This window comes from Streptomyces boninensis (assembly GCF_048572725.1).
GTDB lineage: Bacteria > Actinomycetota > Actinomycetes > Streptomycetales > Streptomycetaceae > Streptomyces > Streptomyces boninensis.
In genome coordinates this window covers 9,523,492-9,579,994 of sequence record NZ_CP183837.1, presented here as the reverse complement: position 1 = coordinate 9,579,994, position 56,503 = coordinate 9,523,492, and the positions used below count along the sequence as shown (strand labels likewise).

The 56,503-nt window shown below is 70.9% G+C and carries 47 protein-coding genes (2 of these 47 running past the window's edge); 22 read left to right on the top strand and 25 right to left on the bottom strand.

The window, feature by feature from the left end:
* A protein-coding gene (locus ACNNMR_RS43030) for a WD40 repeat domain-containing serine/threonine protein kinase (protein WP_420000213.1) crosses the window boundary here: on the top strand, positions 1–113 show its 3' portion. Its footprint begins 3,313 nt before the window's first position; the window shows 113 of its 3,426 coding nt (coding positions 3,314–3,426); the start codon falls outside the window, past its left edge; it ends in the stop codon at positions 111–113.
* 353 nt (positions 114–466) lie between these two features.
* Here ACNNMR_RS43030 and ACNNMR_RS43025 read toward each other — a convergent pair whose 3' ends face one another.
* Together ACNNMR_RS43025 and ACNNMR_RS43020 are read right to left on the bottom strand one after the other, a co-directional pair.
* A complete protein-coding gene (locus tag ACNNMR_RS43025; protein ID WP_420000212.1) occupies positions 467–1,072 on the bottom strand; it encodes a S1 family peptidase in 606 nt (201 codons plus the stop codon).
* A 195-nt stretch (positions 1,073–1,267) separates the two neighbouring features.
* Positions 1,268–2,131, bottom strand: coding sequence for a hypothetical protein (locus tag ACNNMR_RS43020; RefSeq protein WP_420000661.1), 864 nt, complete (start codon positions 2,129–2,131; stop codon positions 1,268–1,270).
* Positions 2,132–2,165: 34 nt separating this feature from the next.
* Between ACNNMR_RS43020 and ACNNMR_RS43015 the strand changes: the two genes are divergently transcribed.
* The 3 genes from ACNNMR_RS43015 to ACNNMR_RS43005 all read left to right on the top strand — a co-directional run bounded on the left by ACNNMR_RS43015 (position 2,166) and on the right by ACNNMR_RS43005 (position 3,182).
* The gene (locus ACNNMR_RS43015; protein WP_420000211.1) at positions 2,166–2,480 is read left to right on the top strand and encodes a hypothetical protein; all 315 of its coding nucleotides are present in this window, start codon (positions 2,166–2,168) and stop codon (positions 2,478–2,480) included.
* Between the two features lie 107 nt (positions 2,481–2,587).
* Positions 2,588–2,959: an anhydro-N-acetylmuramic acid kinase gene (locus ACNNMR_RS43010; protein WP_420000210.1), complete on the top strand. Its 372-nt coding sequence runs from the start codon at positions 2,588–2,590 to the stop codon at positions 2,957–2,959.
* Positions 2,889–3,182, top strand: a complete 294-nt coding sequence (locus tag ACNNMR_RS43005; protein ID WP_420000209.1) for a hypothetical protein — start codon at positions 2,889–2,891, stop codon at positions 3,180–3,182. Before ACNNMR_RS43010 ends, ACNNMR_RS43005 begins: the two co-directional genes overlap by 71 nt.
* A 91-nt stretch (positions 3,183–3,273) precedes the next feature.
* On the opposite strand, the gene ACNNMR_RS43000 is transcribed toward ACNNMR_RS43005, so the two are convergent.
* From ACNNMR_RS43000 to ACNNMR_RS42980, 5 genes are all read right to left on the bottom strand, one after another.
* On the bottom strand, positions 3,274–4,419 hold the full coding sequence (locus ACNNMR_RS43000; protein WP_420000208.1) for an acyl-CoA dehydrogenase family protein: 1,146 nt from the start codon (positions 4,417–4,419) through the stop codon (positions 3,274–3,276).
* Complete coding sequence (locus tag ACNNMR_RS42995; protein WP_420000207.1) at positions 4,416–5,612, bottom strand: acyl-CoA dehydrogenase family protein; 1,197 nt, start codon at positions 5,610–5,612, stop codon at positions 4,416–4,418. Before ACNNMR_RS42995 ends, ACNNMR_RS43000 begins: the two co-directional genes overlap by 4 nt.
* Positions 5,613–5,620: 8 nt before the next feature.
* Positions 5,621–6,622, bottom strand: a complete 1,002-nt coding sequence (locus ACNNMR_RS42990) for an NADPH:quinone oxidoreductase family protein (protein ID WP_420000206.1) — start codon at positions 6,620–6,622, stop codon at positions 5,621–5,623.
* Between the two features lie 103 nt (positions 6,623–6,725).
* The gene (locus ACNNMR_RS42985; RefSeq protein ID WP_420000660.1) at positions 6,726–7,724 is read right to left on the bottom strand and encodes an endonuclease/exonuclease/phosphatase family protein; all 999 of its coding nucleotides are present in this window, start codon (positions 7,722–7,724) and stop codon (positions 6,726–6,728) included.
* A 101-nt stretch (positions 7,725–7,825) separates the two neighbouring features.
* Positions 7,826–8,536, bottom strand: coding sequence for a M15 family metallopeptidase (locus ACNNMR_RS42980; RefSeq protein WP_420000205.1), 711 nt, complete (start codon positions 8,534–8,536; stop codon positions 7,826–7,828).
* Positions 8,537–8,623: 87 nt separating this feature from the next.
* Here ACNNMR_RS42980 and ACNNMR_RS42975 point away from each other — a divergent pair, with 87 nt between their 5' ends.
* Both ACNNMR_RS42975 and ACNNMR_RS42970 read left to right on the top strand, forming a co-directional pair.
* Positions 8,624–9,328: a response regulator transcription factor gene (locus ACNNMR_RS42975; protein WP_420000204.1), complete on the top strand. Its 705-nt coding sequence runs from the start codon at positions 8,624–8,626 to the stop codon at positions 9,326–9,328.
* The gene (locus ACNNMR_RS42970; RefSeq protein WP_420000203.1) at positions 9,321–10,415 is read left to right on the top strand and encodes a sensor histidine kinase; all 1,095 of its coding nucleotides are present in this window, start codon (positions 9,321–9,323) and stop codon (positions 10,413–10,415) included. Before ACNNMR_RS42975 ends, ACNNMR_RS42970 begins: the two co-directional genes overlap by 8 nt.
* On the opposite strand, the gene ACNNMR_RS42965 is transcribed toward ACNNMR_RS42970, so the two are convergent.
* On the bottom strand, positions 10,372–11,934 hold the full coding sequence (locus tag ACNNMR_RS42965; RefSeq protein WP_420000202.1) for an MFS transporter: 1,563 nt from the start codon (positions 11,932–11,934) through the stop codon (positions 10,372–10,374). The genes ACNNMR_RS42970 and ACNNMR_RS42965 overlap by 44 nt on opposite strands.
* A 75-nt stretch (positions 11,935–12,009) precedes the next feature.
* Positions 12,010–13,014 carry an NAD(P)/FAD-dependent oxidoreductase gene (locus ACNNMR_RS42960; protein WP_420000201.1) on the bottom strand — a complete coding sequence of 335 codons (1,005 nt, stop codon included), beginning with the start codon at positions 13,012–13,014 and terminating at the stop codon, positions 12,010–12,012.
* Positions 13,015–13,100: 86 nt separating this feature from the next.
* On the opposite strand from ACNNMR_RS42960, the gene ACNNMR_RS42955 reads away from it, so the two are divergent.
* A complete protein-coding gene (locus ACNNMR_RS42955) occupies positions 13,101–13,700 on the top strand; it encodes a helix-turn-helix domain-containing protein (protein ID WP_420000200.1) in 600 nt (199 codons plus the stop codon).
* Positions 13,701–13,789: 89 nt separating this feature from the next.
* Positions 13,790–14,623: a class I SAM-dependent methyltransferase gene (locus tag ACNNMR_RS42950; protein WP_420000199.1), complete on the top strand. Its 834-nt coding sequence runs from the start codon at positions 13,790–13,792 to the stop codon at positions 14,621–14,623.
* Here the strand turns inward: ACNNMR_RS42950 and ACNNMR_RS42945 are convergent.
* From ACNNMR_RS42945 to ACNNMR_RS42925, 5 genes are all read right to left on the bottom strand, one after another.
* Entirely contained in the window at positions 14,620–15,633 is a 1,014-nt protein-coding gene (locus ACNNMR_RS42945; RefSeq protein WP_420000198.1) for an ABC transporter permease, read from the bottom strand. The two genes, ACNNMR_RS42950 and ACNNMR_RS42945, sit on opposite strands and share 4 nt — an antisense overlap.
* Before the next feature lie 5 nt (positions 15,634–15,638).
* Positions 15,639–16,604 carry an ABC transporter permease gene (locus ACNNMR_RS42940; protein WP_420000197.1) on the bottom strand — a complete coding sequence of 322 codons (966 nt, stop codon included), beginning with the start codon at positions 16,602–16,604 and terminating at the stop codon, positions 15,639–15,641.
* Positions 16,597–18,225, bottom strand: a complete 1,629-nt coding sequence (locus ACNNMR_RS42935; protein ID WP_420000196.1) for a sugar ABC transporter ATP-binding protein — start codon at positions 18,223–18,225, stop codon at positions 16,597–16,599. Before ACNNMR_RS42935 ends, ACNNMR_RS42940 begins: the two co-directional genes overlap by 8 nt.
* A 189-nt stretch (positions 18,226–18,414) precedes the next feature.
* Positions 18,415–19,503 carry an ABC transporter substrate-binding protein gene (locus ACNNMR_RS42930; RefSeq protein ID WP_420000195.1) on the bottom strand — a complete coding sequence of 363 codons (1,089 nt, stop codon included), beginning with the start codon at positions 19,501–19,503 and terminating at the stop codon, positions 18,415–18,417.
* 115 nt (positions 19,504–19,618) lie between these two features.
* A complete protein-coding gene (locus ACNNMR_RS42925; RefSeq protein WP_420000659.1) occupies positions 19,619–20,680 on the bottom strand; it encodes a LacI family DNA-binding transcriptional regulator in 1,062 nt (353 codons plus the stop codon).
* Between the two features lie 240 nt (positions 20,681–20,920).
* Between ACNNMR_RS42925 and ACNNMR_RS42920 the strand changes: the two genes are divergently transcribed.
* The 4 genes from ACNNMR_RS42920 (at position 20,921) to ACNNMR_RS42905 (ending at position 28,202) form a co-directional block, all read left to right on the top strand.
* The gene (locus tag ACNNMR_RS42920) at positions 20,921–23,452 is read left to right on the top strand and encodes a PA14 domain-containing protein (protein ID WP_420000194.1); all 2,532 of its coding nucleotides are present in this window, start codon (positions 20,921–20,923) and stop codon (positions 23,450–23,452) included.
* Positions 23,453–23,523: 71 nt separating this feature from the next.
* Complete coding sequence (locus tag ACNNMR_RS42915) at positions 23,524–25,923, top strand: RICIN domain-containing protein (RefSeq protein ID WP_420000193.1); 2,400 nt, start codon at positions 23,524–23,526, stop codon at positions 25,921–25,923.
* A gap of 16 nt (positions 25,924–25,939) precedes the next feature.
* Entirely contained in the window at positions 25,940–26,908 is a 969-nt protein-coding gene (locus ACNNMR_RS42910) for a pirin family protein (RefSeq protein WP_420000192.1), read from the top strand.
* Between the two features lie 160 nt (positions 26,909–27,068).
* The gene (locus ACNNMR_RS42905; protein ID WP_420000191.1) at positions 27,069–28,202 is read left to right on the top strand and encodes a S1 family peptidase; all 1,134 of its coding nucleotides are present in this window, start codon (positions 27,069–27,071) and stop codon (positions 28,200–28,202) included.
* A gap of 2 nt (positions 28,203–28,204) precedes the next feature.
* On the opposite strand, the gene ACNNMR_RS42900 is transcribed toward ACNNMR_RS42905, so the two are convergent.
* Positions 28,205–28,588, bottom strand: a complete 384-nt coding sequence (locus ACNNMR_RS42900; RefSeq protein ID WP_420000190.1) for a helix-turn-helix transcriptional regulator — start codon at positions 28,586–28,588, stop codon at positions 28,205–28,207.
* A 143-nt stretch (positions 28,589–28,731) separates the two neighbouring features.
* On the opposite strand from ACNNMR_RS42900, the gene ACNNMR_RS42895 reads away from it, so the two are divergent.
* Complete coding sequence (locus ACNNMR_RS42895; RefSeq protein WP_420000189.1) at positions 28,732–29,427, top strand: ANTAR domain-containing protein; 696 nt, start codon at positions 28,732–28,734, stop codon at positions 29,425–29,427.
* Between the two features lie 88 nt (positions 29,428–29,515).
* On the opposite strand, the gene ACNNMR_RS42890 is transcribed toward ACNNMR_RS42895, so the two are convergent.
* Positions 29,516–31,249 (bottom strand): GAF domain-containing protein, encoded by a 1,734-nt coding sequence (locus ACNNMR_RS42890; protein WP_420000188.1) that lies wholly within the window; start codon positions 31,247–31,249, stop codon positions 29,516–29,518.
* A gap of 326 nt (positions 31,250–31,575) precedes the next feature.
* Between ACNNMR_RS42890 and ACNNMR_RS42885 the strand changes: the two genes are divergently transcribed.
* The gene (locus ACNNMR_RS42885; RefSeq protein ID WP_420000187.1) at positions 31,576–32,835 is read left to right on the top strand and encodes an MFS transporter; all 1,260 of its coding nucleotides are present in this window, start codon (positions 31,576–31,578) and stop codon (positions 32,833–32,835) included.
* A 55-nt stretch (positions 32,836–32,890) separates the two neighbouring features.
* Here the strand turns inward: ACNNMR_RS42885 and ACNNMR_RS42880 are convergent, their stop codons facing one another.
* Positions 32,891–33,265, bottom strand: coding sequence for a MerR family transcriptional regulator (locus tag ACNNMR_RS42880; protein ID WP_420000186.1), 375 nt, complete (start codon positions 33,263–33,265; stop codon positions 32,891–32,893).
* A 7-nt stretch (positions 33,266–33,272) separates the two neighbouring features.
* Entirely contained in the window at positions 33,273–34,301 is a 1,029-nt protein-coding gene (locus tag ACNNMR_RS42875; protein WP_420000185.1) for an MDR family NADP-dependent oxidoreductase, read from the bottom strand.
* 189 nt (positions 34,302–34,490) lie between these two features.
* Here ACNNMR_RS42875 and ACNNMR_RS42870 point away from each other — a divergent pair, with 189 nt between their 5' ends.
* The 4 genes from ACNNMR_RS42870 to vanX all read left to right on the top strand — a co-directional run bounded on the left by ACNNMR_RS42870 (position 34,491) and on the right by vanX (position 38,325).
* Positions 34,491–35,630 (top strand): lipid II:glycine glycyltransferase FemX, encoded by a 1,140-nt coding sequence (locus ACNNMR_RS42870; protein WP_420000184.1) that lies wholly within the window; start codon positions 34,491–34,493, stop codon positions 35,628–35,630.
* A gap of 64 nt (positions 35,631–35,694) precedes the next feature.
* Complete coding sequence (gene vanH / locus ACNNMR_RS42865; protein ID WP_420000183.1) at positions 35,695–36,684, top strand: D-lactate dehydrogenase VanH; 990 nt, start codon at positions 35,695–35,697, stop codon at positions 36,682–36,684.
* Positions 36,677–37,720, top strand: a complete 1,044-nt coding sequence (gene vanA / locus ACNNMR_RS42860) for a D-alanine--(R)-lactate ligase (protein WP_420000182.1) — start codon at positions 36,677–36,679, stop codon at positions 37,718–37,720. Before vanH ends, vanA begins: the two co-directional genes overlap by 8 nt.
* Positions 37,717–38,325: a D-Ala-D-Ala dipeptidase VanX gene (gene vanX / locus ACNNMR_RS42855; protein WP_420000181.1), complete on the top strand. Its 609-nt coding sequence runs from the start codon at positions 37,717–37,719 to the stop codon at positions 38,323–38,325. The genes vanA and vanX overlap by 4 nt, the downstream gene beginning before the upstream one ends.
* 7 nt (positions 38,326–38,332) lie before the next feature.
* Here the strand turns inward: vanX and ACNNMR_RS42850 are convergent, their stop codons facing one another.
* From ACNNMR_RS42850 to ACNNMR_RS42840, 3 genes are read right to left on the bottom strand one after another with little or no spacing between them, the layout of a single operon-like run.
* Entirely contained in the window at positions 38,333–39,316 is a 984-nt protein-coding gene (locus ACNNMR_RS42850; protein WP_420000180.1) for an acyl-CoA desaturase, read from the bottom strand.
* A 55-nt stretch (positions 39,317–39,371) separates the two neighbouring features.
* Positions 39,372–43,841, bottom strand: coding sequence for a beta-ketoacyl synthase N-terminal-like domain-containing protein (locus ACNNMR_RS42845; RefSeq protein ID WP_420000179.1), 4,470 nt, complete (start codon positions 43,839–43,841; stop codon positions 39,372–39,374).
* On the bottom strand, positions 43,838–45,652 hold the full coding sequence (locus tag ACNNMR_RS42840; RefSeq protein WP_420000178.1) for a fatty acyl-AMP ligase: 1,815 nt from the start codon (positions 45,650–45,652) through the stop codon (positions 43,838–43,840). Before ACNNMR_RS42840 ends, ACNNMR_RS42845 begins: the two co-directional genes overlap by 4 nt.
* Positions 45,653–45,861: 209 nt before the next feature.
* On the opposite strand from ACNNMR_RS42840, the gene ACNNMR_RS42835 reads away from it, so the two are divergent.
* Complete coding sequence (locus tag ACNNMR_RS42835) at positions 45,862–47,298, top strand: MFS transporter (protein ID WP_420000177.1); 1,437 nt, start codon at positions 45,862–45,864, stop codon at positions 47,296–47,298.
* Positions 47,299–47,381: 83 nt separating this feature from the next.
* Here ACNNMR_RS42835 and ACNNMR_RS42830 read toward each other — a convergent pair whose 3' ends face one another.
* Positions 47,382–49,076, bottom strand: a complete 1,695-nt coding sequence (locus tag ACNNMR_RS42830; protein ID WP_420000176.1) for an AMP-binding protein — start codon at positions 49,074–49,076, stop codon at positions 47,382–47,384.
* 225 nt (positions 49,077–49,301) lie between these two features.
* Here ACNNMR_RS42830 and ccrA point away from each other — a divergent pair, with 225 nt between their 5' ends.
* The 3 genes from ccrA (at position 49,302) to ACNNMR_RS42815 (ending at position 53,322) form a co-directional block, all read left to right on the top strand.
* On the top strand, positions 49,302–50,627 hold the full coding sequence (gene ccrA, locus ACNNMR_RS42825; protein WP_420000175.1) for a crotonyl-CoA carboxylase/reductase: 1,326 nt from the start codon (positions 49,302–49,304) through the stop codon (positions 50,625–50,627).
* A gap of 37 nt (positions 50,628–50,664) precedes the next feature.
* Positions 50,665–51,960, top strand: coding sequence for a lipase family protein (locus ACNNMR_RS42820; RefSeq protein WP_420000174.1), 1,296 nt, complete (start codon positions 50,665–50,667; stop codon positions 51,958–51,960).
* Between the two features lie 159 nt (positions 51,961–52,119).
* Positions 52,120–53,322 carry a PucR family transcriptional regulator gene (locus ACNNMR_RS42815; protein ID WP_420000173.1) on the top strand — a complete coding sequence of 401 codons (1,203 nt, stop codon included), beginning with the start codon at positions 52,120–52,122 and terminating at the stop codon, positions 53,320–53,322.
* A 49-nt stretch (positions 53,323–53,371) separates the two neighbouring features.
* Here ACNNMR_RS42815 and ACNNMR_RS42810 read toward each other — a convergent pair whose 3' ends face one another.
* The 3 genes in view from ACNNMR_RS42810 to ACNNMR_RS42800 are tightly spaced (each overlapping or abutting the next) and all read right to left on the bottom strand, a layout consistent with a single transcriptional unit that may run on beyond the window.
* A complete protein-coding gene (locus tag ACNNMR_RS42810) occupies positions 53,372–55,471 on the bottom strand; it encodes a dipeptide ABC transporter ATP-binding protein (protein WP_420000172.1) in 2,100 nt (699 codons plus the stop codon).
* Positions 55,468–56,352, bottom strand: a complete 885-nt coding sequence (locus ACNNMR_RS42805; protein ID WP_420000171.1) for an ABC transporter permease — start codon at positions 56,350–56,352, stop codon at positions 55,468–55,470. The genes ACNNMR_RS42810 and ACNNMR_RS42805 overlap by 4 nt, the downstream gene beginning before the upstream one ends.
* Positions 56,349–56,503, bottom strand: the 3' end of a protein-coding gene (locus tag ACNNMR_RS42800; RefSeq protein WP_420000170.1) for an ABC transporter permease. It continues 793 nt past the right edge of the window; only the last 155 of its 948 coding nucleotides appear in the window; the start codon falls outside the window, past its right edge; it ends in the stop codon at positions 56,349–56,351. The genes ACNNMR_RS42805 and ACNNMR_RS42800 overlap by 4 nt, the downstream gene beginning before the upstream one ends.

The window sequence follows — 56,503 nt, the reverse complement described above, 5'->3', positions numbered from 1 at the left end:
ACCAGGAACGCACCAGACACCTGGAGGTCACCACCGACCTGCGCAACCTGATCTCGGCCGGAGACGACGGCGTCCGGCTGTGGGAACTCGACTGGGACCTGATGCCGGGCTGAGTTAGGTGGCCGCACGCGCGCGCTGCCGTACTCCCCCGAGTCCCTTGTGGTCAGCCGCAGCAGTGATCACCAGACCGGCCGCCCACCAGCCGAAGTCAACGACACGGGTTCGGGCAGGTATGTGATGCTCCCTCGCTGGAAACGAACACCTGGAACACCTGGAAGGTCTCGCCCGCTCCCGTCGTCGCTATCGCTGGAGGCTGTCTCACGTGGCTGGCTTCGTGAGGTTCTTGTGGGCCTCGGGCCGTGGCGGGCGCGCGCTGAAGCGCCTGGCCGCCATAGTTGCTTTGCTGCTTTCGACCTCGAGTCCGCGTTGCTCCGGCGGGTGCCGGCAGCGCGGACACGGTGCCTGCTCAGTTCACGCTCAGGCCGTACATCTCGAGGATCTCGGTGATGGGCTGGTAGTACGTGGTGCCACCGCCGCTGCAGCCGCTGCCGCCCGCGATCAGTCCGAGCGCTGTGCCGCCGTCGAAGGCCGGGCCTCCGAGGTCGCCCGGTTCCGAGCAGGCATTCGAGCTGAACAGCCCGGTGACCGTCCCCTCGGGGTAGCTGATGGTGCTGTTCAGCGCCACCACCGTGCCGCACTGCAGCCCTCCGGCGCGGCCGAAGTGACACAGCGGCTCACCGACGTACGGATCAGCCGCTCCGGTGATGTCAACAACGCCGTCGCCGGCGGCCACTTCACCGGGATAGGAGACCGCGGTATTGGTGTAACGCACCACCGCGAAGTCGCCGCCCGGGAAGACGACTCCAGCCGTCACGCCGACCTGTACGGTCCTGGCCGAGTCCGCGTACCAGACGTCGCTCGTGCCGGCGCAGTGCCCCAGCAGCAAGCCGTACTTCTCCCCTGTGCCGTCGTCCGCGTTGAAGCCCACGGTGCACGCGCCGGCCGCGCCGTACAGGACATCGCCGCCTCGCACCACGTTCTGTCGCGGCCCTGCGGTGGCCGTGGGGCTCACGGCAACCAGCAGGACGCCAATCAGGGCCGCTGTCACTGCCGTTATCGACCGGCGGGAAACACGCGCATGCTGGATCATGAATCCCCTCCCAGGCTCACAGCCATCCCATGTATGCAGTGTGCATGCCAAATTGGACATCCGGTAGTGCGAAGAGGACTCCGGTCGCGGCCGGGCTGCCGCCGCTGACCGCGAGCATCATGCCGAAGCCTTGGTCGCCGGTGGCTGGTCAGACCGCCTCGCCGTCGCCGGCGCCTCCCCGAACCGCGCCAGCACCAGCGCCCCCGCGACGCCGACCGCGAACCCCACCACCGCCAGCCAGGCGAGCCCTTCCCGTGTGCGGTCCCCCAGCCACACCACACCCACCAGCGCCGGTCCGATCGTCTCGCCGATCACCAGCCCGGCCGTCGCCGTGGTCACCGAGCCGCGGTGCAAGGCGGAGGTCAGCAGCAGGAAGGCGGCACCGCCGCCGATGAGGAGCGCGTACGTCGCCGGATTGGTGAGCAGGTCCGACGGCGTGAGGGAGTCGATCAGCCGTACCGACACCTCCACCACCCCGAACCCGAACCCCGCACCCGAACCGAGCACCAGCGCCCGCCCTCGCCCGGACCAGCGTCCGCCGAACAGCCCGAGCAGCAGCACCAGTGCGGCGATCGCGAGCATCACCCACTTCAGCGCCGCCGGCCCCGCACGGTCCCCCTCGGCCCCGGACGCCAGCCCCAGCATCCCGAGCCCGGCACACACCACGCCGACCGCGACCCACTCCACCCCGCTCAGCCGCACCCGCAGCAGCCGCGCCGCAACCACACCGGTCACCGCGAGGCTGGACGCGAGCGCCGCCGCGACCGCATAGATCGGGATCGACCGCAGCGCGGTGATCTGCAGCAGGAACCCCAGCCCGTCCAGCGCCAGTCCGGCCAGATACCGCCACTGCCGCAGGGCCCGGAGCAGCAGCGCCGCCTCCCCGCGGGCGCCCCCTGCCGCACTCGCCGCCCGCGCCGCTATTGCCTGCAACACCGTCGCGGTACCGAAGCAGACCGCCGCACCAAGGGCACATAGCATTCCAAAGATCACAAAGTGACTGTAGACGTGGCCCATGACCGCGCACGGTGAAGCCGACGCGGTGAGCGCAGACGCGTCGCCGCCGTCCCCGCATCCCGACATCGGGCAGGCGCGGTTCACCGGTGTCATGGTCCTCACAGTGGCCGCAATGCCGTTGGCCGCGCTGGCGGCGTGGGGTCTGGCACGCCGTCGCAGCACAGGCCAGGTCGTCGGCAACCTGCTGGTGTTCGCTGCGCTGGGATTCCTCGCCCCGCTGCGGTTCGCGGCACTGGCCTCGCGCCGCTGGTGGCGCGCCACGCCCGCCGCGTCGTCGGGTCGACCTCGAGCGGCCCTGGCACCGGAACGCTGAGCTACACGCAGTGCGCCGCTCAGCGGCTGGAGGGCGGGTTCCCGGCCTGGCGAAAGAGCCTCCGCCAGGCGCCGCTTGGCTTCGCGATCGAGCGGGGTGTCTTCGACATGCGGATCTCCGTAGTCGGCAGAGACCCAGGTGTCAACGATGATCGTCAGTTTTGGACCGGCGGAGTACGGGCCGGGCGCGGAACCGTGGATACCCAGCTGCTGCAGCGACTCCTCGCCGAGCCGTACTACCGCCTCCCGGCGCCGAAATCGACCGGCACGGAGCTCTTCCACACCGCGTCCTTGCGCGAGCACCTCGCCGCCCATACCCCCGCAGGTGACGCAAGTGACGCAAGTACTGCAAGTGACGCAAGCGACGCAAGTGACTTGGCCTGGCGGGCTCACCCGCTACCTTCCTCACATGGACCGGGGCACTATCCTGAGCGGCCTCGCCGCGAGCGGAATCGACACCGCCCCGCAGGGACTCGCTGAACTTGCCGCCGAACTCGACATACCGACCGCCGACCTGCTTGTCGTCGCAGGCCACCCAGTACCGGCGGATTTCCTCCCACCGCAGCGCGACGCCAAGGTCATGAAGCAGTTCGCCTACCGCGTCAGCTACTGCGATCACACGCAACTGACCGCGCTCACGCCGTACCAGCGCCCCGCCGAGACCGCATTGATCGTTGCCTCGGAGTACCCGGACCTCTCCTGATAGCGCAGCGTCCTCCCCACGAGGACCGCAGCAACCCATGGCCACGGCTCCGCTGCACCAGGCTTCCGAATCAGGTTCTCAGTGCATGGGCTCAAAACCGGGCCACCGAAGGGCGTAGTGCACAGGCCGGGAGGTCGACCAGTTCCGCCAGGCGGGCCCGGTGTCGGCCGGTGGTGCCCAGGGCGAGCTGGTCGCTCTTGGCGCGCTTGAGGTAGAGGTGGACGGGGTGTTCCCAGGTCATGCCGATGCCGCCATGCAACTGCAGCGCCTCCTCGGCCGCGTGCACCGCGGCGTCCGCGCAGTAAGCCTGGGCAACCGCCACCGAGATCGTCGCGTCCTCGGCCCCTTCGGCGAGGGCGCCGGCGGCGTCGCGGGCCGCGGCGCGGGCCGAGACCAGTTCCAGCCACAGCTTGGCCATGCGGTGCTTGAGCGCCTGGAAGCCGCCGACCCGGCGGGCGAACTGGCGCCGCTCCTTGAGGTAGCCGACGGTCTCGGTCAGGCACCACTCGGCGATACCCAGCTGCTCGGAGGCCAGCAGTCCGGCGCCGGCCAGCAGCGCCCGCTCCACCGCTGTGCGGGCCGTGGCAGCGTCTGCCAGGCGGGTGCCGGGTGTGCTGTCGCAGGCCACGTCGGCCAGGGGCCGGGTGAGGTCGAGTGGTGTCCTCGGTTCGATGCGGGCGGTCTCGACCGCGTACAGGCCGTCATCCGCCGGCACCAGCAGCACATCCGCCGCCACCGCATCAGCCACCGACGTGACCCGGCCCGTCAGCCGGCCGTCCGCCGCCTGCACCGTCACTGCCGGCTCGTGGGCCGACCACGGCAGCGCGAGAACGGCGACGCGGCTGCCCTCGGCGATCTCCCTGAGGAGGCCGTGGGCCGGCTCGGTGTCGCAGCCGAGCAGCGCCTCAACGGCGATCACCGCACCGGTCAGATACGGCGCTGGGGTCACGGCCCGGCCCAACTCCTCCAGCACGACCGCGGCCTCAGGGTGGCCGGCTCCCGCGCCGCCCAGGGTTTCGGGGATCAGCAGTCCGGCGGCGCCGATGTCGCGGGCGAGGGACTTCCACAGGGCGGCGTCGTACGGGCCGTCGGCGGCCTCCGTACGGGCAATGACGTCCGCCGCGGCGCTGCGGTCGGCGAGCAGGGCGCGTACCGCGGCCCGCAGGTCGTCCTCGGTCTCCGAGTACAGAAGGGAACGGGCATCGGCCGTCGCGGCCGTCCCAGTCGTCGTGGTCATCGCGGGAGGTCCTTCCAGGCGGCGTCCTTGTCGGTGCGCGGTTCGGCGGGCAGGCCGAGGACACGCTCGGCGATGATGTTGAGGAGGATCTCGGAAGTGCCGCCCTCGATGGAATTGCCCTTGGCCCGCAGGTAGCGGTACCCGGCCTCGCGGCCGAGGAAGTCGACAGTCTGCGGGCGGCTGCGGGTCCAGTCGTCGTAGACCAGGCCCTCCTCCCCCATCAGCTCGACTTCCAGGCCGGAGAGTTCCTGGTGCATGCGGGCCATGCCCAGTTTCATCCCCGAGCCCTCCGGGCCGGGCTGCCCGACGGCCAGCTGCTGGCGCAGACGCCGGCCCGACAAGCGCAGCGCCTCGGCCTCCACCCACAGCCTCAGCAGCCGCTGGTGCAAGTCCGGGGTGCGGTTGCCGGGATGGGCGCGCCAGGCGTCCGCGACGATGCCGAGCATGCCGCCCTCGCGCGGGATACGGGCGCCGCCAATAGCCACGCGTTCGTTGTTCAAGGTCGTCTGCGCGACCTTCCAGCCGTCGCCGACCGCCCCCAGGCGGTGGGCATCGGGGATGCGGACGCCCGAGAGGAACACCTCATTGAACTCCGCCTCACCCGTGATCTGGCGCAACGGGCGCACCTCGACACCGGGGTCGTGCATGTCGCACAGGAAGTACGTGATGCCGCGGTGCTTCGGCACCTCGGGGTCGGTGCGGGCAATCAGGATCGCGAAATCGGCGAGGTGCGCGGACGAGGTCCACACCTTCTGCCCGTCGACGATCCACGTATCGCCGTCACGCACCGCACGCGTTGCAAGCCCGGCCAGGTCCGACCCGGCCCCCGGCTCCGAGAACAGCTGGCACCAGATCTCCTCCCCTGTCCACAACGGCCTCAGAAAACGCTTCTTCTGCTCCTGGGTGCCGTAGTGCAGGATCGTCGGCGCCGCCATCCCCAGGCCGATGCCATTGACGTCCGGGCCGTTGCCGGCGGGAGCGTTCGCGGCCTCGAACCCGGCGTCCACGACGGCCTGCAAGGAACGCGGGGCGCCCAGGCCGCCGAGGCCTTCCGGGTAGTGCACCCAGGCCAGGCCGGCGTCGAAACGGGCGCGCAGGAAGGTCAGTCGCTCGGTCGTCCCCGGCGGATACGCCTCCAGGAAGACGCTTGTCAGGCGGCGCAGTTCGCGGGCATCAAGGGTATTGGTGGCCATGTATGTCCTCACGCTCCCGCTCGGCTGGGTTCGACGACGATGCGGCCGGTAGTCCGGCCGGCGGCGACCCGCTGGACTGCGTCGGCGGCCTGTTCGAGAGGGACGCGTTCGCTGACCAGGGGCTTGATGGCGCCCTGGGCGGCGAGCTTGGTGAGTTCCTCGTGGCAGGCGGCCACAGCGGCCGGGTCCTTGGTGTTGTACAGACCCCAGTGCAGGCCCAGGATCGTGTAGTTCTTGATCAGAGCATGGCTGAGCGGCGGGGTCTGGATGTCACCCGACGCGAAGCCGACGATGATGATGCGGCCCTCGAATGCGACGCATTTGGTGGAGCGGTTGTACGCGTCGCCGCCGACCGGGTCGTAGATCACGTCCGCCCCGCGGCCGCCCGTGGCCTCTTTCACGGCCGCGACGAAGTCGGTCTCGCGGCGGTCGATCACCACATCGCAGCCCTGGTCGCGGGCGACGGCTGCCTTGTCCGGGCCGCCGACGACCCCGATGACCCGGGCACCGGCCGCCACGCCGAGCTGGACGGCGGCCGATCCGACTCCGCCCGCCGCCGCATGCACCAGCAGCGTCTCGCCCGGCTGGATGCGGGCGCGGCGGTGCAGACCGAACCATCCCGTCTGGTAGCCGATGTGCATCGCCGCCGCCTCTGCGTCGTCCAGCGACTCGGGGGCCGGTCGTACCGTCGCCGCATCCGCGAGGGTGTACTCGGCGAAGGCGCCGGCGGGCAGCACCGGGCTCGCCAGGACGCGGTCGCCGGGCGCGGTCGCGCCTGCGTCCCCCTCCCCCAGCGCCAGCACCTCGGCACACATCTCCACGCCCGGGGTGAAGGGCAGCGGTGGGCGGATTTGGTACTGGCCCCGGCACAGCAATGCGTCGGGGAAGTTGACGTTGGCTGCGTGCACGCGGACCAGCAGTTGCCCGGGTCCCGGCTCTGGTTCCGGGATGTCGTCGAGGCGCATCACGTCTCGTGGCTCGCCGTTTGCATGCACTCGCCATGCCTTCACGCCGCGACTCCTCCTTGGGCCGAGCAGCTACCGTACCGCCCACATACTAAGCGGTTGCTTGGCTGCTGGAAATAGGTGTGCACACTCGATGCCACGTCGGCCTTCACCAAGCACGCATGGCGGCCGCCGCCGGCCGGTGATCGCTGCCTGTGGCCGGCAGCACCCATGAGTTCCTCGGCTCCAGGCCCTTGGTCAGGATCTGGTCGATCCGTGCCATCGGGGACGCGGCCGGCCAGGTGAAGCCGAAGCCGTCGCCTGCCCTGTCCTGGGCCGGGTCCAGCTGCGAGGTGATGTCGGAGAAGGCGCGGTCGTTCGCGGTGCCGTTCAGGTCGCCGAGCAGCAGCATTCGTTTGTTCTTCTCGGTGGTGATGGCGTGGCCGAGTGCGCGTGCGTTTCGGTTTCGGGTGTCTGTCCAGAAGCCTGCCCTGGGGTTGATGCGTACGGATCCCAGGTGGGCCACGTAGACGGCCAGGGGGCCGTGGGCTGTGGTCACCGTGGTGCGCAGGGCCCGGGTTTGCGTCATCCGCGTGTCGGGTGGCTTGGTGTCTGCCAGCGGGCCGCGGTCCGTTTCGATGTCGAGCGGCTCGGTGTCCGAGAGCGGGAGCTTGCTCCACAGGCCGACCGTGCCCTGCACCGTGTGGTGTGGGTAGGCCTTCGCCAGTTCCTTCTCGTACGTGTCCCGGGCTTCCTCGCTCACCTCCTGCAGCGCCAGCACCGCCGCCCCGGTGGCGGCCAGGTCGCGGGCCGTGCCCGCCGGGTCGGGATTCCCGGCTGCGACATTATGGGTGACCACGGTGAAGTCCTCGCTGGTGACGGGATGGGACTTGTCGGCCAGCAGGCCGCCGAAGAGGTTCAGCCATACCGTCGCCGGGAGCAGCAGTGCGATGAGCGCGGAGGCGGAGCGGCGCCAGAGTCCGGCTGCGAGGAGTGCCGGGAGGGGCGCTCCGAGCCATGGCAGGAATGTCTCGATCAGGCTGCCGAGGTTCCCGAGCCGGTTCGGGATCTGCGAGTGCAGCATCATCAGCAGGCCCAGCAGCACCGCCAGCGCTGCGAGCAGTAGGCCGCGCTTCCACGGGTCGGGGTGGAGCAGGCGGAGGCGGATGCGCGCGCGTGCGGTTGCCGGGTGGCCGCCTGGGTGGTCGGTGCCGTCCAGGCCGGACCCCGCCGGCGGCTGTGCTCGTGCGCTCTCGGTTGCTACGTCCGTCACTGCTGCATCCTCGGGTCCTGTGTGGGGTCGGCGTACATTCGCGGGCAGCCGTGGTTGGGGGCATTGCTGCGTAGCTCGTAGTGCCAGGGTTCGTTCCGGTAGATCTGGCACAGGGCGTAGTCGGCGCCGTGGGCTGACAGCCACTCCGTCGCTGACGAGCGGCCGATGTCCACCGCTTTGCCTGATACGTGGGGGGAGGTGTCCGCTGTGGCCACCCAGCGGGCTGCCTCGGCCTCCGAGCCGTATTTGGAGATCGCCTCGTGGAGGAGCTGGTTCTGGTACTCCGGGGAGCGCCAGCCGCTGTTCACGTAGAAGATCACGCCGTGGGCTGCGGCGTCTCTGGCCGCCTGGCGGAGGGCTTTGAGGAGGTCCGGGTCCAGGTTGGTCACCGCCGGTGTGCCGTCGTCGAAGATCGTTACGCCGTCCGGGACGGCGCCGCCTGACTCGCCCAGGGCGCCGCGGTGGTCGTTGCGCAGCGCGGTCGGGGGTGGTGCGGCGGGGGCGGAAGGCGGGTGCGATGCGGTGCCGGTGGAGGGTGAGGGCGATCGGGACGGGGCCGCCGCCGCGGACGGGGTGGGGGTTTGCGACTGGCAGGCCAGGAGGGCGGCCGTTGTTGCTGCTGTGAGTGCTGCAGCTGCTGCGAGCCGTCCGGGGATCCGGTGCGGGCCCCGCCTTTCTGCTGCTGGTGGTGGTGAGGCTTCAGGCATGCTGTCAGTGAAGGCAGTGTGCTGTTGTCGGCTCGTATGTGGTTTTCCATATGCTGGAGATATGTCCGGGCTCGTAGCATCGAGGGCATGCGTGTGCTGATCGTCGAGGACGAGCCCTATCTGGCAGAAGCCATCCGCGATGGGCTCCGGCTCGAGGCGATCGCCGCTGACCTCGCAGGTGATGGCGACACTGCGCTGGAGTTGCTGAGCGTCAACGCGTACGACATCGCCGTCCTGGACCGGGACATTCCCGGGCCGTCGGGTGATGAGGTCGCCAAGCGGATCGTCGCGTCTGGTAGTGGGATGCCGATTCTTATGCTCACCGCGGCCGATCGGCTTGATGACAAGGCTTCCGGGTTCGAGCTGGGGGCCGATGACTACCTGACGAAGCCGTTTGAGCTGCGGGAGCTGGTGCTGCGGCTGCGGGCGCTGGATCGGCGGCGTGCGCACAGCAGGCCGCCGGTGCGGGAGATTGCCGGGCTGCGGCTGGATCCGTTTCGTCGTGAGGTTTATCGGGGTGGGCGGTATGTTCCGCTGACGCGGAAGCAGTTTGCTGTGCTTGAGGTGCTTGTTGCTGCTGAGGGTGGGGTTATCAGCGCGGAGGAGTTGCTGGAGCGGGCTTGGGATGAGAATGCTGATCCGTTTACCAATGCTGTGCGGATCACTGTTTCGGCTCTTCGTAAGCGGCTCGGGGAGCCTGGGATCATCACCACCGTGCCGGGGGTCGGTTATCGCATTGAGGCGTCTCCAGCGGTCGGGGACGACCGTGGCGGGAGAGTGAGTCGTGGATAGGGAGCCCGGGTTGAGTGTCCGGCTCAAGCTCACGCTCAGTTATGCCGGGTTTCTCGTGGTCGCCGGTGGGCTGCTTCTTGCCGCGATCGGGTTCTTTCTGCTGCGGGAAGGGTGGCTGCAGACCAATGCGGAGGGGGCCTGGAGGGCGACTCCGGGCACCACCTTTGTGCGTGGGTTCGCGCCCGTGGCGGCCACCGTGATGGTGTGTCTTCTGGTGTTCGGGCTGTTGGGGGGATGGATTCTTTCCGGTCGCATGCTGGCACCGCTGACGCGTATCACCGATGCCACTCGGATGGCTGCCAATGGGTCGCTCTCTCATCGTATTCGGCTCCCCGGGCGCAGTGATGAGTTCCGTGAGCTGGCCGATGCGTTCGACGGGATGCTGGCGCAGCTTGAGGCGCATGTCGGCGAGCAGCGGCGGTTCGCGGCCAATGCCTCTCATGAATTGCGTACGCCGCTCTCAATTTCGAAGGCGCTTATTGAGGTTGCCCGTACTGATCCGAAGCAGGACACCGGGGAGATCATCAATCGTCTGGATGCCGTGAACAGCCGGGCGATCGATCTCACCGAGGCGCTGCTGTTGCTCAGCCGCGCCAATCAGCGGTCCTTTGCTCGGGAGCCGGTGGATCTGTCGCTGCTTGCTGAGGAGGCGACCGAGACGCTGCTGCCCTTTGCCGAGAAGCGTGGTGTCGCCGTCGAGACCTCCGGTGACATCGCGCCTGCCACCGGGTCGTACGCCCTGCTGCTGCAGCTCGTCACGAATCTTGTGCACAACGCGATCGTGCACAACCTCCCCGCCGGTGGCACCGTGTGGGTGGCCACCGGCGTACGGGCCGGGGCGGCGGTGCTCGTCGTCGAGAACACCGGTGTGGTGCTCGATCCTGAGCTGGTTTCGACCTTTACCGAGCCGTTCCAGCGCGGTGGGGAGCGGCTGCGCGGTGATCATGAGGGTGTCGGGCTCGGCCTCGCGATCGTCAAGACCATCGCCCACGCGCATGATGGCGTCCTTACACTCACTCCGCGTGCCGGGGGCGGGATCCGTATCAGCGTGGAGCTGCCTGTCGCGACGGGCGGCCTCGCAGGGTGATGTGGAGGAAGAGGGCGCCCATGACGGCGACGCCCGCCCACATCGCCTGCTGCCAGCCGTCGACGAAGGACTGCTGGGCGGCGTGGATGAGGTCCTGGGCGTGCGGGCCTGCCCCGTCTGCGGCCTCGACGGCATTGGCGATGCCCTCGCGGGCCGTGTCCGCCGGTCCCTGGGGGACGCCGTCGAGGCGGTCGTCGATGGCGTTGCCGTATCCGGCGGACAGGAGTGCTCCCAGCAGGGCTACGCCGAGGGCGGTGCCGAGCTCGCGGGTGACGTCGTTGAGTGCGGACGCGACGCCCTGCTTTTCCGGCGGCAGGGTGGCGGTGATGGCTTCCGTTGAGGGGGTCATCGACAGGCCCATGCCGATGCCCATGGCGAGCATGCCGGGGAGGATGGTCGGGTAGCCGCCGTCGGCGGAGACGAACAGGGCCATCACCGCCAGGCCGACACCGGCCAGCGCGATGCCCGCGGCCATCGTCGGGCGGGAGCCGATGCGTGTGGCCAGCTTGGGGGCAAGGCCGGAGGACAGCATCATCGCGATCGCCATGGGCATCAGCGCGAGCGTCGACATCAGGCCCGACCAGCCGAGTACGGCCTGGAAGAACGGGAACAGCACCACCGCGATGCCCGCCTGCACGCCGAAGACCACCAGCAGGGTGAGCGAGCCGCCGGCCAGGCCGCGCTCGCGGAAGAGGCGTACGTCCAGGAGTGCGGCGTCGCGGCGGCGCAGTTCCCAGGCCACGAAGCCGAGGGTGGCGGCTAGGCCGATGGCGAGGCTGGACAACGTCGCCGGGGCGGTCCAGCCGCGTTCCGGGCCCTCCTGGAGGACGAATATCAGGCCGATGACGGCGACGGTCGAGATGAGGGCGCCGACGGTGTCGTAGCTGTGGGTGGGGTGTTCGCGGGAGTTGGGCACCGACTTCAGCGTCATCGCCAGGGCCACCGCGATCAGGATCACGGGGAGGACGAACAGCCAGCGCCAGTCGGCGACGTCGACCAGGAGCGCGGAGAGGAACATGCCCAGGATGCCGCCGCCTCCGGCGACGCCGGTCCACACGCCGATCGCCTTGCCGCGCTGCTCCTCCGGGAAGGTGGACGTGATGACGGCCAGGGTGATCGGCATGATCATCGCTGCGCCGATGCCGCTGGCCACGCGAGCGGCGAGCATCACCTCCGCCGTCGGCGCCAGGCCTGCCGCGATGCTTGCGGCGCCGAAGACACCGAGGCCGGTGATCAGCATGGGTTTGCGGCCGAGGCGGTCGCCGATGGCGCCGAGCGGGAGGAGCAGGGCGGCCAGGGCGAGGGTGTAGATGTTGATGATCCAGAGGATGGTGCGCTGCGAGGCGCCGAAGTCGACGGCCATGTGGGTCTGGGCGACGTTCAGCCCGGATACGGAGGCGATGACGGCCATCAACGCGATGCAGACGGCGATCAGGATGGCGCGGAGCCAGCGTGCGTCCGGTACGGGGGTGCCGCCTGTGCGGGGGGCGGGGCCCGGGGCGGGCTGGGTCGTACTCATGGGTTCCTCTCAAAAGGGCATGCCGGGGCAGGCGACCGGGTCGGGGCCGGCCGCCTGAGGGAGTGCTGGGTGGGGTCAGTCGGTGCCCTGTGCGGCCGCGAGTGCCGCGTCGGTGTCCGCCGTGGCCAGCGCGGCGTTGATGTGGGCGCCTGCCTGGGCGCCGGCCGCCGCGGCGGCGCCTACCTGGGCCATGAGGTCGGTGGCGTTGCCGGCCACCCAGACGCCGGGGACCTCGGTGGTGCCGGCCATGCCGGAGGCGAAGCTGCGGCCCATGTCGCCGGGGAGGTCGGCGGTCGGGAGCTTCAGGCCGTCGAGGCCTTCGGTACGGGCCTGCATTCGCGTGGCGACGGCCAGGACGCGGCGGGCGGTGAATGTGCCGTCGGTCAGGCGTACGCCCGCGATGCCGCCGTCCTCGGCGTCGATGACTTCCTGTACGTCGGTGTCGATGACGTGGATGTCGCGGGCGGCGAAGCGTGCGCGGGTGTCCTCGTCCAGTTCGGTGCCTCGGGTGAAGTAGACGAGGTCGGCCGTCAGTTGGCGGAAGAGCAGGGCGTGGTGGACCGAGTTGGGGCCGGTGGCGAGGATGCCGATGGGCGCGTCGCGGACTTCCCAGCCGTGGCAGTACGGGCAGTGGACGACGTCGCGGCCCCAGTGTTCGGCGAGGCCGGGTATGTCGGGCAGTACGTCCCGGAGACCTGTGGCCACCAGCAGGCGGCGGGCTGTGACCGTACGGCCGTCGGCGAGGGTGGCGGTGAATCTGAGGTCGCCGTCGGAGGTCGGGGCGGCGGGTTCGGCGGCGGTCACGTGGCCGTGGATGATCCGGCCGCCGTACTGGCGGACCTGTTCCCGGCCGCGGCTGAGGATCTCGGCGGGCGGGGTGCCGTCCAGGACGATGAAGCCGTGCATGGCCTCGGCGGGTGCGTTGCGCGGGGCGCCGCTGTCGATCACCAGGACCGAGCGGCGGGAGCGGGCGAGCATCAGCGCGCCGTTCAGGCCTGCGGCACCGCCGCCGATCACCAGGACGTCCACCGTCTCCTCGGGGAGGGGGTCGCTCTCGTACGCGGGAGTCGTTGCAGTCATGGGCCGCACCTTTCGCTGTGCTCTGGCCCCGGGATTACGGGCCGTCTGCACTCGACGCTAAGCGTGGTTTGCGGCAAGGGCATAGCATGTTGCCTATGACGCAAGAAGATGGCGACCTGGACAGCCTCGTACGCAAACGGATCCGCGCCCTGCGGGTCGCTCAGGGCTGGTCCCTGGAGGAGCTCGCCACCCGCGCCAGCCTCAGCCAGTCCTCGCTGAGCCGTATCGAGAACGGCCGCCGCCGCCTCGCGCTGGATCAGCTCGTCATCATCGCCCGCGCCCTGGACACGACCCTCGACCAGCTCGTCGAGACCGCCACCGACGACGTCGTCACCAGCCCGAGGATCGACGCAGCGCACGGGATCATGAGCTGGTCGATGAAGAGCGACCCGGGCATGACCGTCGCGCGGCAGCGGATGACCCAGCCGCCGCCCGACAACCCGGCGCGGATGCGGGCCCATCCGGGGCGGGAATGGCTCGTCGTCCTGTCCGGTACGGCGGTCCTGATGCTCGGTCACCGGCGCTTTCGGGTGGAGACCAATCAGGCCGCCGAGTTCCCGACGATGATGCCGCACGCGATCGGCGCCGAGGGCGGGCCGTGCGAGATCCTGGGGATCTTCGACCGCGAGGCGCACCGCGGACACCAGAGGGATGGGGACGCCGAGCGCGGCGTCGAGGCCGGGTGACATGCGCGTACGGCAGCAGATGAGCGCATCCTTTTGCCTTACGCGCAAGGTGCCGTGCCATGGGCGCAAGCCCGGCTTAATGTGGCGGAATGCCCCACATACATCAGCACATCCACTCCGACGACCACGGCCAGGCGGAGATCCTGGAGCTGGACGCCGAGGTGCTCGCCGAGCACATCGCCTCCATCACCGCATGGCTCCCGCTGGCTGACCAGCCGCGCCGGATCGTGGATCTCGGCAGTGGCACGGGTGCGGGGACCTTCGCCCTCCTTGAGCGCTTTCCCGATGCGCAGGTGACCGCCGTCGATGCATCGGTGGGACATCTCCGGCAGCTGCGGGAGAAGGCCTGCGCCCGCGGTGTGGCGGAGCGGGTGCGTACCGTGCAGGCCGATCTCGACGACGCCGACTGGCCCGACCTCGGCTTGCCCGACCTGGTGTGGGCCTCCGCGTCCATGCATCACATGGCCCAGCCTGATCGCGCCTTGCACCATGTCCGTGAACTGCTCGCGCCCGGTGGCCTGTTCGCCGTCGTCGAGCTGGCCGGTTTCCCTCGCTTCCTGCCCGCTGATACCCCGGAGGGGCGGCTGGAGGAGCGCTGTCACGCCGCCACCGACCGTCTCCACGCCGAGCATGTGCCGCACCGGGGCGCCGACTGGGGGCCGATGCTGGCCGCCGCCGGCTTCAAGGTCGAGGGCGAGCGCACCGTCGCCGTACACATCGAGGGCTCGCGCAGCCCGGCGATCGGCCGCTACGCCCTCGGGACCCTGCAGCGGATCCGGGGCGCGGCGGCCGAGCGGCTGTCCGGTCCGGACCTCGCCGCCCTCGACCGGCTGCTGGACACCGACGGTCCGGGCAGCATCCTGCGCCGCGACGATCTGGCGGTCCGTACGGAACGCGCCGTCTGGGCCACGCGCGCGGCCTAGAGCACCTGCCGCCTGCGGCCCAGCCACGTTTGCGCGATCACGACGACGACCAGGAAGGCTCCGGAGACGACCTGCTGGTAGGCGGAGTCGAGGGAGCCGATCTGGTTGATGACGTTCTGGATGACCTTCAGAAGCAGGACGCCGACCAGGGAGCCGCTGACGTAGCCGAGGCCGCCCGACAGCAGTGTGCCGCCGATGACCACCGCCGCGATCGCGTCGAGCTCCATGCCGAAGCCCAGGATGGTGACGCCGGAGGCGAGCCACGCGGCATTGAGTGCGCCCGCGAGTCCGGCGAGCAGTCCCGAGAGCGTGTAGACGAGCGTCTTCGTACGGGCCACGGGGGCGCCCATCAGGGCGGCCGCGTCCTCGTTGCCGCCGACCGCGTACACGTGCTGGCCGAAGCGGCTGCGGCGCAGTGCCACCGCGCCCGCGATGAAGAGGAGCGCGGTGATCCAGATGGGGACGCCGACGCCGAGGAGCTTGCCCTGTCCGAGGTCGGCGAAGAAGGACTTCTTGTCGACCAGGTACGTCTTGGCGCCTTCGTCGGTGATCGACAGCATGATGCCGCGGGCGCCGAGCATCGCGGCCAGCGTGACGATGAATGGCGCCAGTTTCGTACGGGCGATGAGCAGGCCGTTCACCAGGCCGATCAGCCCGCACACCGCCAGCGGCAGCAGCAGCGCCGCCACCGTCCCGTGCCGCGAGCCCCACGCCGCCAGGACGCCGCCGAGTACGAAGACCGAGCCCACCGACAGGTCGATGCCGCCGGTGATGATGACGAAGGTCATGCCCAGCGCGACGATGGCGAGGAAGGCGGAGGAGGCCGCCATGTTCTCGATGTTGCCGCTGGTGGCGAAGGAGTCGAAGGACAGTGAGGCGATGGCGGCGATCGCCACCAGGGCGACCAGCGCGCCGTGTTGCTGGGCGAGGGCGGTGAGCCGGTCGCGGCGGCCGTTGCCGGTCGCCGTCGGTTCCTTGGGCGGCTCCTGGGTCACTGCGTCTTCTTTCATGACGGTCACCGCTTCCCCCTCTCCTTGGCCGCGTATACGGCGAGCACGATCACTACGGCCTGCGCGATCTGGGTCGAGGACGACGGCAGGTTGTGCTTGATGAGGGTGGCCGTGAGCAGCTGGATGAGTACGGCGCCGGCCACCGTGCCGCCGATGCGGACGCGGCCGCCGGAGAGCGGGGTGCCGCCGACGACGACCGCGGTGATGGCGGAGAGCTCCATGAGGTTGCCGAGGGAGGTCGGGTCGGAGGCCTGGAGGCGCGCGGTCGCCAGGAAGCCGGCGATCGCCGCGAGGACGCCCGAGCAGACGTAGACCGTGATCAGGACGCGGCGGACGGGCAGGCCCGCGAGTTGTGCGGCCGGGCGGCTGTCGCCGATGGCGAGGAGCTGGCGGCCGAAGGTGGTGCGTTTGACGGTGAAGGCGACGAGCGCCGCGAGCGCGGCGGCGATGAGGGCCAGGTACGGGATGCCCAGGATGTCGCCGGAGCCGAGGGTGGCCATCGTGTCGTCGCGTACGTCCTTCAGCTGCGGCAGGAAGACGTTGGCGAGGCCGCGGCAGCCGACCATGAGGGCGAGGGTGGCGACGATCGGCTGCACGCCGATGTACGCGATCAGCGAGCCGCTGAGCACGCCGCACACCGCGCCGCCGATCAGCGCGGCGATCAGCGCCAGCCACGGCCCGTAGCCCAGATAGAGGGAGACCAGGGAGGTGGACAGGGCCATCACCGAGCCGACCGACAGGTCGACGCCCTCGCTGCCGATCGCCAGGGCCATGCCCAGGGCGACGATGAGGACGGGGGCGACCTGGACGGCCTGGGTGCGGAAGTTCTCCCCCGACACGAAGTTGTCGGTGAAGAAGACGTTGAAGAGGAGGAGGGCGGCGACGCCCGCGTAGACGCCCCAGTCCTGGAGCCAGCGCAGGAGTTGGGTGCGGTCGGCCGGGAGGGCCTTGCCGAGGGCGAGGTCAGCCATGGGGCACCGCTTCCGGGCCGTCGGCGGCCTGTTCGGCGGCCGCGGCTATCGCCTGCATGAGCCGGTCCTCGGTGACGTCGTCGCCGGACAGTTCGCCGACGACCGCGCCGTCTCGTAGCACGACCACGCGGTCGGACCCTTCGATCAGCTCCTCCACGTCGGAGGAGATCAGCAGGACGCCGAGGCCGTCCTCGGCGAGTTCGTCGATGAGCTTCTGCACCTCGGCCTTGGCGCCTACGTCGATGCCGCGGGTGGGCTCGTCCAGGAGCAGCACCTTGGGCTGCATGGCCAGCCAGCGGGCCAGGAGGACCTTCTGCTGGTTGCCGCCGGAGAGTTCGCCGACCTTCTGGTGCGGGCCTGACGCCTTGATCTGGAGGCGGCTCATGAAGGTCTCTACGACCTTGTCGATCGCGGCCTCCGAGACGAGGCCGAAGCGGGACATGCGCGGGAGGGCGGCCAGGGCGATGTTCTCCCGTACGGAAAGGCCGGGGACGATGCCCTCCGACTTGCGGTCTTCCGGGAGGAGGGAGATGCCCGCGCGGATGGCGGCCGGGGTGGAGCCGCCGCGGACCGGGGCGCCGGCGACCGTGACCTTTCCCGCGCCCAACGGGAGGGCGCCGGCGATGGCCTTGGCGGTTTCCGTACGGCCGGAGCCGAGGAGGCCGCCGAGGCCGACCACCTCGCCCGGGCGGACGGTCAGGGAGATGTCGTGCAGTTCGTGGCGGCGGGTGAGGTGCTCGGCGCGCAGAACCGGCTCCGCGCCTGCTTCGTGGTCGCCGGTGAATTTCGTCATGCCCTCCGCTCGGACCTCGCCGAGCTCGCGGCCGAGCATCAGGGAGACGAGGGTGAGGCGGTCGGTGTCGGCGAGGGGGCCGGTGTGGACGAGGCGGCCGTCGCGGAGGACCGTGACCGTGTCGCAGATGGCGTAGAGCTCCTCCATGCGGTGGCTGACGTACACCACCGCGATGCCCTGCTCGCGGAGGCGGCGGATGACGCCGAAGAGGGTCTGGACCTCGCGTGGTTCGAGCGATGACGTCGGCTCGTCCATGATGACTACGCGGGCGTCCACGGAGGCGGCTCGGGCGAGGGCGACCATCTGCTGGGCGCCTACGCCGAGGTCGCGCAGGGGGCGGCGGACGTCAACGTCGACGCCGTAGTCGGTGAGGATGCGGGCGGCGTCGGCGTGCATGCGGGTGAAGTCGATCAGGCCGAAGCGGTTCTTCGGCTCGCGGCCCATGAAGAGGTTACGGGCGATGCTCATCAGCGGGATGAGGTTGACCTCTTGGTAGATCGTTGAGATGCCGGCGCTCTGGGCGGCGAGGGGGGTCGGGAAAGCCGCGCGGTCGCCGCGGTAGGTGAGGTCGCCCTCGTCGGGGTGGTAGACGCCGGTGAGGACCTTGATCAGGGTGGATTTTCCGGCGCCGTTCTCGCCGACGAGCGCGTGCACCTCGCCGGCGCGGGCGGTGAAGTCCACGCTGTCGAGGGCGAGGACGCCGGGGAAGCGCTTGGTCAGGCCGCGTACGGCGAGGACGGAGCCTGTCTTCGCCCCCCCGTCGTTCGCGCGAAGCGCGGGCGTAGCGGCGTCCGGTGCGTGCGATCGGCGTGCGTCGTCCTCGGTCATGTGGCGGAGCCACCTGTCCGAGGGCGGCGTGCGGCGAGCGTGCGTGCCGGGCGTCGCTGCGCAGGCGGGGGGGCGAAGACAGGCTCTTCAGCGGGTGCGGTCACCGCTGCCCTCCTGGGGTCGTCGGTGGGACGGGGGTGGCGGGGAGCAGCCGGTGCTCCCCGCCTCTTGCCGTGGGTGGGGCAGGGTTCAGTACGCCTTGCCGAGGCCCGCCTCGGCGTTGTCCTCGTTGTACTCGGTGTCCTTGATAACGATGTCCTGGCCGACCGGCTTGCCCTGGGTGAACTCGTCCAGGGTCTTGAAGGCGAGCGGGCCGAAGCGCGGGTTGGACTCGACGACGCCCTGGATCCAGCCGTCGACGATGCCCTCGACCGCGTTCTTGGTGCCGTCGATCGTGATGATCTTTACGTCGCCGGCCTTCTTGCCCGCGCCCTTGAGGGCGTTGACGGCGCCGAGGCCCATCTCGTCGTTCTCGGCGTAGATCGCCTTGATGCCGGGCTTGGACTGGATGAGCTGCTCGGTGACCGACTGGCCCTTCTCGCGGGCGAATTCGCCGGTCTGCTTGAAGACGACCTTCAGCTTCGGGGCCTTTTCCTTGATGCGGTCGGTGAAGCCCTTGGTGCGCTCGGTGGTGACGTTGTTGCCCGGGGCACCGAGGAGGATGGCGACGTCGCCCTTGCCGCCGGTGGCCTCGATCATCTGGTCGGCGGCGCGCTTGCCCTGCTCGGTGAAGTCGGAGCCGATGAAGGAGACGTAGTCCTTGCAGGCCTTGGCGTTGATCTTACGGTCGATGGTGACGATCGGGATCTTCTTCGCCGCGGCCTGCTTGAGGACGGGCTCCCAGCCGTCGGAGTTCAGCGGGGCGATGACGAGCAGGTCCGCGCCCTTGGAGATGAGGTCCTGGACGTCGGAGATCTGCTTGGAGAACTGCGACTGCGCGTTGGCGGTGAGGAGCTTCACCCCGCGCTTCTTCGCCTCGTCCTTGATGGAGGCGGTCTCCGCGATACGGAAGGGGTTGGCTTCCTTCTCGGACTGGGAGAAGCCGACCGTGGCGCCCTTCAGGTCGAGCTTCTTCGCCCCGTAGTCGCCGATGGCGCAGGTCTTGCCGCTGCCGCCGCCGGCCACCTCCTGGCCTGCGTCCTGGGACTTGCCGGCGTCCTTGGCCTTGTCGGAGGCGTCGTCCTCGGACTTCGCGCAGCCGGCGGCGAAGGCGAGGCTTGCGGCCAGGCCGACGGCGACGAGGCCTCTTGCTGGGGTACGGCGAACGTGCGGCTTCATGGGGGCTACTCCTCGTCGGGGCGGGGACCACATCCGTGGAGCGGTTTTTACATCGTTGCAAGGGAGGTGTAAACACCTTGCGCACGAACAGCCACGAAGAGATGCGTCCGTGACCTCAGTCCGTACCGCCGCTCCCCGAGGGCGAGTTGGGCGCCGCGCGGCCGAGCGTGCTCTCGCGTTCCACCAGCGTGAAGCCGGGTTGCAGCTCCTGGGTGGGCCGCGGCGTCTCCTCGTTCTGCTGGCTCTTCAGCCGTCCGACCACGCTCTCGACGGCCAGCCGGGCGATGGCCTGCTTGTCGGGCGCGACGGTGGTGAGCGTGACGGCGCCGTACCGGGATTCGGTGATGTCGTCGAAGCCGACCACCGCGATGTCCTCCGGTACCTTCAGGCCGCGTTCGGACATCACCCGCATGGCACCGATGGCGACGAGGTCGTTGTACGCGAAGACGGCGTCCGGCAGCTGCCCGGAGTCCAGCAGCCGCGCCATCGCGACCGAGCCGTCCTCATGGTCCCATCCCCCGGTGTTGGCGACGAGCGCGTCCTCGGTCGGCACGCCCCACTCTGCGAGCTCCGCTTGCCAGCCGAGAAGCCGCAGGTGGGCGGGTTGCACGGTGCGGTCCTGGCGGGCGCCGAGGAAGGCGATGCGGCGGCGGCCGAGGGTGAGCAGGTGGCGGACGGCGGCGCGGGCGGCGGCGATGTTGTCGATGGCGATGTGGTCGTACGGGAGGTCGTAGCGCCGCTCGCCGAGCAGCACCAGGGGCGCGTCGTCGGTACGGGCCGCCAGGTCCTCGGGCTCCAGCTCCAGGGGGCTGAGGATCAGGCCGTCGATGACGCGGGACCGGAAGCCCTGGCTGACCAGGATCTCCTGCTCGCGGATGCCCTGGGTGTGGTCGAGCAGGACGGTGTACTCGTGCTGGGCGGCGACGTCGATGACGGCGCCGGCGAGCTCGGCGAAGTACGGGTTGCCGAGCTCGGGGACCGCGAGCGCGATGATGCCCGTACGGCCTTTGCGCAGGTGGCGGGCGGTGAGGTTGGGGCGGTAGCCGAGTTCGTCGATGGCCCGCTGGACGCGGGTGCGCATGGCGGGGGTGACGTGCGGATAGTTGTTGACGACGTTCGAGACGGTCTTGATCGATACGCCCGCCCGCTCGGCGACGTCCTTCAGGCTCACCCTCATCTGCATTCCTCCGACGCTACTTGTCATGAACCTGGACAGAGCGCAGGAGGCGTGCTGTCATGCCAACTGCCCTTGTTTCCAACGTTATACAAGATGCCTTGGGAGAAGGGCAGAGCCTGAGCCGCTTCCTTCGCTACGGACGCTTCGGAGGTAGAAGTGCATTCCCCACCCGTCCACCTGCGGCAACGCAGCGTACTCGGAAGACTCGTGGCCGTGTTGGCCACCCTCGCCCTGGCCTTAATGGCCGCCGGATCCGGGCCCTCCACCGCCGCGGCCGCCGATGATCCAGCCGTCGCGCACGGCCTGAAGGGCGAGTACTACACCCAGTCCGCACCCGGCGCCTTCGACTTCGCCGACCTCAAGGCCACCGCCTTCGACCCGTCGCTGGACTTCGGCGACCTCGGGCCGCGGCTGAAGGCCCGTACCGGACAGGACGACGACGTCAGCGTCCGCTGGACCGGGAAGATCACGCCCGAGAAAACCGGCGAGCACACCTTCGCCGTCAAGGCCGACAACGGCTTCCGCGTCTGGGTCGACGGCAAGCTCGCCATCGACCACTGGGTCGACGACTGGGACAACGAGCAGAAGTCCGCGCCCATCGCGCTCGAGGCCGGCAAGTCCTACGACTTCAAGGTCGAGTACTTCGAGCACTACGGCGGGCAGAACCTGCACGTCAACTGGACCCCGCCGGGCGGCGAAAAGCAGCCGGTCCCGCAGTCGGCGTACACGCTCCCGGACGGCTTCGCGTACGACGGCCCGACCTCGGTCGCCGTCGAGAAGGACGGCCGCACGCTGACCTTCGGCTTCGCGCAGCCCCTCGCCGCTCCCCCGGCGGACCTCGGCGAGCACCTCAAGACCGAGATCGGCGGCACCGAATGGCCGCGCGGCAAGCCGCGGCTGGACCCGGCCGACCCGAAGCGCCTGGTCATCCCGCTCGACGAGCCGGTGGTCGGCGGGCACGGCGGCTCCGCCGACATCCGTTACGACGGAAAGGGCGGGCTCGCGACGGCCGACGGCAAGGCGATCGGCGACTTCTGGACGTCGGGGCCGATCAACTCCGAGTACAAGCTGCGCTCCAAGTGGGCCGATGACGTCGGTCCCGGCAACGCCCACCCCGAGTACCCGCGACCGCAGCTGAAGCGGGCCTCGTGGAAGAACCTCAACGGCGAGTGGCAGTTCGCGGGCGCCGAGGCCGGCGAGCAGCCGCCGGTCGGCAAGAAGCTCGACGAGAAGATCCTCGTCCCCTACCCGGTCGAATCGCAGCTCTCCGGCATCGAACGGCACGAGGACCGGATGTGGTACAAGCGCTCCTTCTCGGTCCCCAAGGGCTGGAAGGTCGGCTCCGGCAAGCGCCTGCAGCTGAACTTCGACGCGGTCGACTGGCAGGCCGAGGTGTACGTCAACGGTAAGAAGGTCACCGCGCACAAGGGCGGCTACGACCGCTTCAGCATCGACGTCACCGACGCCCTGACGGGCAGCGGGCCGCAGGAGCTGATCGTCGGCGTCTACGACCCGACCGACGCCAAGGACGGCGAGAATCCGCCGATGGGCAAGCAGCGCCTCGACCCGAGCGGCATCTGGTACACCTCCTCGTCCGGCATCTGGCAGACGGTCTGGATGGAGCCGGTCGCGGCCGACCGCGCCGAGGACGTCAAGACCACGCCGGACATCCAGGGCGAGAAGGTCGCGGTCAAGGTGCGCGGCGTCAAGGACGGGGTGCCGGTGACGGCCACCGCGTACGACGGCAAGAAGGCGGTCGGCAAGGCGTCCGGGACCACGGGCGAGGACCTGGACGTGCCCGTACCGGATCCGCATCTGTGGTCGCCCGACGATCCGCACCTGTACCGGCTGAAGGTGACCGTCGGCGACGACAAGGTCGAGTCGTACTTCGGGATGCGGTCGATCGAGGTCAAGACGATCGACGGCAAGCAGCGCACGGTGCTGAACGGCAAGCCGGTCTTCCTGATGGCGACTCTCGACCAGGGTTTCTGGCCGGACGGGCTGCACACGCCGCCGACTGACGAGGCGCAGGAGTACGACCTGAAGGCCCACAAGGAGCTGGGCTTCAACTCCGTCCGCAAGCACATCAAGGTCGAGAACGACCGCTGGTTCTACCAGGCGGACAAGCTCGGGCTGCTGGTGTGGCAGGACATGCCATCGATGAACACGGTCAAGCCGTCGGACGCGGCGAAGACGCAGTTCGAGCACGAGATGAAGGAGATGATCGAGCAGCACGACAGCCACCCGTCGGTGGTGATGTGGGTGACGCTCAATGAGGGCTGGGGCCAGTACGACGTGGCCCGGCTGGCCGATCAGGCGAAGGAGTGGGACCCGACCCGGCTCATCAATGGCATGTCCGGGATCAACCTCGGCGAGGACGGCGGTACGGGGGACATCCTCGACGAGCACGGCTATCCGAGCCCGGCGCTGCCCGATCCGGACGGCAAGCGGGCGCTGGTGAGCGGCGAGTACGGGGGTCTGGGACTGGCCGTGCCAGGTCACTCCTTCCCGGTGCAGCACACCTATGTCGGGGTCGAGAAGGACAAGTACACCGACGAGTACCTGGTCAAGCTCAAGGAGGTCGAGAAGCTGGCCGCCTGTGAAGGCAACAACGGCGCCGTCTACACCCAGATCACGGATGTGGAGGGCGAGCTGAACGGGTTGCTGACGTACGACCGCAAGGTACTCAAGGGCGATCCCAAGCGGATCAAGGCAGCGCATGAGGCGCTGATCAAGGGTGCCGGCGACGGCACGCTGCAGTGCACCAAGTGATGTGACCGAGGCTCGCCCGCCTCCGTGCTGATGCGGAGGCGGGCGAGCCGAATCTTTGAGGAGCCGCTGTCATGCCACCGAACAGACGACAAGTCCTCGCCATCGGCGCGCTCACGCTCGGCGCGGCGGCGCTGCCCGGCGGCAGTGCCTTCGCGGCCGCCGCTCGTGTGCCCGGCAAGAAGGGCGTCACCCCCTCGGCCTTCCTGCGGCTGCCGCCCGGGGCCGTAAAGGCGCGCGGCTGGCTTGCTCATCAGCTGAAGCTGCAGCTGGAGGGGTTGTGCGGGCGCTACGAGGAGAAGTCGCACTTCCTCAACTTCGACGAGACCGGGTGGGTGCATCCGGACCGGCGCGGGTGGGAGGAGGTGACGTACTGGCTGCGCGGATACGTGCCCCTCGCCATCGCGACCGGCGACGAGGCAGCGCTCGCCAACTCCAGGCGGTGGCTGGACGCGATCCTGGCCACGCAGGAGGGCGACGGCTTCTTCGGGCCGCGGGAGCTGCGCACCTCGCTGAACGGCGGGCCGGACTTCTGGCCGTTTCTGCCGCTGCTGATGGCGCTGCGGACGTGGGAGGAGTACGCGGAGGACGAGCGGATCGTGCCCTTCGTGACCCGCTTCCTGCGCTTCATGAACGCGCAGGGTGCGGGCGCGTTCAACAGCAGCTGGGTGTCGTATCGCTGGGGTGACGGCCTGGACATCGTGCACTGGATGCATGAGCGGACGGGTGATGCCTTCCTGATCGACCTGGCGGCGAAGATGCACGAGCACGGCGCCGACTGGGCGTCCCCGTCGGGCGAGATGCCCACCCCGCACAACGTCAACATCGCCCAGGGCTTCCGCGAGCCCGCCCAGTACGGGCAACTCAGCGGGGACGCGGCGCTGACGAAGGCTGCGTACCGGAACTACGACGCGGTGCTGGGCACGTTCGGGCAGTTTCCCGGCGGCGGGATCGCGGGCGACGAGAACTACCGGCCGGGCTTCGGGGATCCGCGGCAGGGGTTCGAGACCTGCGGGATCGTGGAGTTCATGGCCAGCCATGAGCTGCTCACCCGGATCACGGGTGATGCGGTGTGGGCGGACCGGTGCGAGGAGCTGGCGTTCAATATGCTGCCGGCCGCCTTTGATCCGCAGGGGAAGTCGACGCATTACGTGACCAGCGCGAACAGCGTGGATCTGGACAATGCGAAGAAGACTCAGGGGCAGTTCCAGAATGGCTTCGCCATGCAGGCGTTTCAGGCGGGTGTGGATCAGTACCGGTGCTGTCCGCACAACTACGGCATGGGCTGGCCGTACTTCGCGGAGGAGCTGTGGCTCGCGACGCCGGACGGCGGTCTGGCCGCGTCGATGTACGCGGCGTCCGAGGTGACGGCCAAGGTCGCCGGCGGGATCGAGGTGACCGTCACCGAGGAGACGGACTATCCCTTCGGGGAGACCGTGACGCTGACCGTGTCGGGGGCCGCCGCCTTCCCGCTGCGGCTGCGGATTCCCGGCTGGTGCCGCGATCCCGAGGTGGCGGTCAACGGGAAGCCGGTCGCGGCGAAGGCCGGCCCCGTGTACGTAACCATCGACCGGACCTGGGCGGACGGCGACAAGGTGACGCTGCGGCTGCCGCAGCGGACCGAGGTCCGCACCTGGGAGCGGAACCACGACGCGGTGAGCGTCAGCCACGGGCCGCTCACGTACTCGCTGAAGATCGGCGAGGACTGGGTGCGCTACGGCGGCAGTGATGCCTTCCCCGAGTACGAGGTGCACGCCACCAGCCCGTGGAACTACGGCCTCTCCCCCGGCGACACGCCCGCCTTCAGCCGTACGGACGGGCCGCTGCCCGCCAACCCGTTCACTCCCGACACCGCGCCGGTGAAGCTGACCGCGCGGGCGCGGCGGATCGAGGAGTGGGTGGCGGACGACGAGCATGTGGTCGCGCCGCTGCAGGCAAGTCCGGCGCGAAGCGACGCGGCCGTCGAGGAGGTGACGCTGGTGCCGATGGGGGCGGCGCGGCTGCGGATCACGTCCTTCCCGACAGCCGCGCCCGACGGGCACGCGTGGCGGGCGGAGCCGCCGTACCAGAGGGTGCAGAACAAGCACAGCGGCAAGGTGCTCGCCGTGGACGGCATGTCCCTCGACAATGGCGGCCGGGTGGTGCAGTTCGACAACACCGGGACCGGGGATCACGCCTGGCAGCGGATCGATCAGGGCGACGGCTGGTTCCTGCTGCGCTGCGGGTACAGCGGCAAGGTCATGGGTGTGGACGGCATGTCGACGGAGAACAGCGCGCGGGTGGTCCAGTACGAGGACAACGGGACCGACGATCACCTGTGGCAGCTGGTGGCCGACGCCGACGGCTGGTATCGCATCCGCAACAAGCACAGCGGCAAGGTGCTGGGCGTGCACGAGATGTCGACGGCGAACAGCGCCCAGGTGGTGCAGTTCGACGACAACGGCACCGCGGACCACCTATGGCGGTTCATCTGACCGTAGCCTGTCGGGCATGAGCAATCTCGATCAGCGGCCGCCCGTCGCCACGTGCGGCGGGCGCGCCGGTGTCACCGCCGAGCCCGTACGGGAACTGCTGAAGGCGCGTCAGGTGCCGCTGGGCGAGTCGACGGTGGTGCGGCGGCTGCTGCCGAACCTCGGCCGCCGGATGGTCGGCGCCTGGTGCTTCGTCGATCATTACGGGCCCGACGACATCGCGGACGAGCCGGGCATGCAGGTGCCGCCGCACCCGCACATGGGGCTGCAGACGGTGAGCTGGCTGCACGAGGGTGAGGTGCTGCACCGCGACAGCCTGGGTTCGCTGCAGACGGTGCGGCCGCGGGAGCTGGGGCTGATGACGTCCGGCCGGGCGATCGCGCATTCGGAGGAGTCGCCGCGGGTGCATGCGCCGCTGCTGCACGGGGCGCAGCTGTGGGTGGCGCTGCCGGATGAGCACCGGGGCGTCGCGCCGGACTTCGAGCATCATGCCGGGCTGCCGGTGGTGGCCGGTGGCGGTGGCCTGTCCGCGACGGTCGTCCTCGGTGAGGTGGATGGGGCGGCGTCGCCAGGGACGACGTACACGCCGCTGGTCGGCGCCGATGTGTCGCTGGCCGCGGGGACCGCGGCGCGGCTGCCGGTGGAGCCGGACTTCGAGTACGCGGTGCTGACGATGTCCGGCGAGGCGGAGGTGGACGGGCTCAGGCTGGCGCCCGGGTCCATGCTCTATCTGGGCTGCGGGCGGCGGGAGCTGCCGCTGCGGGCGGATACCGACAGCGCGCTGATGCTGCTGGGCGGGGAGCCGTTCGCCGAGGAGATCGTGATGTGGTGGAACTTCATCGGCAGAAGCCACGCTGAGATCGCGGGCGCGCGCGAGGAGTGGATGAGCGGATCCCGCTTCGGCGAGGTGCACGGTTACGACGGGGACCGGCTCGCCGCGCCCGGCCTTCCGCCGACTCCGTTGAAGCCCCGCGGCCGGGCGCGATAGCGCCGGAAGCGTCGACCGGCAAAGGTCTGGACAAAGCCCTCTAGGCATGGTGCAGTACGCAGTGCACCCGAGCTGAGAGCGCTCTCATCAGCTCAACACGGCTCTCGGCTCCTGGAGTTCCACCCCCACTTCGATCGGAACGACGGAAAGGGGCACCACTGTGAAATGGAGATCCGGCTTACGCCTCGGGATATGCGCCGCTCTCCTGCTCGGCTCGCTCGGGACCGCGTCGGCCGCCGCCGGCAGCCGCCCGGAGCCGCGGGTCTCGGACGGTCTGCTGGAAGCCATGCAGCGCGACCTCGGCCTCAGCGCCGGGCAGTCCGAGAAGCGGCTCGCGCAGGAGACGCGGGCGAGCGCCCTCGATGACAGGACCCGGCGGATCGCCGGGGATACGTATGCGGGCTCGTGGTTCGACGCCCGCAGCGGCAAGCTCACGGTTGCCCTCGCCGGCCGCGACACGGCCGACGCGGTACGGGCCGCTGGCGCCGATGTGCGCATGGTCGAGCACAGCGCCGGGAAGCTGGACGCGGCAAAGGCCCGGATCGACAAGCTGTCCGCGCCGGCCGCCGTGGCCGGGTGGCACGTCGACCCCCGGGCGAACCGGGTCGTCGTCGAGGTCGTGAAGGGGAAGCGGGACAGTGCACGCGTCTCGGCGTTCCTGCAGCGGGCGCGGGCGGCCGGGCCGGTGAAGGTCGCCGGGGTCGGGCGGGCGCCGGAGCCGTTCGCCGCGGGCACGGTCGGCGGCGATCCGTACTACACCTCGAATGTGCGCTGCTCGATCGGCTTCTCCGTGCACGGCGGGTTCGTGACCGCCGGGCACTGCGGACAGCCGGGGCAAGCGGTCAGCGGCTGGGACCGGTCGTACATCGGGAACTTCCAGGGGTCGTCGTTCCCCGGCGACGACTACGCGTGGGTGAACGTCGGCAGCGGCTGGTGGACGGTGCCCGTCGTGCTCGGCTGGGGCACCGTGCCGGACCAGTTGGTGCGCGGCTCGGCGGAGGCCCCGATCGGCGCGTCGATCTGCCGGTCCGGGTCCACCACGCGCTGGCACTGCGGCACCCTGCTGGCGCGCAACGAGACCGTGAACTACGGCTCTTCGGGCATCGTGTACGAGCTGACGAAGACCAGCGTGTGCGCGGAGCCGGGCGACTCGGGCGGCTCGTTCATCAGCGGTGACCAGGCGCAGGGCGTGACGTCCGGCGGGTGGGGCAACTGCTCCGGCGGGGGCGAGACCTGGTTCCAGCCGGTGAACGAGATCCTGGGCCGGTACGGCCTGACCCTGCACACGGCCTGAGCTCAGGCGTCTTCGCTGACGCGCCGGTCTATGGGCCGGCCCTGACCGGGCCGGCCTTCCACCGCCCGCTGTCCGGCCTCGCCCTCATCCTCGCCCGAGAGGAGCAGCGACAGTAGCTCCGCCACGGGCAGGCCGGCCTCCGTCGGGTGGCGCAGCACCTTGTCCGGCTCGATCCGGTAGGTGTTGGACCGCCCCTCCTTGTGGTGCGAAAGGTAACCCTCGTACTCCAGGTCGGCGATGATCTTCTGCACCGCGCGTTCGGTGAGCCTGCAGTGCGCGGCGATGTCGCGGATACGCGCATGTCGGTTCTGAGCAATTGCGGCCAACACGCGGGCGTGATTGGTCAGGAACGTCCACCCACTGTGGGGTTCGGGCACAGCACGCATGTCTGCATCCTAGCCATCAACTTCCAGAATCAAAACACGTGCATCTCTTTTCATGTATCCCTTGACGCGTGAACGGCATTCGGCGCACCTTGGACTCGACAGCAAGCTGCCCGGGTCGTGCGGTCCAAGGAGCGGTTTCGCCCATGCCTTTGATGGTGTACGCGTATGACGACGGCGACCATGTCGTCGTAGAGGTGATCGGCGATGTCGATCTGCAGGCCGATCAGGAGTTGTCGCACATGCTGCAGGAGGCGCTGGACACCTCCGCGGGCGGTGTGGAGCTGGACCTGAGCGGTGTCGAGTGCCTGGACTGTGCGGGACTCAACATCCTGCTGAAGATCCGCGACCAGGCGCTGGAAGCGGGCAAGAGCCTCACCCTGCGCGCCGCCAGTCGCGCCGCGCTGCGGCTGTTCACACTCACCGACACCCTGACGCTGTTCAGCGCCTCGGCGGGCAACAGCCCGCCGGGCGACGGCGGGCCGAAGCTCGGCCGACCGGCGGAGGATCCGGCTCCCGCGCTCGGTTCAGAGCGGGATCCGCGCGTCGAAGTGGTCCAGCTCCGGCGCGCCCTGGAGACCCGGCCGACCATCGATCTGGCCCGCGGCATCCTGATGGCCTCCTTCGCCCTGAGCCGGGACAACGCCTGGGAGGTGCTGGTCATGGTCTCGCAGAACAGCAACACCAAGCTGCACCGCCTCGCGGACCACGTAGTGGCGGCCGTCAACGGCGACACGCTACCTGACGGCTTGCAAGAGCACCTGGCCACCGCGGTGGACACCTTCCGATCCCCGTCGGCCGACGAGGAGCCGCCGGACCTGACGCCGGCGGCGCCCTCGTAGGCAGGACCCGCGGGCAAGAGCTGCCCGCCTCTCCGCACGGCTGCCAGGTCGCCGGGCGGAGAGGCGGGCGATCTGGGCGGCTGAGCCGTCAGCCGGCGTCCACCGGAACGCACCATTCCAGGCAGGTGCCACCGGTCGGCGGGGTGGTGAGCGTCAGGGTGCCGCCGAGGGAGCGGGCGCGTTCGTCGAGGTTGCGCAGGCCGCTGCGGCGGCCGGTCGGGGGGATGCCGCGGCCGTCGTCGGTGACGGCGAGGGTCAGCTTTCCGTTCTCGGTGGTGAGCGTCACTTCCGCGCGGGTCGCCGCCGCGTGCCGGGCGACGTTGGAGAGCGCCTCCTTCAGTACGGCCTCGGCGTGGTCGGCGACCGTCTCGGAGACGAGGGTGTCGACCGGGCCGTTTACGCTGGTGGCCGGGGTGAAGCCGAGGGCGGGTGCCAGGTCCTCGATGGTGTGCGCGACGCGGAGGCGCAGGCTGCGGGGTTCTGCGGGGCCGGGGGCGTGGGAGCGCAGTCCGAAGATCGTGGACCTGATGATCTTGATGGTTTCGTCCAGTTCGCCGACGACCCGCTGCATGCGCGCGTTCGCCTCCGGCTGGGTGACCAGGCGGGTGAGGCTCTGCAGCGCCATGCCGGAGGCGAAGAGCCGCTGGATCGCCAGGTCGTGCAGATCGCGGGCGATGCGGTCGCGGTCCTCGTAGACGACGAGGCGGTCGGCCTCGCGGCGCCGCTCGGCCAGCTCCATCGCGATGGCCGCCTGGCCGGCGAAGGCGAGCAGCGGCTCCGTCTCGTACTCGGTGAAGGTCGCAAGGCGGTCCTTGCGGGCGAGCAGCAGCACGCCGCGTACGTGATCGCCCGCCACCATCGGCACGGCGACCGCGGGGCCGACGCCGGCGAGGTGCACCGGCTCGGCGGCGGCGCGTGGGTCGGCGCCCAGGTCCGTACTGCGCACGGGGACGCCGGCGTGGACGGCCGTGCCGAGGAAGGAGTCGTTGCGCGGCACCCGCAGACCGCGCAGCCCGCTTCTGGCGGGCTCGCCCTCGACCACGGCGATGCGCAGGTCGTCGCCGTCGTCGTCCGGCAGTGCGAGGACGGCGAGGTCGGCGCCGAGGATGCGGCGGGCGTGGGAGACGACGTCGCCGAGGACGTCGGCCTCGTCGGCGCCGGAGAGCAGCTCGGAGACGATCTCCGCGTTGGCGGCGAGCCACCGCTGGCCTGAGTGGGCCTCCTCGTACAGGCGGGCGTTCTCGATGGCCACGCCCGCGGCCACGGCGAGGGTGCGCAGCACCGCCTCGTCCTCGGCGTCGAAGCCCTTTCCGCCGCGCTTCTCGGTGAGGTAGAGGTTGCCGAAGACCTCGTCGCGGACCCTGATGGGGGTGCCGACGAAGGTGTGCATGGGCGGGTGGTTCGGCGGGAAGCCGTACGAGTCCGGGTGCTCGGAGATCTCCTCCAGCCGCAGCGGCTCGGGGTGGCGGATCAGCACGCCGAGGATGCCGCGGCCGCAGGGCGTCGCGCCGACCGCGGCGATCTGCTCGTCGGTGAAGCCCACCGGCAGGAACTGCTCCAGTCCCCCGTCCTGGCCCTCCCCCACGACGCCGAGCGCGCCGTACTCGGCGTCGACCAGCACCACGGCGGCCTCCACGATCTGCCGCAGCACCTGCCGCAGCTCGAGGCCGCGGCCGACCGTGAGCACCGCCTCCAGGAGGCTGTGCACGCGGTCGCGGGTGCCGCGGACGTCCTCGATACGGGCCTGGAGCTCGTCCAGCACCTCGTCGAGCTGCAGCCTGGGCAGGCGCCCGTCCGGGGCCGAGCCGCCGTCAGCGACCATCGGTCACGTCTCCTGCCTGTCCGTACTGCTTGAACTGCTTGTACTGCTCATGCGCAAACACCTCACCACATTAAGGGCAAGTCCGACGGGACTGGTCGGCTCCCCCCATGGTCCAAACGGCCCTACTCGCGGGTGGGTGCGAAACGCTTTCATGGGGAGCAGAGCCAGGGGCCCGGCCACGTTGGGCGCGGCGCTGCGGTCCCCCCGTACCGTGCGGCGCGCGAACGAGGTCCGCGAGACGGCGGATACGGCCCCTGGCTCGACGGCGTCTCGCGCGGGAAAACCGCTGGACACGCGCCTGCCTTGGTCTAGACAATGTCGCGAACATGCCGAAGACAGCCGCGACACGACGACGGGCCGACGCGTCGGACTCCGCCCCCGGGGCCCTGTGGTCCCGCAACTTCCTGCTCTTCTTCACGGCCCGCGCCGTCGCCAAGCTCGGCGACATGATGCTGCCCGTCGCGCTCGCGGCGGGGCTCGTCGCGCACGGCTACGGGGCGAGCGCCGTGGGCGGGGCGCTGGCCGCCTTTACCGCGTGCTTCGCCGGTTTCGTGATCTTCGGCGGGGTGATCGCGGACCGGTTCAACCCGCAGCGGCTGATGATCGGCGCGGATGTGGTGCGGATCGGCACGCAGTCGCTGATGGCGGTGATGTTCTTCACCGGGCGGGTCGCGCTGTGGGAGGTGTGCGCGATCGGCGCGGTCAACGGCATCGCGGCGGCCGTCTTCCAGCCGGGCGTGGCCACCACGATTCCGCGGATAGCGGCCGACGTGCAGGGGGCGAACGGGTCGATACGGGTCGCCGAGGCGACGATGACCCTCGCGGGTCCGGTGCTCGCGGGCATGCTGGTCGGCTTCGCCTCGGTGGGGACGGTGTTCGTCGCGCACGCGGGCACGTATCTGGCGAGCGCCGTGTGCCTGCTCCTGCTGCGGCTCGGGCCCATGCTGCGGGAGCAGCCGGCTCAGCCGTCCACTTTTCGGGCGGATCTTGTGGAGGGGTGGCGGGAATTCCGGTCCCGCACGTGGATGTGGGGCGTCATCGTCATCTGGTGCAGCCACATGCTCCTCGCCTGGGGGCCGACGATTCCGCTGGTGGCCACCGATGTCGTGCAGGAGCATGGCGCGGGGGCGTACGGACTGATCAACTCGGCGCTCGGCGCCGGCATGATCGTCGGCGGGCTGCTCGGGATGCGGCTGCGGCCGCGGCATCCGCTGCGCGCGGGCGGGTTCGCGATCGCCGGGATGGCCTTGCAGGCGCTGGCGGTCGGGCTCGGGATGCCGGTGCCGTGGATCGCGGCCGCGATGGTGGTGACGGGGGCGGGCAACGCCTTCTGGGGCGTGATGTGGACGACGAGCGTGCTGACGCAGGTGCCGGCGCCGGTGCTGAGCCGCATCCATGCGTACGAGGTCGCCGGGTCTGTCGCGATGCTGCCGGTCGGGCAGGCGCTCGCCGGGCCCGCGGCGGGGCTGTTCGGCGTACGGGAGGTGCTGCTCGCCAATGCGGTGATGGCGGTGGTCACGTCGGTGGCGCTGGTGTCGGTGCGGGCGATCCGCAATCTGGAGCGGGTGCCGCAGTCGGCCGGATGACCGCGGCGGTCGCCGGACGGTGGAGCGCTGTCCGGAGGACGCGGAGCGGTAGCTGTCAGCGCTCGGTGCCGGGGCGGGTCAGGTCTGCGAGGCGGTTCCGGAGGTGGGTGAGGCGGGCGATTTCGGCGTCGAGGGTGGCGATGCGGTCGGTGACGATGCCGGTGGACTCGGGGGTGGGGGCCGAGGCGCAGCTCGGGGGTGGGTACTGGGTGACCTTGTGGAGGGTGGTGGCGCGGGCGCGCAGGTCGGCGATGGTGAGGCCGTCGGCGAGCAGGTCGCGGATGACGCGGATGCGGGCGACGTCGGCGGCCGCGTACTCGCGCTGGCCCGTCGCGCTGCGGGCGGGCGGTGGGAGCAGCCCGCGCTGCTCGTAGAGGCGCAGTGCCCTGGGGGTCGCACCCGTCGCCGCCGCCGCGTCGCCGATCCGCATCCCGTCGCTACACCTCCACCACCAGCGCCCCGAACGGGCGCCCCGCCATCACCTCCTCCAACGCGGCCGGGGCGGCATTGATGCCCGGCACGGCCGTGTACGGGAAGCGAATCTCGCCGGCGCGCAGCCACGCGCCGAAGCGCCGGCGCCATTCGCCCTCGACGGCGGGCAGGTCCGTGGCGCTGAAGCCGCGGATGGTGAGGCCCTTGATGACGATGCGGAAGGAGTCCAGCTCTACCGGTGCGTCCGCGCCGCCGCGGGCCGCGTCGAGCTGTCCGGAGGCCGCGCCGACCAGTGCGAAGCGGGCATCCTGGCGGGCGGCGCGGAGGGCGGTGGCCAGGAGCGGGCCGCCGGTGGTGTCGAGCAGGATGTCGATGCCTTGGGGCGCGGCTCCGGTGAGCTGGGCGTCGAGGTCGGGCTGGTCGCGGCGGATGATCGCGTCGTAACCGGCTTCCGTGGTCAGCCGGTTGGCCTTGGCCGCCGAACCGGTCACGCCGATGACCCGGCCGGCGCCCAGGAGTCTGGCGATCTGCCCGGCGAGCGTGCCGACGGCGCCGCCCGCGCCGGTGACGAGAACGACGTCGTCGTTGCGTACGGGCGCGAGCCGGGTGAGGGAGGCGTACGGAGCGGCGCCCTGGGCCAGGTGCGCCACCGGGTCCGGCAGCGTGTCGTCGAGGACGGTGCAGGCGGACTCGGGCAGCAGGGCGTACTCGCGCCAGCCGAGGAAGTGCGTGACCGCGGTGCCGGGGTGCAGCCGGCTTCCCGGGCCGGCGGCGGCGACTTCGCCGACGGCGGTGCCGAGGAGCGGGTCGCCGGGCTTCAGCGCGGGCAGCGGTACGTCGTCTCCGGCCGCGCCGCTGATCAGGGTGCGGAGGCCGGGGAAGACGAGGAAGTGGGTGTTGCGGACGAGTACTTCGCCGGGTCCTGGCTGCGGCACCGGGGTCTCGGTGATGGTGAGCTCGGCGGCGGTGGGCAGGCCGCGTGGTGCGGTGGCGAGGCGTACCTCACGGGCGGTGCGGGGCAGGGCGACGGGCATGCGGATTCCTCCTCGGAGCCCGGGTGTTCGGGCGCCGGGACGCTAACGCCTGACCCGCGGGTCAGGGTCAAGCCGCGGGGACGATCGGCGGGCGGTCAGCGGGTGGAGAAGGCGTCCCCCTGTGGATATCGTCGGCATATCGAAATCTGCATACGGGCCCGCAACGGGTCGCCGTCTTGACTCGGACGCATGTCCCTCCATGCACCGGCACGAACAGTCCAGCCGATCAGCGCGGCCGAGCACCTGGCGTTCGTACGGAGACAGCGCTCGGTCAGCTTTCTGCAGACGCCGGCGTGGGGCCGGGTCAAGACCGAGTGGCGCAGTGAGTCCCTCGGCTGGTTCGACGGCGGGCGGCTGGTCGGAGCCGGGCTTGTACTGCACCGGCCGGTGCCGCGGATGGAGCGCTACACGCTGGCCTATCTGCCCGAGGGGCCGGTCATCGACTGGGCCGGGGAGCTGGACGCATGGCTCGACCCACTCGCCGCCTACCTCAAGGCACACGGCGCGTTCGCGATCCGGCTCGGCCCGCCGGTGCGTACGGACACCTGGAGCGCCGGCCAGGTCAAGGAGGGCATCGCCGATCCGGCCATCCGGGTGCTCACCGAGGTCGGCCGGCAGTGGGCCGACCCGGTCGGCGCCCGCGTGACCGGCGGGCTGAAGGACGCCGGCTGGCTGCCGCAGAGCCCTGTGGAGGGCTTCGGGGCCGGGCATCCGCAGTTCAAGTACGAGCTGACGCTGACCGGCAAGACGGAGGACGACCTGCTGCGGGGGATGAATCAGCAGTGGCGTCGCAACATCAAGAAGGCAGAGCGGGCGGGTGTCGAGGTCACGACGGGCGGCGATCTGAAGGCGTTCCACGACCTCTACGTCCACACCGCCGAACGGGATCGCTTCACGCCCCGGCCGCTGCGCTACTTCGAGACCATGTTCGCGGAACTGGGCGCCGAGGATCCTGACCGGATCAAGCTCTACTTCGCCCGGCACCAGGGCGACTTGGTCGCCGCCACCGTCCTGGTACGGGTCGGCGCGCACGCCTGGTACTCGTACGGCGCCTCCTCGACCGAGAAGCGCGAGGTGCGCGGCTCGAACGCCTGCCAGTGGGCGATGATCCGGGACTCGCTGGCAGCCGGCTGCGATGTCTACGACCTGCGCGGCATCACTCCCACCCTGGATGCGGATGATCCGCACGTCGGGCTGATCCGGTTCAAGACCGGAACCGGAGGTCAGGCGGTGCGCTATGCCGGCGAGTGGGATCTGCCGCTGCGGCCGTTGATTTACCGGGCCTTCGACCTCTATATGAGGAGGCGGGCGCAGGCGTTGGGTGCGTAACTTATCGTCGGCATATCGAAATCGGCATACGTCCGTGCAACATCGCGCTGTGTTGACTGGAGTCATGACCTCCAGCGATCAAGAAAGCGGCGCCCAGGGCATCACCGTCTATGGGTGCGGGTTTGACGAGGCCGTGCTCTTCCGCGAGTTGGCACCGCGCTTCGGATTGGCGCCGACCATTACGGCGGCGGCCGTCACCGCGGCCAATGTTCAGCTCGCGGCCGGGAATCGGTGCATTAGCGTCGGCCACAAGACAAAGATCACGAATGCGACTCTGCTCGCGCTGAGTCAGATCGGCGTCAGGTACATCTCCACGAGGAGCATTGGCTACAACCATATCGACGTGGAGTACGCCGACAGCGTCGGGATCGCCGTCGAGAATGTGGCCTACTCCCCCGACAGCGTCGCCGACTTCACGTTGATGCTGATGCTGATGTCGGTACGGAACGCCAAAACCACCATCAGGCGCGCGGCGGCCCATGACTACCGCTTGAACGAGGTGCGCGGGAAGGAATTGCGCGACCTCACCATCGGGGTCATCGGGACCGGCCGCATCGGCTCCGCCGTGATCGACAGGCTGCGTGGCTTCGGCTGCCGGACGCTGGCGCATGACAGCCGGCCCAGTATCACCGCCGATTACGTCTCACTCGATGAGCTGCTGCGGCGCAGCGATATCGTCACGCTCCATACGCCGCTGACTTCCTCGACCCACCATCTGCTCAATCGGGAGCGCATGGAGCAGATGAAGGACGGCGCGTTCATCGTCAATACCGGACGCGGATCGCTTCTCGATACGGAGGCGCTTGTTTCGGCCTTGCAGAGCGGCAAGTTGGGGGGCGCGGCGCTGGACGTCCTCGAAGGTGAGGAAGGAATCTTCTACGCCGACTGCCGGAACAAGCACATCGACAGCGAAGCGCTGGTGCGACTCCAGAACATGCCGAACGTCCTCATCAGCCCCCACACCGCCTACTACACCGACCATGCCCTGAGCGACACGGTCGGGAATTCCATCGCCAACTGCCTCAAGTTCGAAAGCAGGAGTCAGCATGTCTAAGCTCAAGGTCGGGATCGTCTTCGGCGGCTCCTCGGAGGAGCACCCCATCTCCATCAAGTCCGCGCGAGAGGTGTCGAAGAACCTCGACCCCGCGAAGTACGAGCCCTTCTATATCGGGATCACCAAGAGCGGCGCCTGGCGGCTGTGCGACGGCCCCGCCGCGGGCTGGGCGAGCGACGGCAGCAGCCGTCCGGCGGTGGTGTCGCCGGACAGGGGGACGCGTGGCCTGCTGGTCCTCGACGAGGGGAAGTACGAAACGATCCCCTTGGACGTCGTGCTGCCCGTACTCCACGGCACGCTCGGCGAGGACGGTGCGGTACAGGGGCTGCTGGAGCTGTCCGGGATCCCCTACGTCGGTTGCGATGTCCAGAGTTCCGCTCTCTGCATGGACAAGTCCCTCGCGTACACCGTCGCCCGGAGCGCGGGAATCGCCACACCGCACTTCTGGACCTGCACGGCGGACGAGGATGTCGACCCGGACGGCCTCAGCTATCCCGTGTTCGTGAAGCCGGCCCGTTCCGGCTCGTCTTTCGGCGTCAGCAAAGTGACCCGGAAGGAGGAGCTTTCCAGCGCCCTTGAGGCCGCGCGGCAGTACGACTCGAAGGTGCTGATCGAGGCGGCCGTGGCCGGCAGCGAGGTCGGATGCTCAATCCTGGGGAGCGGCCAGGACTTGATTACGGGCGAGGTGGACCGGATCGCGCTGTCTCATGGCTTCTTCCGGATCCATCAGGAGGACCAGCCCGAGCGCGGTTCCGACAATTCGACTGCCATCGTGCCGGCCGACATTCCGGCGGAGTCGCGGACGCGCGTCCAGGAGACGGCACGCGCCGTTTACCGCGCCCTGGGCTGCAGTGGGCTCGCGCGGGTGGACTTGTTCCTGAAGGACGACGGCACGGTCGTCCTGAACGAAGTCAACACCTTTCCCGGCATGACCTCCTACAGCCGGTACCCGCGCATGATGGCGGCCGCCGGACTGTCGCTTGCGGACATCATCGACCGTACGGTCATGCTTGCCGTCACCGGAGGCGAACGATGAAGGATGGCTTCGTCTTCGTGGACGAGCTCGCACCCGGCATCCGCTGGGACGCCAAATACGCCACCTGGGACAACTTCACCGGCAAACCGGTCGACGGCTATCTGGCCAATCGGATCGTCGGCACCCGCGCCCTGTGCGTCGCCCTGGAGGATGCCCGCCAGAAGGCCGAATACCTTGGCTTCGGACTGCTGCTGTGGGACGGCTATCGGCCGCAGCAGGCCGTGGACTGCTTCCTGCGGTGGGCCGAGCAGCCGGAGGACGGGCGGACGAAGCCGCGGCACTATCCGAATATCGAGCGGCCCGAGATGTTCGAGAAGGGATACGTCGCGGTCAAGTCGGGCCACAGCCGCGGCAGCACCGTGGACGTAACGCTCTATCACCTGGGCAGCGGCGAACTGGCCGCCATGGGCGGCGGCCACGACCTGATGGACACCATCTCTCATCACGGGGCAAAGGAGATCTCCCAGGGCGAAGCCCGGAACCGGCATCTCCTCTACTCCATCATGCTGTCCGCCGGTTTCACCGCCTACGCCTGCGAATGGTGGCATTACACGCTCAAGGACGAGCCCTACCCGGACACCTATTTCGACTTCCCCATCAAGTAATTTCCCATCAAGTAGTCGTGACCGTCTTCGCCGCGATCCGGCGCTCGTCCGGCCAGCGGACGTCGCGCGCCCAGCCGAGTCGCTCGAAGACGCGGATCATGCGGGCGCTGGTGTCGATCTGGCCGCGGAGGACGCCGTGCCGGGCTGATGTGGGGTCGGCGTGGTGGAGGTTGTGCCAGGACTCGCCGCCGGAGAGGAGGCAGAGCCACCAGACGTTGCCTGAGCGGTCGCGGGCCTTGAAGGGGCGCTCGCCTGTCATGTGGCAGATGGAGTTGATGGACCACGTGACGTGGTGGAGCAGGCCGATGCGGACCAGGCCCGCCCAGAAGAACGCCGACCACGCCGCACCCGCGTCCCAGGCCCCCGCTCCCCACAGGCCGCCCGCGACGGCGGGGGCGCCGAAGGAGAAGAGGGCGATGAGGGGCTGCCACTGCTGGATGCGTACGAGGTCGCGGTCGGCCAGGAGGTCGGGGACGTAACGCTGCTGATTGGTCTTCTCGTTGTTGAAGGTCCAGCCGACATGCGCCCACAGCATGCCCTTGGCGAGGGCCGGGATGGAGTGGCCGAAGCGCCAGGGTGAGTGCGGGTCGCCGGGCTTGTCGGAGAACTGGTGGTGGCGGCGGTGGTCGGCGGCCCAGGTGATGACGTCGCCCTCGATCGCCATGGTGCCGGCGACGGCGAGGCTGATCTTCAGCGGGCGGTTCGCCTTGAAGGCGCCGTGGGTGAAGAGGCGGTGGTAGCCGATGGTGATGCCGTGCCCGGCGATCAGGTACATCACCGCGCCGATCACCAGGTCGTGCCAGGTCACTCCCCAGCCCCAGAGGACGACGATGGAGGCGATCACGGCGACGAAGGGGATGCCGACGAAGATGCTGACGACGACGCGGTCGGCCGTGCCCATCCGGTCGCCCCAATAGTCGTTCGGCCCGTCGTTCGGCCCGTCGTTCCGCCCCGCGGATGGCGCTGTCGGTCCGGTCTCTGCCGCAGTCATGGCTGACGCTCCTGTCGTCGGGTGTGGGGGCCTGTGGTGTGGGCGGGCTGCTGGGTCAGCTCCCGTCCAGGTCGCGGGCGAGGTGCGCGGCGAGCACGTCGACCGCCGGGGGATCGAGCAGGGCGAGGTGGTGGGTCGGGAGGTCGTGGACGGTGAGGTCCCGGCAGTACGCGTCCCAGCCGAGGGCGGCGTCGGTGCGTTCGTAGCGCGGGTCCTGGACCGTGTGCGGGGCGACTTCGGTGGCCCGGTAGAGCAGGGTGCGGCCGTCGTACGGGCGTGGGCTGTGCCGCTCGCCGCTGCGCAGGTCGAGGTAGGAGGTGCGCTGGTGTTCCAGGATCGGGCCGGGCAGGTCCACGGCCTGTTCCAGGGTCTTCATGACGAGCTCGACCTGCTCGTCGTCGGAGAGAGCGGCCAGTTCCGCGTACGGGAGGGTGAGCGGGCTGCCGTAGGCGCGCTCGACGTAGTCGGCGAAGGCGGCGAATCGGTGCATGGGGCCGTCGGCCGGGGTGAAGTCCTCGGCGGGGAGCGGGAGGACGGAGTCGATGAGGACCAGGGCCGCTACGGTGCCGTGCTCGCTGAGCGTGCGGGCTGTCTCCTGCGCGAGCAGGCCGCCGTACGACCAGCCGCCGATCACCCACGGGCCTTCCGGGTGGGTGGTGCGGATGAGGTCGGCGTAGGCGGCTGCCCGTTCCGGTACGTCGCGCAGGTCGGGCAGGCGCTCAAGGCCGTAGCAGGGGCGGTCCGCGCCGATGCGGGCGACGAGCGGGCGGTAGACGGACGAGGACCCGCCGGCCGGGTGCGCGAGGAAGAGCGGCGGGCGGGTGCCGCCGGCGCGCAGCTGGCGTATGGGCTCCGCGTCCGCCGCTTCGAGGGCCGGGCGGAGGCGGGCGGCTATGGCCGCGATGGTGATCGGCTCGGGTGGGGTGGGGCTGTCTGGAGTGAGGTCGTCTGACGTGACCGGCAGGCCCGCGCGTTCGGAGAGTTCGGCGGCGAAGCGGCGGAGGAGCGCCGGTGGGTGTTCCGCGAGGCGGAGGTCTTCCTCGGCGCCGGGGGCTTCGCCGCCGGCGACGTGGTGCCAGGCGTGGGCGACGAGTCGTTCGGCTGCGTCGCGGGGCAGCACGCGGGCGGGGGGCGGGGTTCCGGCGGGCTGGGCGGGGCCGTTGGCGGCATCGGTGTCCTTGGCCGCCGCCGGACGCGCCGCGCCAGCGGCTCCCGCCTCCGCCGCATCCCCGTCCGGGTCCGCGAGCACGGCCGCCACGTCGGCCAGGGTGCCCTGCCGCAGCAGCACCTTCGGGTCGACCTTCGCACCGAATTCGTCCAGCACGGCCGCCCCGATGCGCGCTGCCATCAGGGAGTCGAGGCCGAGGTCGGTGAGGGGGGTGGCGGGGTCGATGCTGTCGGCCTGGTAGCCCATGACGGCGGCTACGCGGGTGCGGAGGCGGTCGAGGGTGGTGACCGGGGTGGGAGTGCCGTGGCCGTTGGCGGGGACGGGGGTGGGTGGTTGCGGCGGGTCGTCGGTGGCCCAGTAGCGGCGGCGGTGCCAGCGCGGCAGCGGCAGGTCGGTGATGCGGCCTTCGGGGTGGAGGGTGCGGGGGTCGATGCGGGTGCCGGACAGGATGAGGGTGGCGAGGCTGGAGCGGAAGGCGAAGGCGTCGTCGCCGCCGCGGCGCAGGGTGGGCAGCACGAGGCTGTCCTCTCCTGCTCCTGCGGCGGTCAGGGTTTCGGCCAGCGGGTGCAGTTGGGTGGGGTGCGGGGAGATCTCGACGAAGCGGCGGTGGCCGTCCTCGGCGGCCGCGGTGACGGCCTGGGCGAAGCGGACCGGGCGGCGGAGGTTCGCGGCCCAGTAGGCGGCGTCGAACGGGCCGACGGCGCGCGGGTCTTCGCGGACGGTGGTGTAGAAGCCGCAGATCGGTGTCGTGTGCGGGATGTCGCCGAGCTCGGCGGTGAGCGGCGCGAGGAGCGGGTCGATCTGCGGGGAGTGCCCGGCGCCCTTGGTGGGCAGCGCGCGGGCGAGGCCGCCTTCCTCGGTGATGTGCGAGATCAGTGCTTCGATTTCGTCCGCTGCTCCGGTTACGACGCACTGCTCCGGTGACGCGTGCACTGCGACGTGAACGCTGCTCTCCTCCGAGAGCAGCGCTCTCACTTGGGGCTCGGAGCGGCCGACCACGGCCATCGCCCCGCCCTCCAGCCCGTCGAGCAAACGAGAGCGGGCGCCCACAATGAGGGCACCGCTCTCGGGCGAGAGCACCCCGGCGGCGACGGCGGCGGCGATCTCGCCCATCGAGTGCCCGATGACGGCGGCCGGTTCCACCCCGTACGAACGCCACAGGGCGGCGAGCGCGACCTGGATCCCGTACAAGACCGGCTGCACCACCGACGGCGCGGTGAGATCCGCCTCCGGATCGAGGTGGTCGCGCAGCGACAGACCGGCGTGGCGGCGCAGCAGCGGCTCCAGCCGGTCGAGTTCGGCCGCGAAGGCGGGCTCGTCCTGGAGCAGGCTGCGGGCCATGCCCGGCCACTGCGAGCCGTAGCCGGAGAACACCCACACCGGGCCGCTCCCCTGCGGCACCCGCCCCGCCGTCGCCGTCAGCACCGCCGGGTGCGGGCGGCTCTCGGCGAGGTGGGTGAAGGCCTCGGCGAGTTCGGCCGGGTCGCGGGTGACGACGGCGGCGCCGTGGCGGCCGCGCCCGGTGCGGCCCGAGAGGGTGCGGGCTACATCGTGCGGGCGGGTTCTGCGCAGCGGCCCGGGTTCGGCGAGCCGCCGGCCGAGGTCGGCGGCGTCGGCGCGCAGCCGGGCCGGGGTGGGCGCGTCGAGCAGCGCGATCGCGGGCGTACGGGAGACGGCGCGGGCGCCCCGGGCGGCGGCCGGGCCGCGCTGCGCGGGCACGCGGGCGGCGCCGCCGCGGTACTCGCTCAGCACCACATGCGCGTTGGTGCCGCCGAAGCCGAACGCCGACACCCCCGCCGTAGCCACACCCGAATACCGCGGCCATGGCTCGGAGTCGGTCACGACCCGCAGGGAGAGCGCGTCGAAGTCGATGTGCGGGCTCGGCCGGGTGAAGTGCAGGTGCGGCGGTATCTCGTCATGGTGCAGCGCCAGGACCGTCTTGATCAGCCCCGCGATGCCCGCCGCGGCCTCCAGGTGTCCGAGGTTGGACTTGGCGCAGCCGAGCAGCAGCGGCCGGTCGGCGTCCCGTCCGGGTCCCAGCACCCGGCCGAGCGCGCCCGCCTCGATGGGGTCGCCGAGCGCAGTGCCGGTGCCGTGCGCCTCGACGTAGTCCACCTCGCCGGCGCCCACTCCGGTCGCGTACGCCTCGTGCAGCAGCGCCCGCTGAGCGGCCGCATTCGGGGCGAGAAGGCCATTCGAGCGGCCGTCGGAGTTGACCGCCGTGGCGCGGATGACGGACAGGACCCGATCGCCGTCCCGCTCCGCATCGGCGAGGCGCTTGAGCACGATCACCGCGCAGCCCTCCCCTCGCACCATGCCATCGGCCGACGCGTCGAAGGCCTTGCAGCGCCCGTCGGGCGCGAGCGCGCCCGCCCGCTGGAAGCCGAGGGTGATGGCGGGCGACAGCAGCAGGTTCACGCCGCCGGCGAGTGCCGCGTCGGACTCCCCCGTGGCCAGGGACCGTACGGCGTGGTGCACCGCGACCAGCGACGACGAGCAGGCCGTGTCCAGCGCGAGCGAAGGCCCGCGCAGGTCGAGGGCGTACGAGAGGCGGTTGGCGGCGATGGACAGCGCCGCGCCCGGCGGGGTCCAGGCGTCGATACGGCCCAGTTCCGCGGTGGTGACCTGGGCGTATTCGTTGCCGCTGATGCCGACGAAGACGCCCGTACGGCTCCCGGCGAGCCGCGCGGCCGGCACCGCGGCATGGTCGAGGGCCTCGCGCGCGACCTCGAGCAGCAGCCGCTGCTGCGGGTCCATCAGCGCGGCCTCCTGCGGCGCGATGCCGAAGAATTCCGCGTCGAAGCCCGCGATGGCCTCCAGGTCGCCGAGGAAGCCGCCGTGCCTGCTGATGCCGTCGAGTTCAGCCGCGGTGGCCCCCGCGGTGAACGGTTCCCAGCGTCCTTCCGGCACCGTGCCTACGGCGTCGCCGCGCTCGCTGAGCAGCCGCCAGTACGCGTCCGGGCCTGTGGCCCCGGGCAGCCGGCAGCCGATGCCGACCACCGCGACGTCCGCGGAGGGAGTGTCGGACGTCGCGGTGGCGGCGGAAGCCGCTGCCGCGGTGGCTGCGGCGGCGGCAGGTCTCTGTCCCGGCCCGGCGGCTGCCACGTCACCCTCCGACGCCGCCAGCTCCGCCAGCGCCCGCAGCGTCGGCGCGTCCCACAGCAGCGTCGACGGCAGCGTGGCGCCCAGGAGTTCGCCGATCTCGGCGGCGAGCACCACGGCATCGCGGGAGGTGAGGCCAAGCTCGGCGAACGGGCGGTCGTCGGCGATGTCGGCGTCGGTGAGCCCGTACCACTCGGCGAGGCGGGCCCGCACGGCGGTCCGTACCAGAGACGCGGGGTCGGTGGCGGCCGTCATCGGCCGCTCCCCTCGACGGCCACGGGGCCGGCCGTCGCGCCGGCGGGCTGGGTGTAGCCGCCTTCGAGATAGCGGGCCAGGCAGGCGCTGCGGGAGATCTTGCCGCTGGAGGTGCGCGGGACGGCGCCCGGTTCGACGAGGTGCAGCCGGTAGAGACGGATGCCGTATTCGGCCGAGACGCGGGTGCGGGCGAGCCGTTCGGCGTCGGACCGCTCCCCCGGTGTGGGGTCGGCGCCGCGCCGGTGCTCGGCGACCACGACCAGGCGGCCGGTGTCAGGCTCGGAGAAGGCGGCGAGCCGGTCGGGGCGTACGAGATCGACGGCGTCCTGCACGGTCTCCTCGACGTCCTGCGGGTAGTGGTTGCGGCCGTCGACGATGATCAGGTCCTTCAGGCGGCCGGTCACCAGCAGCTGCCCGTCATGCAGCGCGCCGAGGTCGCCCGTACGCAGCCAGGGCTCGCCGCGGTCGCCGGGGATGCGCCCGGCGAAGGTCTCGGCGCAGTGGGTGGTGCGTTTCCAGTAGCCGTGGCCGATGTTCGCGCCGCGGACGCGGATCTCGCCGACCGCGCCGTCCCTCAGCAGGGCACCGGTCTCGGGGTCGGTGATGCAGACGTCCTGCAGCACCGGCTCGCCGCAGGCGACGAGTTCGGCGGTCTCCGTCTCCCCCGGCGGCGCGGGCACCAGGCGGCCGTCGCCGAGCGCGGCCCGGTCGACGGTCACCGAGCGCGGCTCCTCGCGGTACGAGTGCGAGCTGACGAGCACCGTGGCCTCGGCGAGCCCGTACGACGGGCAGTGCGCCTCGGGCCGCAGGCCGGCGTCCGCGAAGGCGTCCGCGAAGCGCTCGATCGTGGCCGTACGCACCGGCTCGCTGCCGTTGATCAGGCCGCTGACCCGGTCGAGGCGCAGCCCCTCGGTCTGCTCGGCGCCGATGCGGGTCGCGCAGTAGTCGAAGGCGAAGTTGGGCGCGGCGCTGACCGTGCCGCGGTACGCGCCGAGCAGCCACAGCCAGCGGATCGGCTGCTCCAGGAAGGCGACCGGGTCCATGAAGACGGACGGCACCGCCCCGGCCAGCGGCGTCGCGATGGACAGCACCAGGCCCATGTCGTGGAAGAACGGCAGCCAGCCGACGGTGGTGTTGCGATCCGGATGGCCGTCGAAGGCGGCCATGGCCTGGTGGGCGTTCGCGACCACATTCCCGTGGCTGATCATCACGCCCGCGGGGATACGGGTCGATCCCGAGGTGTACTGCAGATAAGCGATCTCATCCGCGTCGGGCGTACCCGCGGGTGCGAGCGGGCGGGCGTTGTCCGGCACCTTGTCGACGAGGACGAGCGGCGCGGCGGCCCCGCGGTGGCCGGTGACGAAGTCCCGTACCTGCCCCTCGGTCGCCGCGTCCGTGATCAGGCAGGCGGGCTCGCAGTCGTCCAGCACGGCGGCCAGCCGCCCGGCGTGGCCCGGCAGGTCGGGGGTGAAGAGCGGCACCGCGATGACGCGGGCGTACAGGCAGCCGAGGAAGGCGGCGACGTAGTCGAGTCCCTGCGGCAGCAGCAGCGCGGCGCGGTCGCCGGGGCGGGCGGACTCGGCGAGCACGTCGGCGACGGCCTGCGCCTTGCGGTAGAGGCGCTGCCAGGACAGCGTGCGGTAGAGCCCTGGCGAGCCCGCGTCCGGGAACTCGACGAAGGTGAACGCCCGCAGGTGACCGCGCTCTTCGGCCCACTGGGCGAGGCTGTCGGTCAGTGGCCGGTACGCGGGGGCGGCAGTGGGGGCGCTTGCGGCACCGGGGGCGGGACGGGGATGGCTGGCGGGGGACATGGCGGCTCCAACGTCGTCCTTCGAGCACTTCGGCGCGCGAGGCCTTGGCGCGTGCGGGACCTGGCGTGCAGTCAGGTTCCGCTTCTGAGCTACTCGCGGGTTAGAGGGCGGAGTGACAGTCGGTGCGGCGGTGCTTGTCAATGCGGGCACAAGGGCCGGGACCTGCACGGCAGTTAGCCTTCATGCGCACGTGAGTGAGGGAGGTGCAGGTGAGCGGCGCGCGGCAGTTCGCGGTGATGGCGATGATCGCGGTCGCCGGCTTCATCACGACGCTCGACAACACCGTCATCAACGTCGCCCTGCCGACGCTGCAGGAGGATCTCGGCCTGTCGCTGAAGGACCTGGAGTGGGTGGCTACGTCGTACGTGCTGAGCTTCGGGGCGCTGCTGCTCGTCGGCGGGCGGCTCGCGGATCTGCTCGGGCGGCGGCTGGTCATGGTCGTCGGTCTGGTGCTGTTTACGGTCACGTCGGTGATCGCCGGGTTCGCCGGCAGCGGAGCGGAGCTGATCGCGGCGCGTACGGCGCAGGGCATGGGCGCGGCGCTGGTGATCCCGGCATCGCTCGCGGTGGTGGCCGGGGATCTGCCGAAGCACCGGCGCGGGCTCGCGATCGGCGTGTGGACGGCGGCGCTCGCGGTGGCGCTGGCGCTGGGGCCGATGACCGGCGGCATCATCACCGACCACTGGGGCTGGTCCTGGGTCTTCTTCATCAACCTGCCCTTCGGCGTGGCCGCGCTGCTGCTGGCCCTCGCGGTGCCGAAGGCGCCGTCGCCGGGGAAGGGCCTGCTCAAGGTGCTGGACCTGCCGGGCGTGCTGCTGTCCACGGCGGCGCTGTACTTCCTCACGTACGCGCTGGTGGAGGGCGGCACGGACGGCTTTACGACGTCACCGGTGCCGCAGTATCTGCTGGCGGCGGCGGTCTGCACGGTGCTCTTCCTCGCGGTCGAGTCGCGCACCTTCCTGCCGCTGATCGACCCCGGCCTCTTCCGCAACCGGGCGCTGAGCGGCGGCACGATCGCGCAGATCCTGTGGGGCATCGGCATGAACGGGGTGTTCTTCTACACGGCCCTGTATCTGCAGCGCATCCTGGAGTTCTCGCCGACGAAGGCCGGTCTCGCCTTCCTGCCGCTGGCGGGTGCGCTGCTGCTGACGACGCCGCTCGCGGAGTGGCTGGCGAAGGTGGCCGGGGCGCACCGGGTGATCTCCGGCGGGCTGCTGCTCGTATCGGCCGGGCTGCTGTACGTGTCCAACGAGAAGCTCGACGCCACGTATGCCTCGCTGCAGCCGGGCCTGATCCTCATCGGCATCGGGTCGGCGCTGGCGACGCCGGTGACGGTGCGTTCGCTGGACGGCGTCCCGAAGACCCGTACGGGAATGGCTTCGGGTGTCGTAAGCGCGGCCCGCGAGGTGTCGGGTGTCTTCGGCGTGGTGCTCGTCGGCGTGGTACTGACTCGCCGGGAGCGGTCCGGCCTTGAGGCCGGGCTGATGCCGCATGAGGCGTTCTTGCGGGGTTACGACGCGGGGCTGCAGCTTGCTGCGGGGTGTGCGCTTGCGGGGGCGGTGGTCACTGCGGTGACGTTGCGTCGGTCCGGGCGGCATCGGAAGCCGGAAGTGCGGGCGGCGAACCGGCGGGCGCAGCATGTGTGAGGTGCGGTGCCGGTCGCGTGGGCGGCTGCCGGAAACGTCTGGGCCCACCCGTCCCGCCATGCGGGACGCCTGCCCCCGGGCGGCTATTCACGCAGGAAGCGGCGCACCACCTTGCCGAGTTGGTTGCGCGGGAGCGGGTCCGTACGGAAGACCACCTCGGTCGGCACCTTGAACTCCGCCAGCTGGCCCGTGCAGTGCGCGATCAGGTCCGGCTCGGTCGCCGCCGCGCCCTCCCTCAGCACCACGACCGCCGTGACCCGCTCCCCCGCCCGCTCGTCGGGGACACCGATGACGGCCACCTCCGCCACCGCCGGGTGCTCGGCCAGGACCACCTCCACCTCCGACGGATACACCGTGAACGCGGCCGTGTTGATGATGTCCCGCTTGCGGTCGATCAGCGTGACGAAGCCGTCCGGGCTCATCACCCCGACATCCCCTGTGAGCAGCCACCCGTCGCCGGGCAGCGCCCGCGCGGTGTCGTCCGGGTCGTTCCAGTAGCCCGCGAAGACCTGCGGGCCGCGGATCGCCAGCTCGCCCGCCTCGCCGTCGGGCATCGTCTGCGCGGGGTCGTCCTCCCGTACGATCCGGGCCTGAGTGCCGGGCAGCGGGACGCCTACGGTGCCGGCGCGGGCGTTGGCGTTGAGCGGGTTGGCGAGCGCCACCGGGGAGGCCTCCGTCAGGCCGTATCCCTCCACCAGCACGCAGTGTGCCGCCTCGCGGAAGCGGTCGGCGGTGTGCGGGGGCAGGCGCATGGCGCCCGAGACGCAGAACTTCAGGCTGCGCAGGGCCTCCAGCTCCCGCTCCGGCCGGTCGAGGAGCTCCTCGTACACGGGTGGGATCGCGGGCAGCAGCGTCGGGCGCCAGCGGCGGGCGGCCCGGAGCAGAAGCTTCGTGTCGGGTACGGGCAGGAGCACGCTGCGCGCGCCCGCGAGGATCGCGGCGGCGAGGCCGAAGGTGAGGCCGTAGACGTGGAAGTACGGCAGCACGGCGATGCCCGTCTCATGGCCTGGCTGCAGCTGCGGGTACCAGGCGGTGACCTGGTGGGCGTTGGCGACGAGGTTGCGGTGGGTGAGGCAGGCGCCCTTGGGGGTGCCGGTGGTGCCGCCCGTGTACTGGAGCACGGCGGTCGACGTCGAGTCGAGCGGGGGCGCGTCCCGTAGCGGCGCATGGCGGGCGACCTTGCGATACGGCACCGCGTCGGCCCCCGCGGGCAGTCCCGGCGACAGGCGCGCGCGCAGGGCCCGTACGCGCTCCGCGGGCAGGCGCACCAGCAGCCGCAGCCACCAGGGCAGCTCCTCCGCGAGACCGGTGGTCACCACATGCCGCAGCGCCGTGAACTCCCGCACCGCCGCCAGCCGCTCCCACACGCCCTCGAAGGCGACGGCGACGACCGCGCCGCAGTCGGCGAGCTGGTGGCGCAGCTCGCGCTCGGTGTAGAGCGGGTTGACGGGCACGGCCACCGCGCCGGCGCGCAGGGCGCCGAAGAACGCGACCGCGAACTGCGGGCAGTTGGGCAGCACGATCGCCACCCGGTCGCCCGGCTCGACGCCGAGGCGGCGCAGCCCGGCGGCGAAGCGGTCGGCGGCGCGCCGCAGCGCGCGATAGCGGGTCCGGCGGCCGAAGAAGACGAGCGCGGTGCGGCCGCCGTGGTCGCGCGCGGCGTCGTCGAGGAGTGCGGTGAGCGGCACGTCGGGGACGGCGACGCGGTGCGGGACGCCGGCGGGGTAGAACCGCAGCCAGGGCGCCTGGCTTTCGGCGGCAGCCACGTCACTGTGCACATGACTCCTTTCCGACCGGCGCCCGCGGCCGGCACCCTGACGTCGGCACCTGACGTCCCCCGCATCGTCGCGCAGCCCGCGCGCACCCGTCTTGTCAGCGGCCCCACAGGCCGGGGGGCGCCCGTTGTCCCCCCGTTGACTATCTGGGCCGCGCGCCGCGTTCCTACTCTCCCGCAGCAGACCCGAATACGGGCCCCCGGTGCGGGGCCAGGAGAGGGGTACGCCATGGATGCCCTGGCAGAGGCCGTCGTCGCAGGAGCACCGGGAGAGACCCTCACCCGGATCCCACTGCCCGACACGTATACGGCGGCTCACCTCAGAGCCGCCGACGTGGGGCTGTTCGAGGGTGTGGAGGACAAGGACGTACGCAAGACGATCCACGTCGGCGAGGTGCCGATGCCCGAACTCGCCCCGGACGAGGCCCTGGTGGCCGTGATGGCGAGCGGCATCAACTACAACACGGTCTGGTCGGCGACCTTCGAGCCGATGCCGACCTTCGCCTACCTGAAGCACTACGCCAAGCTCGACCGCTGGTCGGCCCGGCACGACCTGCCGCACCACGTGCTCGGCTCGGACGCGGCGGGCGTGATCGTACGGACCGGGGCGGGGGTGCGCCGCTGGAAGGCGGGCGACGAGGTCACGGTTGCCACCGCGTATGTGGACGACGAGGACCCGGCCACCCACTGGGACGGCATGCTCGGCGACACTCAGCGGGCCTGGGGCTTCGAGACGAACTTCGGCGGGCTCGCGCACTATGCGGTCGTGCGGGCCAATCAGCTGCTGCCCAAGGCGCCGCACCTGACCTGGGAGGAGGCGGCGGCGAACCCGCTGTGCGCGGGGACGGCGTACCGGATGCTTGTCAGTGAGCGCGGCGCCCGCTTCAAGCAGGGTGATGTGGTGCTGATCTGGGGTGCGGCGGGCGGTCTTGGCGCGTATGCGGCGCAGTTCGTGCGCAATGGCGGCGGGATCGCGGTCGGCGTCGTGGGCGCGCCGGAGAAGGCTGAGCGCGCCAAGGCGATGGGTTGTCATGTCGTACTCAATAGGCAGCAGTTGGGGCTCACGGGTGACGAGCCGCCCGACCCGGCCGTCGCCGGCAAGCGCCTCGGGAAGCTGATCCGCGGCGCCGTCGGCGAGGATCCGCACATCGTCTTCGAGCACGTCGGCCGGGCCACCTTCGGCATCTCCGTCTTCGTGGTGCGGCGCGGCGGCACGGTCGTCACCTGCGGCTCGTCGACCGGCTACCGGCACGAGTACGACAACCGCTACCTGTGGATGCGGCTGAAGAGGGTCATCGGCAGCCACGGCGCGAACCTGCAGGAGCAGTGGGAGACCAACCGGCTGATCGGCCTCGGGCATGTGCGGCCCGCGCTGTCGGTCACCTACCCGCTGTCCGAGGCGGCCGAGGCGTCCCGCCTCGTGCAGATCAACCGGCACATCGGCAAGGTCGGCGTCCTCGGCCTCGCCCCGCGACCGGGACTCGGCGTCTCCGACGAGGCCCGGCGCGCAGAGCTCGGCGGCGATGCGATTGCGCCGCTGCTGGTGCGCGATTAGGCGCACTCCCCCACCCTCGCCCTAGGAGCAACGCCACGTGAAACACCGCACCGCTTTACGCAAACGCCTGACCGTCTCGCTCGCCGCCGCGGCGCTGCTCGGCGCCGGACTCAGCGTGCCCGCGCTGACCGCCGGGGCCGATGAGACGCGAGCGGCGGGCTGCGCCGCCACCGACGCGCAGATCTACACGCCGCCCGGCAGCGCGCCCGCCACCCCCGGCAGCGTGATCGCCTGCCGCGAGACGAAGCTTCCGGAAGTTCCCGGCAACATCGCCATGAAGGCCTGGAAGGTCCAGTACAGCTCCAGCGACGACCAGGGCAAGCCGGTCGCGGTCTCGGGCACCGTCGCCGTACCGGCCAAGGAGTGGACCGGCGGCGGCCCGCGCCCGGTGATCGCCTTCAATCCGGGCACGCTGGGGCTCGGCCCGCAATGCGCCTTCTCCAAGCAGCTGGCGGGCGCCTACCAGGACGAGTACGAGGGCGACAACATCGCCGCCGCGCTCAAGGCCGGCTATGCCGTGGCCGCCACCGACGGCGCCGGCTATCTGAACGGCCAGACCCACCCGTACGTCTCCGGCCTCGACGCCGGTCACGCGCTCCTGGACATCGCGCGGGCGGCGCCCGCCGTGCCGGGCAGCGGGCTCGGGAAGGATGCCCAGGTCGGGCTGTGGGGCTACTCCGAGGGCGGGCAGGCGAGCCTGTGGGCCGCGCAGCTCGCGGGCGCGTACGCCCCAGGGCTCAAGGTCGCGGGGGTCGCGTCCGGCGGGGTCCCCGGTGACCTGAAGGTGGTCGCGAAGGCCCTGAACGGCGGCCCCTTCGCGGGCTTCGCCGCCGACGCCGTCATCGGGCTGGCCGCCTCGCATCCGGCGATGCCCTTCGACTCGCTGATGAACGACCAGGGCAAGGAGGCCATCAAGAAGGCCAAGTCGCTGTGCCTGGCCGGGACCATCGCACAGTTCGCCTTCAACAAGATCGACAACTTCACGAAGGACAAGCTCACCCTCGACCAGCTCTACGCACTCAAGGGCACCGACGGCAAGACGTGGGGCCAGGTGGTCGACGAGCAGAAACTGGGCGTGAACATCGGTCCGGCCGGGTCGGGCGCCAAGCATCAGCTGGCCTTCCCGACCTTCCAGTACCGGGGCCTGCTCGAGGAGGTCATCCCCACCGAGACCGAGGACGCGACGCGGCAGGCGTACTGCAAGGCGGGCATCCCGGTGAAGTGGAAGACGTATCCCGGCGAGCACCTGACGACCGACAACCAGGCGATCGGGGACGCGATCAGCTTCTTCGGCGCACGCTTCCAGGGAAAGCCGTCCGAAAACGACTGCTGAGCGATTTCTGACAGACCGTCAGGTCAGGGCCCCTTCTTGTCACGGGCGTGACAAGAAGGGGCCCTCCGCTTTTGCCGTCGCTACAACGACTCGCACCCGTGTGCGGCGTTACGGTTTCGTCACGCCCAAGATCTAGCGGCGCGGAAGGAGCGAAACAGCGTGAGCGTCAAAGAGCTGCCAGTGCGCGAGGCCTTCGCCCGGATGCCCCCGGATGTCGCCAACACCCTGCGCCCGTACCTGTCGCTGATCTCCGAGGACGTGGTCACGGAGATCCAGCACGAGGTCCCGGAGTACGCCCGCCCGGACGACCCCACCTACATGGCCAATCTGCGCACCGGCGTCGAGCAGGCCCTCGCCCTGTTCCTCGACCGCATCGGCCGCCCCGCCGCCGGCGCGGCCGCGGTCACCGAGACGTACGCGGCGATCGGCCGCGGCGAGGCGTACGAGGGGCGCACCCTGGACGCCTTCCAGAGCGCGCTGCGACTCGGCGCCCGGGTGGCGGTACGCCGCTTCAACGAGGTCGCGGACGTCTCCGCGCTGCCGGATTACGCGCCCGCGGTGCTGGTCGAGGCCGTGTTCGTGCACCTCGACCAGATCGCCGCTGCTGCCACCGCCGGTTACGCGGAGGCGCAGCTGCACGCCGCCGGTGAGCTGCAGCGCCGCCGCGACCGGCTCGTCGAGATGGTCACCGCGCAGCCGCCGGCGCCCGAGGAGGCCGTGGTCGATCTCGCGCACGCCGCCCGCTGGCCGGTGCCCGCGACCCTCGCGGTGATCGTGGTGGACCGGCCGCCGGAGGGGCCCGCGCCGCGGCCGCTGCTGCCGCCGGAGTTCCTGACCCGCTTCGACGCCTGGCCCGGGCGCATCGTCGTACCCGACCCGGACGGGCCCGGCCGGGCGCGCGACATCGAGCAGGCGCTGCGCGGGCACCGGGCCGCGCTCGGGCCGACGGTGCCGCTGACCGACGGCGGGCGGTCGCTGCGATGGGCGACGGCCGCGTTAGGGCTGGCGCGGCGCGGCATCCTGCCGGACGACAAGGTGGTGCGGTGCGCCGACCACCTGTCCGTACTGCTGCTCTTCCAGGACGAGGCGATGGCCGACGCGCTCGGCGACGAGCTCCTCGACCCGCTCAGACAGATCCGCAGCCCGCACCGCGAGCGCCTCGCCGAGACGCTGCTGTGCTGGCTGCAGTGCGGCCGCAACGCGAGCGAGGTGGCCGCCGTGCTCGGCATCCATCCGCAGACCGCGCGCTACCGGCTCAGACAGCTCGACGAACTCTTCGGATCCCTGCTGCAGGACGCCGACGCCCGCTTCGAACTGGAGCTGGTGCTGCGCGTCCGGCAGCTTCGTCTTTCCGCGGCCTGAAAGGAGCTTTCCGGCCAGGATCCCGGCGGCCACGTGCGGACCAACGCGGCTACCCCTCCCCCGCCGCCAACTCCTCCGCGAAGTGACACGCCGCCGCCCGCCCCGGCCGCAGCTCGCGCAGCACCGGCACCTCCGTCTCACACCGCTCCCGGCCCTCCCGGTGCCGCGGCCCGATCGGGCACCGCGGGTGGAAGCGGCAGCCGGCCGGCGGGTCGAGCGGGCTCGGCAAATCCCCGGTCAGGGCCGGTCGGCGCTCCTCGCGCCGCTCCGCCGTGGCGGCGTCCGGCTCCGGTACGGAGTCGATGAGGCTGCGGGTGTACGGGTGCAGCGGCGCGTCCACGACCGGGACCGCCGGGCCGGTCTCGACCGCCGTGCCCAGGTACATGACCGCGACCCGGTCGCTGAAGTACCGCACCAGGGACACATCGTGCGAGATGAAGACATAGGCGAGGCCGCGCTCGGCCTGCAGCTCGTCGAGGAGGTTCACCACCTGCGCCTGCAGCGATACGTCCAGCGCCGACACCGGCTCGTCGCAGATGATCACCTCCGGGTCGACGGCCAGCGCCCGCGCGATGCAGATCCGCTGCAGCTGCCCGCCGGAGAACTGCCGGGGCCGCCGCTCCAGCACATCCGCCGGCAGCCCCACCGCCTCCAGCAGCTCGACGCACCGCTTCCGCCGCGCCTCGCGGTCCGGCTCGATGCCGTGCACGATCATCGGCTCCTCGATCAACTGCCGAATGGTCTTGCGCGGATTGAGGGAGGCCTGCGGGTCCTGGAAGATCATCTGGACGGTGCGGCGGAAGTCGCCCAGACGCCTGCCGGAAAGCCCCGAGACCTCCCGGCCGGCGGCCTGCACCGTGCCCGACGTCGGCTCGTCGGCGCGGATCAGCAGCCGGGCAAGCGACGACTTGCCGCAGCCGCTCTCCCCGACGATGCCGAGCGTCTCCCCCGGCGCGACCGACACGGTGACCCCGTCCACGGCCCGTACGACACCTGCGCCCGAGCGGCTGAACAGGCGGGCACGGACGCGGTGGTGCTTGGTCAGGTCGCCCCCGCCGAGCGCCACGTCCGCGCCTGAGCCGTCGCCGTCCCTGTCCCTGTCGCCGTCGCGCAGCTCCGGGCGGACCGCGCGCGGCGGCAGCTCGGCGGCTTCCGCGGCCGGAGTCGCGCCGGTCGGGACGGGGTTCCAGCACGCCGCCTCCGCACCCTCGGGGCCCATCGGCGCCAGCGCCGGGTCGGCCGTCGCGCACCGGTCGACCGCGCGCGGGCAGCGCGGGCGGAAGGCGCAGCCGAGGGCCGGGTGCGCCGGGTCGGGCGGGCCGCCGTCGATGACGGGCAGACGGCGGTCGAGGCGGGATGACATGCTCGGGACGGATTCGATCAGGGCGCGGGTGTACGGATGCCGGGCCTCGGTGAAGACCTCGGGGACGCGGGCGCGTTCCACCACCCGGCCCGCGTACATCACCGCGACCTCGTCGCACAGCTCGGCGACGACGCCGAAGTTGTGGGTGACCAGGACGACCGCGGTGCCGTACTCGCGGTTCAGGCGGGCGAAGACCTGCAGGATCTGCGCCTGGACGGTGACGTCGAGGGCGGTCGTCGGCTCGTCCGCGACCAGCACCTCCGGGTCGCCGCACATGGCGAGCGCGATCATCATGCGCTGCCGCATGCCGCCGGAGAAGGCGAACGGGTAGTCGTGGTAGCGGCGTTCAGGGGCCGGGATGCCGACGACGCGCATCAGCTCCAGGGCGCGGTCGCGCGCCTGCTGCCGGTCCAGGCCGGGGCGCTTGGCGTGCAGGGTCTCCTCCAGCTGGGCGCCGACCTTCATCACCGGGTCGAGGGAGTTCATCGGGTCCTGGAAGACCATGGAGATGCGGCCGCCGCGCAGCTCAGCCCGCTCGGCCTCGCTCATCGCGAAGACGTCCTGCCCATGGAAGGTGACGGTCCCCGACTCGCGCGTCCCGGGGTCGCGGATCTCCCCCAGCATGGCGAGCGCGGTGACGGACTTCCCCGACCCGGACTCCCCCACCACGGCGAGGGTCTGCCCGGCGCGTACGTCCAGATTGACGCCGCGGACGGCGTGCAGCCGGCCTGCCGGGGTGGTGAAGGTGACGTTGAGGTCGCTGACCTGCAGCACGGGTGTGGTCATCGGGCGGCCAGCTTTCGGTTCAGGGCGTCGGCGAGGAGCGTGAAGCACAGCACCAGCGCGGAGATCACGACCAGCGGACCGATGGCGTAGAACGGCGACGACGTCAGGAAGGTGAGGCTGGAGCTGAGCAGCCCGCCGAGCGACGAGTCGGGCGGCCGCACGCCGAGCCCGAGGAAGCTGAGGCCGCCCTCGATGAAGACGGCGGTGGCGCAGGCGAGGGAGGTCTGGACGAGGACGACGTCGAAGCAGTTGGGGAGGATGTGGCGCAGGTAGAGCCGCCAGGTGCGGACCCCGGTGACCTTCGCGGCGAGCACGTAGTCGCGACCGGACTGCGAGCGTACGGCGCCGCGCAGCACCCGCCCGATCGTGGGCGCGGCGGCGACCGCGACGGTGGTGATGACCGCGGCGAGCCCGGCGCCGAGGAGGGCGGCGAAGGCGATGCCCATGATGAGCGCGGGAAAGGAGAGGACGACGTCGAAGAGCCGCTGCGTGGGCGTGTCCGTCCAGCGCCCCGCGGAGGAGAACAGCCCGAGCAGCCCGCCCGCGACGAGGGCGAGGGGCACCGCGGCGGCGATGACGAGCAGGCTCACCCGGATCCCGGCGAGGAGGCGGGCGAGCAGGTCGCGCCCCAGTTCGTCGGTGCCGAGGGGGTGCGCCCAGGTGGGTGGGTCGAGGGCGGTGGCGGAGGCGAGTTCGTTCGGCCCGTACGGCAGGAAGGGCGGCAGGATCAGGGCGGCCAGGAGCAGCAGCACGAGCACGCCCGCGCTGCCGCCGATCGCCGGGGTGCGCAGGAGGTCGCGCAGCCCGGAGGTGCGCTTGCTCGCCTCGGTGGCCGGGGCCGCGGGCTCCGGCAGCCGGACGTCTTCCGTCAGCTCACTCATGTCCGCTCCCGCACGCGTGGGTCGATGACCGCGTAGACGACGTCGCTCAGCAGCTGCAGCGCGATGAAGACGGTCACGGCGAGCAGCAGCAGCGCTTGGACGAGGGGGTAGTCGCGGGCGCTCGCCGCCGTGACCAGGGTCTGGCCGAGGC

What these genes read in the sequence shown, in the direction of transcription:
- ACNNMR_RS43020 (WP_420000661.1), bottom strand. Translation starts at nt 2,131, where the DNA reads ATGCTATGTGCCCTTGGTGCGGCGGTCTGCTTCGGTACCGCGACGGTG.
- ACNNMR_RS43015 (WP_420000211.1), top strand. Translation starts at nt 2,166, where the DNA reads ATGACCGCGCACGGTGAAGCCGACGCGGTGAGCGCAGACGCGTCGCCG.
- ACNNMR_RS43010 (WP_420000210.1), top strand. Translation starts at nt 2,588, where the DNA reads ATGCGGATCTCCGTAGTCGGCAGAGACCCAGGTGTCAACGATGATCGT.
- ACNNMR_RS43005 (WP_420000209.1), top strand. Translation starts at nt 2,889, where the DNA reads ATGGACCGGGGCACTATCCTGAGCGGCCTCGCCGCGAGCGGAATCGAC.
- ACNNMR_RS43000 (WP_420000208.1), bottom strand. Translation starts at nt 4,419, where the DNA reads ATGACCACGACGACTGGGACGGCCGCGACGGCCGATGCCCGTTCCCTT.
- ACNNMR_RS42995 (WP_420000207.1), bottom strand. Translation starts at nt 5,612, where the DNA reads ATGGCCACCAATACCCTTGATGCCCGCGAACTGCGCCGCCTGACAAGC.
- ACNNMR_RS42980 (WP_420000205.1), bottom strand. Translation starts at nt 8,536, where the DNA reads ATGCCTGAAGCCTCACCACCACCAGCAGCAGAAAGGCGGGGCCCGCAC.
- ACNNMR_RS42975 (WP_420000204.1), top strand. Translation starts at nt 8,624, where the DNA reads ATGCGTGTGCTGATCGTCGAGGACGAGCCCTATCTGGCAGAAGCCATC.
- ACNNMR_RS42965 (WP_420000202.1), bottom strand. Translation starts at nt 11,934, where the DNA reads ATGAGTACGACCCAGCCCGCCCCGGGCCCCGCCCCCCGCACAGGCGGC.
- ACNNMR_RS42960 (WP_420000201.1), bottom strand. Translation starts at nt 13,014, where the DNA reads ATGACTGCAACGACTCCCGCGTACGAGAGCGACCCCCTCCCCGAGGAG.
- ACNNMR_RS42955 (WP_420000200.1), top strand. Translation starts at nt 13,101, where the DNA reads ATGTTGCCTATGACGCAAGAAGATGGCGACCTGGACAGCCTCGTACGC.
- ACNNMR_RS42950 (WP_420000199.1), top strand. Translation starts at nt 13,790, where the DNA reads ATGCCCCACATACATCAGCACATCCACTCCGACGACCACGGCCAGGCG.
- ACNNMR_RS42945 (WP_420000198.1), bottom strand. Translation starts at nt 15,633, where the DNA reads ATGAAAGAAGACGCAGTGACCCAGGAGCCGCCCAAGGAACCGACGGCG.
- ACNNMR_RS42940 (WP_420000197.1), bottom strand. Translation starts at nt 16,604, where the DNA reads ATGGCTGACCTCGCCCTCGGCAAGGCCCTCCCGGCCGACCGCACCCAA.
- ACNNMR_RS42935 (WP_420000196.1), bottom strand. Translation starts at nt 18,225, where the DNA reads ATGACCGAGGACGACGCACGCCGATCGCACGCACCGGACGCCGCTACG.
- ACNNMR_RS42930 (WP_420000195.1), bottom strand. Translation starts at nt 19,503, where the DNA reads ATGAAGCCGCACGTTCGCCGTACCCCAGCAAGAGGCCTCGTCGCCGTC.
- ACNNMR_RS42925 (WP_420000659.1), bottom strand. Translation starts at nt 20,680, where the DNA reads ATGAGGGTGAGCCTGAAGGACGTCGCCGAGCGGGCGGGCGTATCGATC.
- ACNNMR_RS42920 (WP_420000194.1), top strand. Translation starts at nt 20,921, where the DNA reads ATGGCCGCCGGATCCGGGCCCTCCACCGCCGCGGCCGCCGATGATCCA.
- ACNNMR_RS42915 (WP_420000193.1), top strand. Translation starts at nt 23,524, where the DNA reads ATGCCACCGAACAGACGACAAGTCCTCGCCATCGGCGCGCTCACGCTC.
- ACNNMR_RS42910 (WP_420000192.1), top strand. Translation starts at nt 25,940, where the DNA reads ATGAGCAATCTCGATCAGCGGCCGCCCGTCGCCACGTGCGGCGGGCGC.
- ACNNMR_RS42900 (WP_420000190.1), bottom strand. Translation starts at nt 28,588, where the DNA reads ATGCGTGCTGTGCCCGAACCCCACAGTGGGTGGACGTTCCTGACCAAT.
- ACNNMR_RS42895 (WP_420000189.1), top strand. Translation starts at nt 28,732, where the DNA reads ATGCCTTTGATGGTGTACGCGTATGACGACGGCGACCATGTCGTCGTA.
- ACNNMR_RS42890 (WP_420000188.1), bottom strand. Translation starts at nt 31,249, where the DNA reads ATGGTCGCTGACGGCGGCTCGGCCCCGGACGGGCGCCTGCCCAGGCTG.
- ACNNMR_RS42885 (WP_420000187.1), top strand. Translation starts at nt 31,576, where the DNA reads ATGCCGAAGACAGCCGCGACACGACGACGGGCCGACGCGTCGGACTCC.
- ACNNMR_RS42880 (WP_420000186.1), bottom strand. Translation starts at nt 33,265, where the DNA reads ATGCGGATCGGCGACGCGGCGGCGGCGACGGGTGCGACCCCCAGGGCA.
- ACNNMR_RS42875 (WP_420000185.1), bottom strand. Translation starts at nt 34,301, where the DNA reads ATGCCCGTCGCCCTGCCCCGCACCGCCCGTGAGGTACGCCTCGCCACC.
- ACNNMR_RS42870 (WP_420000184.1), top strand. Translation starts at nt 34,491, where the DNA reads ATGTCCCTCCATGCACCGGCACGAACAGTCCAGCCGATCAGCGCGGCC.
- vanH (WP_420000183.1), top strand. Translation starts at nt 35,695, where the DNA reads ATGACCTCCAGCGATCAAGAAAGCGGCGCCCAGGGCATCACCGTCTAT.
- vanA (WP_420000182.1), top strand. Translation starts at nt 36,677, where the DNA reads ATGTCTAAGCTCAAGGTCGGGATCGTCTTCGGCGGCTCCTCGGAGGAG.
- vanX (WP_420000181.1), top strand. Translation starts at nt 37,717, where the DNA reads ATGAAGGATGGCTTCGTCTTCGTGGACGAGCTCGCACCCGGCATCCGC.
- ACNNMR_RS42850 (WP_420000180.1), bottom strand. Translation starts at nt 39,316, where the DNA reads ATGACTGCGGCAGAGACCGGACCGACAGCGCCATCCGCGGGGCGGAAC.
- ACNNMR_RS42845 (WP_420000179.1), bottom strand. Translation starts at nt 43,841, where the DNA reads ATGACGGCCGCCACCGACCCCGCGTCTCTGGTACGGACCGCCGTGCGG.
- ACNNMR_RS42840 (WP_420000178.1), bottom strand. Translation starts at nt 45,652, where the DNA reads ATGTCCCCCGCCAGCCATCCCCGTCCCGCCCCCGGTGCCGCAAGCGCC.
- ccrA (WP_420000175.1), top strand. Translation starts at nt 49,302, where the DNA reads ATGGATGCCCTGGCAGAGGCCGTCGTCGCAGGAGCACCGGGAGAGACC.
- ACNNMR_RS42810 (WP_420000172.1), bottom strand. Translation starts at nt 55,471, where the DNA reads ATGACCACACCCGTGCTGCAGGTCAGCGACCTCAACGTCACCTTCACC.
- ACNNMR_RS42805 (WP_420000171.1), bottom strand. Translation starts at nt 56,352, where the DNA reads ATGAGTGAGCTGACGGAAGACGTCCGGCTGCCGGAGCCCGCGGCCCCG.